Annotated in this window: 51 protein-coding genes (1 of these 51 running past the window's edge); 4 read left to right on the top strand and 47 right to left on the bottom strand. The window is 41.6% G+C overall.

The annotated features are described in order from the left end of the window. Nucleotides 1-154 precede the first annotated feature (154 nt). The 17 genes from ACTNB8_RS05255 to pcrA all read right to left on the bottom strand — a co-directional run bounded on the left by ACTNB8_RS05255 (nt 155) and on the right by pcrA (nt 18,028). Complete coding sequence (locus ACTNB8_RS05255; protein WP_441052889.1) at nt 155-1,339, bottom strand: iron-containing alcohol dehydrogenase; 1,185 nt, start codon at nt 1,337-1,339, stop codon at nt 155-157. Nucleotides 1,340-1,377: 38 nt separating this feature from the next. After that, on the bottom strand, nt 1,378-2,901 hold the full coding sequence (locus tag ACTNB8_RS05250) for an APC family permease (protein ID WP_441052887.1): 1,524 nt from the start codon (nt 2,899-2,901) through the stop codon (nt 1,378-1,380). A gap of 4 nt (nt 2,902-2,905) precedes the next feature. Beyond that, nucleotides 2,906-3,526, bottom strand: coding sequence for a cytidylate kinase-like family protein (locus ACTNB8_RS05245; RefSeq protein ID WP_441052885.1), 621 nt, complete (start codon nt 3,524-3,526; stop codon nt 2,906-2,908). 110 nt (nt 3,527-3,636) lie between these two features. Further along, nucleotides 3,637-4,854 carry an aspartate aminotransferase family protein gene (locus ACTNB8_RS05240; protein WP_296154972.1) on the bottom strand — a complete coding sequence of 406 codons (1,218 nt, stop codon included), beginning with the start codon at nt 4,852-4,854 and terminating at the stop codon, nt 3,637-3,639. A gap of 288 nt (nt 4,855-5,142) precedes the next feature. Next, nucleotides 5,143-5,835 (bottom strand): HAD family hydrolase, encoded by a 693-nt coding sequence (locus tag ACTNB8_RS05235; RefSeq protein WP_441052883.1) that lies wholly within the window; start codon nt 5,833-5,835, stop codon nt 5,143-5,145. Nucleotides 5,836-5,891: 56 nt separating this feature from the next. Continuing rightward, nucleotides 5,892-6,452, bottom strand: a complete 561-nt coding sequence (locus ACTNB8_RS05230; protein ID WP_441052882.1) for a helix-turn-helix domain-containing protein — start codon at nt 6,450-6,452, stop codon at nt 5,892-5,894. A 45-nt stretch (nt 6,453-6,497) separates the two neighbouring features. Further along, nucleotides 6,498-6,860: an ArsR/SmtB family transcription factor gene (locus tag ACTNB8_RS05225; protein WP_296154968.1), complete on the bottom strand. Its 363-nt coding sequence runs from the start codon at nt 6,858-6,860 to the stop codon at nt 6,498-6,500. A 93-nt stretch (nt 6,861-6,953) separates the two neighbouring features. Continuing rightward, nucleotides 6,954-8,840 (bottom strand): heavy metal translocating P-type ATPase, encoded by a 1,887-nt coding sequence (locus tag ACTNB8_RS05220; protein ID WP_441052880.1) that lies wholly within the window; start codon nt 8,838-8,840, stop codon nt 6,954-6,956. 126 nt (nt 8,841-8,966) lie between these two features. Beyond that, complete coding sequence (locus tag ACTNB8_RS05215) at nt 8,967-9,185, bottom strand: cation transporter (protein WP_178416240.1); 219 nt, start codon at nt 9,183-9,185, stop codon at nt 8,967-8,969. Nucleotides 9,186-9,359: 174 nt separating this feature from the next. Next, nucleotides 9,360-10,352, bottom strand: coding sequence for a virulence RhuM family protein (locus ACTNB8_RS05210; protein WP_441052878.1), 993 nt, complete (start codon nt 10,350-10,352; stop codon nt 9,360-9,362). Nucleotides 10,353-10,415: 63 nt separating this feature from the next. Further along, nucleotides 10,416-11,879: a 23S rRNA (uracil(1939)-C(5))-methyltransferase RlmD gene (rlmD, locus tag ACTNB8_RS05205; protein ID WP_441052876.1), complete on the bottom strand. Its 1,464-nt coding sequence runs from the start codon at nt 11,877-11,879 to the stop codon at nt 10,416-10,418. 92 nt (nt 11,880-11,971) lie between these two features. Next, the gene (locus tag ACTNB8_RS05200; RefSeq protein ID WP_331470429.1) at nt 11,972-12,214 is read right to left on the bottom strand and encodes a hypothetical protein; all 243 of its coding nucleotides are present in this window, start codon (nt 12,212-12,214) and stop codon (nt 11,972-11,974) included. A gap of 169 nt (nt 12,215-12,383) precedes the next feature. Next, nucleotides 12,384-13,277: a phosphatidylserine decarboxylase gene (locus tag ACTNB8_RS05195; protein ID WP_441052874.1), complete on the bottom strand. Its 894-nt coding sequence runs from the start codon at nt 13,275-13,277 to the stop codon at nt 12,384-12,386. After that, complete coding sequence (locus ACTNB8_RS05190; RefSeq protein ID WP_441052873.1) at nt 13,277-13,960, bottom strand: CDP-alcohol phosphatidyltransferase family protein; 684 nt, start codon at nt 13,958-13,960, stop codon at nt 13,277-13,279. The genes ACTNB8_RS05195 and ACTNB8_RS05190 overlap by 1 nt, the downstream gene beginning before the upstream one ends. Then, nucleotides 13,957-15,000, bottom strand: a complete 1,044-nt coding sequence (locus ACTNB8_RS05185) for a lysylphosphatidylglycerol synthase transmembrane domain-containing protein (protein WP_441052871.1) — start codon at nt 14,998-15,000, stop codon at nt 13,957-13,959. The genes ACTNB8_RS05190 and ACTNB8_RS05185 overlap by 4 nt, the downstream gene beginning before the upstream one ends. 3 nt (nt 15,001-15,003) lie before the next feature. Beyond that, on the bottom strand, nt 15,004-15,696 hold the full coding sequence (locus ACTNB8_RS05180) for a phosphatase PAP2 family protein (RefSeq protein WP_441052869.1): 693 nt from the start codon (nt 15,694-15,696) through the stop codon (nt 15,004-15,006). A gap of 100 nt (nt 15,697-15,796) precedes the next feature. Beyond that, complete coding sequence (pcrA, locus tag ACTNB8_RS05175; RefSeq protein WP_441052868.1) at nt 15,797-18,028, bottom strand: DNA helicase PcrA; 2,232 nt, start codon at nt 18,026-18,028, stop codon at nt 15,797-15,799. A gap of 1,091 nt (nt 18,029-19,119) precedes the next feature. On the opposite strand from pcrA, the gene ACTNB8_RS05170 reads away from it, so the two are divergent. Beyond that, nucleotides 19,120-19,734 (top strand): DUF1836 domain-containing protein, encoded by a 615-nt coding sequence (locus ACTNB8_RS05170; protein WP_441052866.1) that lies wholly within the window; start codon nt 19,120-19,122, stop codon nt 19,732-19,734. Between the two features lie 94 nt (nt 19,735-19,828). Here the strand turns inward: ACTNB8_RS05170 and ACTNB8_RS05165 are convergent, their stop codons facing one another. After that, the gene (locus ACTNB8_RS05165) at nt 19,829-20,752 is read right to left on the bottom strand and encodes a hypothetical protein (RefSeq protein WP_441052864.1); all 924 of its coding nucleotides are present in this window, start codon (nt 20,750-20,752) and stop codon (nt 19,829-19,831) included. 268 nt (nt 20,753-21,020) lie between these two features. On the opposite strand from ACTNB8_RS05165, the gene ACTNB8_RS05160 reads away from it, so the two are divergent. After that, nucleotides 21,021-22,721: a serine hydrolase gene (locus ACTNB8_RS05160; protein ID WP_441052863.1), complete on the top strand. Its 1,701-nt coding sequence runs from the start codon at nt 21,021-21,023 to the stop codon at nt 22,719-22,721. Nucleotides 22,722-22,806: 85 nt separating this feature from the next. On the opposite strand, the gene ACTNB8_RS05155 is transcribed toward ACTNB8_RS05160, so the two are convergent. Then, nucleotides 22,807-23,115 carry a YerC/YecD family TrpR-related protein gene (locus ACTNB8_RS05155; protein ID WP_441052861.1) on the bottom strand — a complete coding sequence of 103 codons (309 nt, stop codon included), beginning with the start codon at nt 23,113-23,115 and terminating at the stop codon, nt 22,807-22,809. A gap of 191 nt (nt 23,116-23,306) precedes the next feature. Here ACTNB8_RS05155 and ACTNB8_RS05150 point away from each other — a divergent pair, with 191 nt between their 5' ends. Next, nucleotides 23,307-24,626, top strand: a complete 1,320-nt coding sequence (locus ACTNB8_RS05150; RefSeq protein ID WP_441052859.1) for a replication-associated recombination protein A — start codon at nt 23,307-23,309, stop codon at nt 24,624-24,626. Between the two features lie 18 nt (nt 24,627-24,644). Here the strand turns inward: ACTNB8_RS05150 and ACTNB8_RS05145 are convergent, their stop codons facing one another. The 14 genes from ACTNB8_RS05145 to infC all read right to left on the bottom strand — a co-directional run bounded on the left by ACTNB8_RS05145 (nt 24,645) and on the right by infC (nt 35,553). Beyond that, nucleotides 24,645-25,295, bottom strand: a complete 651-nt coding sequence (locus ACTNB8_RS05145; protein WP_441052857.1) for a hypothetical protein — start codon at nt 25,293-25,295, stop codon at nt 24,645-24,647. 240 nt (nt 25,296-25,535) lie between these two features. Further along, nucleotides 25,536-26,048, bottom strand: coding sequence for a DUF4364 family protein (locus tag ACTNB8_RS05140; RefSeq protein WP_441052855.1), 513 nt, complete (start codon nt 26,046-26,048; stop codon nt 25,536-25,538). Between the two features lie 14 nt (nt 26,049-26,062). Further along, nucleotides 26,063-27,013 (bottom strand): TIGR01212 family radical SAM protein, encoded by a 951-nt coding sequence (locus ACTNB8_RS05135; protein WP_441052853.1) that lies wholly within the window; start codon nt 27,011-27,013, stop codon nt 26,063-26,065. Continuing rightward, nucleotides 27,013-27,699 (bottom strand): YesL family protein, encoded by a 687-nt coding sequence (locus tag ACTNB8_RS05130; protein WP_441052851.1) that lies wholly within the window; start codon nt 27,697-27,699, stop codon nt 27,013-27,015. The genes ACTNB8_RS05135 and ACTNB8_RS05130 overlap by 1 nt, the downstream gene beginning before the upstream one ends. A 130-nt stretch (nt 27,700-27,829) precedes the next feature. Further along, nucleotides 27,830-28,543: a polysaccharide deacetylase family protein gene (locus ACTNB8_RS05125; protein ID WP_441052849.1), complete on the bottom strand. Its 714-nt coding sequence runs from the start codon at nt 28,541-28,543 to the stop codon at nt 27,830-27,832. A gap of 108 nt (nt 28,544-28,651) precedes the next feature. Then, entirely contained in the window at nt 28,652-29,281 is a 630-nt protein-coding gene (locus tag ACTNB8_RS05120) for an AAA family ATPase (RefSeq protein ID WP_441052847.1), read from the bottom strand. Nucleotides 29,282-29,308: 27 nt separating this feature from the next. Then, entirely contained in the window at nt 29,309-30,019 is a 711-nt protein-coding gene (locus ACTNB8_RS05115; protein ID WP_441052845.1) for an ABC transporter ATP-binding protein, read from the bottom strand. A 13-nt stretch (nt 30,020-30,032) separates the two neighbouring features. Continuing rightward, a complete protein-coding gene (locus ACTNB8_RS05110) occupies nt 30,033-30,791 on the bottom strand; it encodes an ABC transporter ATP-binding protein (protein ID WP_296154928.1) in 759 nt (252 codons plus the stop codon). A 2-nt stretch (nt 30,792-30,793) separates the two neighbouring features. Then, nucleotides 30,794-31,864 (bottom strand): branched-chain amino acid ABC transporter permease, encoded by a 1,071-nt coding sequence (locus ACTNB8_RS05105; protein WP_441052842.1) that lies wholly within the window; start codon nt 31,862-31,864, stop codon nt 30,794-30,796. 12 nt (nt 31,865-31,876) lie between these two features. Next, nucleotides 31,877-32,761: a branched-chain amino acid ABC transporter permease gene (locus ACTNB8_RS05100; RefSeq protein WP_296154925.1), complete on the bottom strand. Its 885-nt coding sequence runs from the start codon at nt 32,759-32,761 to the stop codon at nt 31,877-31,879. Nucleotides 32,762-32,905: 144 nt separating this feature from the next. Beyond that, nucleotides 32,906-34,066: an ABC transporter substrate-binding protein gene (locus ACTNB8_RS05095; protein ID WP_441052840.1), complete on the bottom strand. Its 1,161-nt coding sequence runs from the start codon at nt 34,064-34,066 to the stop codon at nt 32,906-32,908. Nucleotides 34,067-34,367: 301 nt separating this feature from the next. Further along, nucleotides 34,368-34,724 carry a 50S ribosomal protein L20 gene (gene rplT, locus ACTNB8_RS05090; protein WP_178414804.1) on the bottom strand — a complete coding sequence of 119 codons (357 nt, stop codon included), beginning with the start codon at nt 34,722-34,724 and terminating at the stop codon, nt 34,368-34,370. A 49-nt stretch (nt 34,725-34,773) separates the two neighbouring features. After that, nucleotides 34,774-34,971: a 50S ribosomal protein L35 gene (gene rpmI, locus ACTNB8_RS05085; RefSeq protein ID WP_441052838.1), complete on the bottom strand. Its 198-nt coding sequence runs from the start codon at nt 34,969-34,971 to the stop codon at nt 34,774-34,776. Between the two features lie 87 nt (nt 34,972-35,058). Then, nucleotides 35,059-35,553 carry a translation initiation factor IF-3 gene (infC, locus tag ACTNB8_RS05080; RefSeq protein ID WP_441052836.1) on the bottom strand — a complete coding sequence of 165 codons (495 nt, stop codon included), beginning with the start codon at nt 35,551-35,553 and terminating at the stop codon, nt 35,059-35,061. A 412-nt stretch (nt 35,554-35,965) separates the two neighbouring features. Between infC and ACTNB8_RS05075 the strand changes: the two genes are divergently transcribed. Then, nucleotides 35,966-36,289 (top strand): DUF1540 domain-containing protein, encoded by a 324-nt coding sequence (locus ACTNB8_RS05075; RefSeq protein ID WP_296158496.1) that lies wholly within the window; start codon nt 35,966-35,968, stop codon nt 36,287-36,289. A gap of 57 nt (nt 36,290-36,346) precedes the next feature. Here ACTNB8_RS05075 and ftsZ read toward each other — a convergent pair whose 3' ends face one another. The 14 genes from ftsZ to ACTNB8_RS05005 form a co-directional block, all read right to left on the bottom strand. After that, a complete protein-coding gene (ftsZ, locus tag ACTNB8_RS05070; protein ID WP_296158506.1) occupies nt 36,347-37,498 on the bottom strand; it encodes a cell division protein FtsZ in 1,152 nt (383 codons plus the stop codon). A gap of 209 nt (nt 37,499-37,707) precedes the next feature. Then, a complete protein-coding gene (locus ACTNB8_RS05065; protein ID WP_441052834.1) occupies nt 37,708-38,946 on the bottom strand; it encodes a cell division protein FtsQ/DivIB in 1,239 nt (412 codons plus the stop codon). Next, the gene (gene murA, locus ACTNB8_RS05060; protein WP_441052832.1) at nt 38,915-40,219 is read right to left on the bottom strand and encodes a UDP-N-acetylglucosamine 1-carboxyvinyltransferase; all 1,305 of its coding nucleotides are present in this window, start codon (nt 40,217-40,219) and stop codon (nt 38,915-38,917) included. Before murA ends, ACTNB8_RS05065 begins: the two co-directional genes overlap by 32 nt. Nucleotides 40,220-40,343: 124 nt before the next feature. Next, nucleotides 40,344-41,699, bottom strand: a complete 1,356-nt coding sequence (gene murD, locus ACTNB8_RS05055) for a UDP-N-acetylmuramoyl-L-alanine--D-glutamate ligase (RefSeq protein ID WP_441052830.1) — start codon at nt 41,697-41,699, stop codon at nt 40,344-40,346. A gap of 24 nt (nt 41,700-41,723) precedes the next feature. Then, on the bottom strand, nt 41,724-42,680 hold the full coding sequence (gene mraY, locus ACTNB8_RS05050; RefSeq protein WP_441052828.1) for a phospho-N-acetylmuramoyl-pentapeptide-transferase: 957 nt from the start codon (nt 42,678-42,680) through the stop codon (nt 41,724-41,726). Nucleotides 42,681-42,745: 65 nt separating this feature from the next. After that, the gene (locus tag ACTNB8_RS05045; RefSeq protein WP_441052826.1) at nt 42,746-44,467 is read right to left on the bottom strand and encodes a peptidoglycan D,D-transpeptidase FtsI family protein; all 1,722 of its coding nucleotides are present in this window, start codon (nt 44,465-44,467) and stop codon (nt 42,746-42,748) included. Nucleotides 44,468-44,554: 87 nt separating this feature from the next. Continuing rightward, nucleotides 44,555-46,807, bottom strand: coding sequence for a penicillin-binding transpeptidase domain-containing protein (locus tag ACTNB8_RS05040; protein WP_441052824.1), 2,253 nt, complete (start codon nt 46,805-46,807; stop codon nt 44,555-44,557). 4 nt (nt 46,808-46,811) lie between these two features. Continuing rightward, nucleotides 46,812-47,378 (bottom strand): hypothetical protein, encoded by a 567-nt coding sequence (locus tag ACTNB8_RS05035; protein WP_441052822.1) that lies wholly within the window; start codon nt 47,376-47,378, stop codon nt 46,812-46,814. Nucleotides 47,379-47,432: 54 nt separating this feature from the next. Next, nucleotides 47,433-48,380, bottom strand: coding sequence for a 16S rRNA (cytosine(1402)-N(4))-methyltransferase RsmH (rsmH, locus tag ACTNB8_RS05030; protein WP_296158504.1), 948 nt, complete (start codon nt 48,378-48,380; stop codon nt 47,433-47,435). Between the two features lie 36 nt (nt 48,381-48,416). Further along, complete coding sequence (gene mraZ / locus ACTNB8_RS05025; protein ID WP_441052820.1) at nt 48,417-48,848, bottom strand: division/cell wall cluster transcriptional repressor MraZ; 432 nt, start codon at nt 48,846-48,848, stop codon at nt 48,417-48,419. A gap of 351 nt (nt 48,849-49,199) precedes the next feature. Continuing rightward, nucleotides 49,200-50,324 (bottom strand): prolipoprotein diacylglyceryl transferase, encoded by a 1,125-nt coding sequence (lgt, locus tag ACTNB8_RS05020; protein WP_441052818.1) that lies wholly within the window; start codon nt 50,322-50,324, stop codon nt 49,200-49,202. Nucleotides 50,325-50,342: 18 nt separating this feature from the next. Beyond that, a complete protein-coding gene (gene ychF, locus ACTNB8_RS05015; RefSeq protein ID WP_296156935.1) occupies nt 50,343-51,440 on the bottom strand; it encodes a redox-regulated ATPase YchF in 1,098 nt (365 codons plus the stop codon). A gap of 620 nt (nt 51,441-52,060) precedes the next feature. Then, nucleotides 52,061-52,900 (bottom strand): ADP-ribosylglycohydrolase family protein, encoded by an 840-nt coding sequence (locus ACTNB8_RS05010; protein WP_441052815.1) that lies wholly within the window; start codon nt 52,898-52,900, stop codon nt 52,061-52,063. Further along, nucleotides 52,897-53,002, bottom strand: partial view of a vWA domain-containing protein gene (locus tag ACTNB8_RS05005; RefSeq protein ID WP_441052813.1) — the end only. 539 nt of this gene lie beyond the right edge of the window; the window shows 106 of its 645 coding nt (coding positions 540-645); the start codon falls outside the window, past its right edge; the stop codon is at nt 52,897-52,899. Before ACTNB8_RS05005 ends, ACTNB8_RS05010 begins: the two co-directional genes overlap by 4 nt.

The raw sequence follows: 53,002 nt of genomic DNA, 5'->3' as shown, positions 1-53,002 counted from the left end.
TTGCACATATCGCATTATGACTGTCTGAAAAAGCGTTAAGTATACCAGCATCCAATATTTATCAAGACTATTTACAGTACATTTTCCTTAAGTAAATGACATTGGTTCACTCCGTTCACAGCAACTTTTATAATCATATCCGTATTATGTATTTTTATAATGCTTTACGATAAAGTTCTATAATATCCTGTTTTCTGGAAGAACGCGGGTTAACTGCAATGTTGCCACTCTTCATGGCATCATCGGCCATTGCGTCGATTTTGCTTTCAATTTCTTCAGCTGTCACTTCACGGCCTCTTGCAGCCTGTCGGATTGCTGTCGTAAGATCCTGCGGAATTCCGATTGCCTCATTCAGTTCCTGTATTGCGTCAACAATCATCATTGGCTCGAATTCTTCCTGATAAGCTTTTACTGGACTGATGTAATTAAATATTTTCAGATACCTTCCATGATCAGCAAGGGCATTATATTCTGCAATTACAGGAAGAAGAACTGCATTTGCAACACCATGTGGAACATTGAAAAATGCACTGACCGGATGGCTCATTGCATGTACATTACCAAGTCTGGCAAAGGAAAAGGCAATTCCTGCAAAAAGGGAACCTGTCATCATGGCTTCTGCCGCTTCCAGATCTGTTCTTCTGGCAACAAAACGTCTGATATTTCTGCCAATCAGTTCCATAGCTTTTTCTGCCATTGCATCTGAAAATGGTGATGCAGCAGTTGAAACATATGCTTCTTCTGCGTGAATAAAGGCATCAATTCCGCAGGCTGCAGCAACAGATGCCGGTGCAGAAGTCAGAAGTTCCGGATCAAGGATTGCATAAGAAGGAAGCAGTTCATAACTGAACACAGTCAGTTTGTAATCTCTGCTGTGATCTGTAATTACAGAAAATGCTGTCACTTCAGAGCCGGTGCCTGCTGTTGTCGGAATTGCGATCAGCGGAATGATTTTTCCCGGTACCTTATGTGCGCCTTCATATTCTGTAATGCTTCCGCCGAATTTTGCAGTAACACCTACTGCCTTTGCCACATCCATCGGTGAGCCGCCGCCCAGTGCCACAATAAAATCAGCCCCTGATCCTTTAAACGCTTCGGTTGCCTTTTCTACAGTTGTCACAGATGGATTTGCCTCAACATCTGTAAAGATATCCACAGAAACACCTGCTTTTTTCAGATAATCAGCTGCTTTATCCACAATTCCCATTTTGCGAAGTGTAGGACCTGAAATCAGCATTGCATGCGAGCCGCCAAGCTTCTCTGCACATTCCGGTAGTTTTGACATTGTCCCTGCTCCTACTATAATATTCTGTGGAATAAAAAATTCAAATGGATTCATAATTTGCCTCTTTTCTTCTATATATAATGTCTTTTAATTTATGCAGTCATTCTGGAGAGTACCCTGTCAATTGCAGCGTCAATGACAAGATCAAGTTCTTCATCATCAGCCTCCGGCATAAGAGATGCTGCATCTTCATCAGAAATAATCTCGATAAGACTGCCGAATTTTTCTTTGTATTTCAGTTTACATCCTGCAAAGAATGTCACTCCAAGGAGACTCCAGCCACCTACCATCAACCATTCCTGCATGACCAGTGTTCCACCTGAACCAGGAATACAATATACCAGTACCATAAATCCGGAAAGGATTACTGCCATAGTTCCTACAAATTTATATGCAGGCACACGATATGGTCTTGGCATATCAGGTTCTTTTTTGCGGAGAATCAGAAATGAAACAGAAACCATGCAATATGCCAGGCAGCATCCAAAGTTTCCTGCATCACAGATCCATACCATCATGACACGTCCTGCAAAAGGCGCTATCATTGTAAGGATTCCAATAAGGATCAGTGCATTTACCGGTGTTTTGTGCTTTGGATGAAGTTTTGCAAACACTTTCGGGATCATATAAGACTCAGCCATGGAATACAGGGCACGGGAACCACCGATCATAAAAGAGTTCCACGATGTAATAATACCGCACATACCACCTACAATGATAACTTTCGCCATAACTGATGTTCCGAATGCTTTTGCCATGGCATCTGCTGTTACCAGCCCTGTTGTATTCTGTGAAAGTGCAATCTCAGCAGGATTCAGTATATATCCAACAGAAAGAATAACAAATGAATAAAACACTACTGCCAGTACAACAGACAGGATCATCATCTTACCGATTTTTTTCAGCGGTACATTGATTTCCTCTGCTGCCTGTGGGATAACATCAAAACCAATAAAGAAGAAGGGAGTGATGACAGCTACCTTCAGAACATTTTTAGCCATAGATCCTGTTGTTTCACCGATAAACATCTGTCCCTGAAGGTTGTCCACATTTCCGTTTATAACAGATGCAACAATAAGAAGTATACCGGCGCCTCCGATAATACAGGTGAGAACAGTCTGGAGCACAGCAGCTGTTTTTGCACCCATAATATTTATCATCATGATAAGAAAAGCTACAATAATGGCAACGATCAGCCAGGAAGCATAAATCTCAAATCCTGCAACTGTATAGAGATAACCTTTCAGAAATTCCGGCCACAGATAAGTAATAATTGTCGGGAATGCGCATGCTTCAAAACAGGTAACTCCCACATACCCCAGAATAATTGCCCAGGTACAGATAAAAGAACCTGTCGGTCCCATAGCTTTGTAGCTGAATACATGTTCACCGCCGCACTGAGGCATCGCTGCTGTAAGTTCTGCATAGGTAAGACCTACAAAAAAGATCATGACACCACCAATTGCAAAAGCAAGCGCTGCACCTACAACTCCACCTGCATCAATCCATGTTCCGGAGGAGACAACCCAGCCCCATCCGATCATGGCGCCAAATGCGATCACAAGAATATCCCACGCACTGAAAACTTTATCAAATTCTGATTTCTTCTGTCCCATACTCTCATTCCTCCTCACTTCCGAATTTTCTTCTGACAAGTTCTTCCAGATACTCCGCTGTTCCGTCTATTCCAAGATAAGAACTGTCCATCAGTATATCCCTGTTGTGACGGTCACCTCGATTGCTTCCTGTCAGCGCCAGATGCCTTGCATGATACCTTTTATCTTTTTCGTTCAGCAAAATCTGCGCATCTTTTTCTGAAAGACTGTGACTTTTCATAATGTTATGTATTCTTGTTTCGTCCGGTGCATAAATAAATACTCTCAGAAGATTCAGATTTTCGGAGTTTTTCAATATATAATCTGCCGAACGTCCTATAATCACACAGGATTCTTTTTCGGCAAGCTTTCTTACAATCTGTTTCTGCACATGTATTGCACGTTCCGTCAGATCCGCATATTTTGAGAATGATCCACGGACATCGCCTTCTGCACCTTTTCCGGCAATAGTGCCTCCTTCTTCTACTTTTTCCATGATTTCCATGGGAATACCAACCTCTTCAAAAATCTCATCTACAAGTTCTCTGCTGTAGAATTTGATTCCCAGGTCTTGTGCAATTTTTCTTCCTATGGCGTTTCCTTTGGCTCCGTATTCGCAGCCGATTGTTATGACCAGATGTTTCATATCGATTTCCTCTCACATCATTTACTTATCGGAAAAACAAAAGGCGTGCGAACTGTTATTATAGTCCGCGACGCCCTTGTCACCTCTTTGTGCACTCTTTTAACTGTTTATTATTTTTCCAGGGATTTAAGTGTATCTTCAATGATAGCTACTGCTTTGTCACATTCTTCTTCTGTTACGATAAGCGGTGGAATCATACGTATAATATGTGCACCGATAGCTGTGATCAGAAGTTTTCTGTCCAGACAGCCATGTTTTACTTCAACTCCGCTGATGGTATCATCAAATTCCACACCAACCAGGAGTCCCTGATGTCTTACTTCTTTTACATGTGGGAGTTTTGCAAGTTTTTCTGCAAAATAATCGCCAACCTTCTTTGCATTTCCTGCAAGGTCTCTGTCAAGCAGTTCATTTACTTCTGCAAGTGCTGCTGCACAGCTTACAGGATGTCCACCAAATGTGGTTCCGTGTGATCCGGCTGTAAATGCTTTTGCAACTTCTGCAGTTGCACAGATTGCACCGATCGGCATTCCACCTCCAAGTGCTTTTGCCATAGATACGATATCCGGCTTGATTCCGTAATTCATATAAGACATTACAGCACCTGTTCTGCACCATCCTGTCTGCACCTCATCAATCAGGAGAAGCATATCGTTTTCATCACAGAATTTGCGGAGTCCCTGCATGAATTCCATTGTAGCAGGATGTACACCGCCTTCGCCCTGTACAGGCTCTACCATGATTGCGATCGTATTTTCTGTACATGCATCTTTAAATGCCTGAAGGTCATTGTATGGTGCATAAGAGAAACCATATGTCATAGGTCCGAATCCAACCTGGCATCCATTTGCCGGCTGGCCGGTTGCTGACATTGCTCCAAATGTTCTTCCATGGAATCCCATTTTTGCAGTTACAATATGATAACGGTTCGGGCCGTATTTTTCAATGCCATATTTACGTGCCATTTTGATCATGGCTTCGTTTGCTTCTGTACCTGAGTTCTGGTAAAAAATCTTGTCCATTCCGATTGTCTCGCAGACTTTTTCAGCAAGCAGAGCCTGCGGAATTGTATATGGATAGTTGAAAGTATGCATGATGTCTTCTACCTGGTCTTTTACTGCTGCAACTACTTTCGGGTTACAGTTTCCGGCACTGTTTACGGCAATACCTGCATAAAAATCAAGATATGGTGTACCATTTTCATCGTAGATATACATGCCTTCTGCTGTTTCAGCAAGAAAATCGAACCTCTCATAAGTCTCGATCATGTATTTGTTTACTTTGTCCTTGATGTCCTGAAAAGTTAATCCTGTGTCTTTTAATTTCATTGCTGATTCCTCCCCGCATCCTTAAGATAATACAGAGAACCTGCCACTGGCGGCTTCTCTTGCATACTTTTGCATAAAAAAAAAGCAAAAGCAGATTTCCGTTACCGGTAAGCGCCTTTGCTTAATTTTTGTATATTATTTTGTACACGTATACAATATCACTATGGGTATTGTTTGTCAACATCTTTTTATCAAAAAGATTTTTGCCACTTTTAAAAGACTTTTCAGCTTATCACCTATGATTATTCAGTCTATTTTGTGCATTATATTGCACTTTTTATTTTTCAATCATTCAAGAAACTGATCCATATCTATATTTCTGAATGAACGTAACACAGGGAAGTATCTGTGCTCCGGAGGATCTTTTTCCTGTGTATACCAGATCCCCTTCATTCCACTTTCCCACGCACCTTCAATATCTTTCTTTACGTTGTCTCCGATAAAGATGCATTCTTCCGGACGTACCCCTGCTTTCTGTGCACAGAGTTCAAATAAATGATAATGCGGTTTTTCCACCCCTGCTTCTTCACTTGTCACAACAAAGTCTATATACGGTGCTGCACCTATATGCTCAATTCTTTTGTACTGAATATAAGCAGTCATATCTGTTCCTATTCCTGTTCGGATATTTCTTTTTTTCAGCTCTTTCAGGAAATCCAGTACTCCGGGTGAAGGCAGTGTCTGTCTGATTGATTCGTCCCAGTATGCATGATACATTTCAAGTGCGTAAGGAAACAGTGGCCTGTCAATAAGTTCAAGCATACACTGAGTCCGAATAAGCCTGTTATGGATTGAGGCAGTATCCGTTCCGATACGGTCGATTACAATCCTGTTTGCTTTTCTGTAGCACTGTTCTGTTTCTTCCGGCGACATATGAAAATTTTTTCCACAATAATCTGACAGTGCCTTCATCCCATAAACATGACTTCGGTCATAATCATATAAAGTATTATCCAGATCAAAGATTACTGATTTTATCATTATTTTTCTCCTGTCTGCAGTCATAGGGATCTCTGTGAAGCCTCCGGCCACCATTGTCATTTTCCATGGTAGTCCAGAAAGAAACAGGTACAGCATGCCTTTTCCGTTCCCATATTTCTGTATATATGCCCCTGATCTGTTTCAAATTTAAAAACCTGATCTTTGTGTATATCATATTTCTGACCATGGCATTCTATTGTAAGAACTCCGTCTGTAACGACCAGATACTCCCTTGTCTTTTCCCCATGGCTTCCACTGATGTAAGTCGCACCAGGTTCAACTTCTATTCTGTAAACTTCAACCAGGCGTGTATCTTCATAAGGCAGACATGTCCAGACTTTGTACTGCCCTGTCTGTTCTTTTGTCGGAACCAGGTCTTCCGGAGTTACAAGACAGCAGTCCACTCTTGGCGGCTGGATCAGTTCCTGAAACTCTATACGTAGTCCGCTGGTGATTTTTCCCAGTACTCCCAGAGATGGATTTGCTGTTCCTCTTTCAATCTGTGCAAGCATACTCTTACTGACGCCGGTCTGTTCTGATACCTGATCAAGGCTCATTCCTCTTGCCTGTCTGGTTCTTTTCAGATTCACTGCCACATTATTTGATAAATAGTCCATATTCTACTCTCCGCCACAGGCATATTACATGCAAATACTCACCAGTTACTCTAAAATATGCTCTCTTCCCATAGAAATAATGGTTCTTACATGATCATCAGCCAGGGAATAAAAAATTGATTTTCCTTCTCTTCTGTTTTTGACCAGTTTGTTCTGTTTCAGGATTCTGAGCTGATGTGATACGGCTGACTGAGTCATGTTCAGGACTTTTGCCAGATCACATACACATACCTCTGATTCAAAAAGTACAAACAGGATACGGATACGGGTAGAATCCGCAAAAACCTTGAAAAGATCAGCCAGATCATATAATTCCTCTTCATCAGGCATTGTTTCATTGACTATCTTCAGGAGATCCTCATGTATTTCCTGGCATTCGCAGCTTATTTCTTCTCTCTCATCTGTCATATCTGTCTCTCTTTCTGTATATTGCCTTGTATGTCTCGGGATTTTGGCAAAAAACATACCAAAACGCTTCGCGGGATACTACCTTCTGAATAGTTACAAATTCTTTACAAATAACGTACGGATCGCATTCAATACGGCAATTACCATAACACCTACATCTGCAAAAATTGCCACCCACATATTTGCAATACCGACAGCACCAAGGATCAGGCAGATCAACTTGATTCCAATGGCAAAATAAATATTTTCATATACAATACGCATACATTTCTTTGCAATCTTTATAGCTTTGACGATTTTCATCGGATCATCATCCATCAGTACAACATCCGCTGCCTCAATTGCCGCATCTGATCCGAGTGCTCCCATGGCAATTCCTATATCCGCTCTGGAAAGCACAGGTGCATCATTGATACCATCACCTACGAATGCAAGTTTTTCTTTTTCAGATTTTCTGTCCAGCAATTCTTCTACCTTTGTTACTTTGTCTGCCGGAAGCAGTTCGCTGTAAACTTTATCAATGCCAAGATTTCCAGCCACCTGATATGCAACTTTATCAATATCACCTGTAAGCATGACTGTTTCTCTGATGCCGATCTTTTTCAGGTTACGGATTGCTTCTTTTGAAGTTGGTTTTTCCACATCCGAGATCAGAATATGACCTGCGTATGCACCATTAACAGCTACATGGATAACAGTTCCCACATGATGGCACTCTACAGCTTCCACACCGATACGTTTCATCAGCTTTGCATTTCCAACTGCAACAGAAATGCCATCTACTTTTGCCATAACACCGTTTCCACTGATTTCTTCCACATCTGTTACACGCTTCTGTTCAATTTCTTTTCCATAGGCTGCCTTCAGACTTCTGCTGATAGGATGTGTGGAAAAGCTCTCTGCAAGAGCCGCATATTCAAGAATTTTTTCTTCTTCTAATGAATTGTGATGAACACCACTTACCTCAAACACACCTTTTGTCAGCGTTCCTGTTTTGTCAAATACAACATATTTTGTCCGAGAAAGTGTCTCCAGATAGTTGGAGCCCTTTACCAGGACACCTGCATTGCTGGCTCCGCCGATTCCTGCAAAAAAACTCAGCGGAATACTGATAACAAGAGCACACGGACAGCTGATAACAAGGAACGTAAGAGCTCTGTAAATCCACTGGCCCCACATTGCCGGATTATGAAGAATAAGCATATTTATCAGAGGAGGAAGAATTGCCAGTGCCAGTGCTCCATAGCATACAGCCGGTGTATAATAGCGGGCAAATTTGGAAATAAAATTCTCTGATCTGGATTTGCGTGAACTTGAATTTTCCACCAGTTCCAGGATTTTTGATACTGTTGATTCTCCGAATTCCTTCGTTGTCTGTATCTTCAGTACCCCTGTCATGTTTATGCAGCCACTTATGATCTCATCTCCTGTTTTTGCATTTCTCGGAAGGCTTTCTCCTGTCAGCGCACTTGTATTCAGCGTTGTATTTCCTTCAACAATAATACCGTCAATCGGGACTTTTTCACCAGGCTGTACAACAATAACAGATCCAATTTCAACTTCGTCAGGATCTACTTTTTCCAGTTTCCCATCTTTTTCAATATTCGCATAATCCGGACGGATATCCATCAGTTCACTGATGTTACGACGGCTTTTTCCCACTGCATAACTCTGGAAAAGTTCACCGATCTGATAAAACAGCATAACTGCGATAGCCTCATTATAGTCACTGCTTTTTTCATAAACAGCCAGACTGAAAGCACCGACAGTGGCAATTGCCATCAGAAAATTTTCATCAAATACCTGTCCATTTTTAATGCCTTTGAAAGCTTTTTTGATAATATCATATCCAATTTCCAGATAAACTGCCAGGTAGCAGATAAATTCCGGAATTCCTGTCACAGGAATAAAATGCAGCGCAACCAGCAATACTGTAGCCACAATAATCCTTGTCAGCATTTTTTTCTGCTTCTTATTCATAGTCTTTTCCTCCATCTGCTCCGCATATACAGAGAACCCTGCCACTGGTAGCTTCTCTTGCATACTTTGGCATTCAAAGAGTATTCTGCCATTTATCACAGACAGAATACTCTCTTCAGGCACTGCTTATAAATAGATTTCGCAGTCATCTTCTACTTTCTTACAGTTCTTAAGAACCTCTTTCATAACTTCTTTCGGGTTCTGTCCTTCTTCAAATTCTACATTCATCTTAAGCATCATGAAATTTACAGTTGCATCTTTTACACCTGCTGTATTCTTTGCAGCTTCTTCCATTTTGTTTGCGCAGTTTGCACAGTCAACTTCGATTTTGTAGGATTTTTTCATGGTGGTATTCTCCTTTTTGCATATTTTAACTTCAAGTTGTTTTCATATGAACATTCATTCATATGTTTGTTTGTATTATAACACTCGTGTTATATATGTCAATAGGTTTCCTTTATTTTCTTTTATTTCTTATACAGAAAACCTGCAGGTACTTATCAGAACCTGCAGGCAAAATCACTGTTTATTATCTGTTTTCTTCTCCAACATTTTTATTGAATTCAGGTAATCTTCTTCCACTGTGCTGAGTGTTCGTGCTTTGTATTTTTTATACTCATCCGTTGCTTTATCAATAGCCTGTTTGTGTGATATACTTCCATTCCCCTGCAAAAGCTGTTCACCGCTCATTGTTAGAATCCGATCCAGATGCCCTGCCCAGTCCCTCATTGTCATAGCCTGTTCTCGTTCTGCCTGACGTTCTGCAAAATCAAGATATCCCGATACCAGCTGTCCCATTGCACGTAATTCTTTTTCAGATAAATAATTCTTTGCAACTACAGCTTCTTTTAATGTTGGTTGATTTCCTTTAAAAGTAGTAAGTCCCATAAATTCTTTTTCTGCATCTGCTCTGTTATAGATTACTTCTGCTGCGGTTTGTCCATGAATTGCATAGTGAATTTTATTTTGCACTTTTTTGAAAAATACAATGGATATTTCCGCTTTCGGATCGTAATCTATGCTCGTTGCATAAATTTCCAGAACCTGACGATAAAACACTTTCTCGGATGCACGAATATCACGTATTCTCTCCAACAATTCCTTGAAATATCCACCGCCACCCAGATTTTTCAAACGATCGTCATCTAAAGCAAAACCTTTTCTCATGTATTCTTTTAAAATCCCAGTTGCCCAGATTCTGAACTGTGTTCCTCGTTTTGATTTTACACGATAGCCAACAGAAATAATAACATCAAGATTGTAATAATCTACATTGTAAACTTTTCCATCAGAAGCAGTTGTTGCAAATTTTGCAACAACTGAATCCCGCTGTAATTCACCTTCTGTAAATATATTTTTTATATGTCTGGAAATGGTTGATTTATCTCTCTGAAACAATTCGGCCATCTGATCAATAGACAACCAGACTGTATCACCATCAAAAGTAGTTTCAACTTTCGTCAGACCATCCTCTGTCGTATAAATAATCATATCTGCTTTTTCTTTATCCATAAATTAATTTCCCTCCAAAATCAGATATATTATCAACGTGAACGAGTCACTATAGCGAAATCATCATTCCCCATCTTTACCATTTATGATACGATAGTAATCATCCATATCCTCGCTGAGTTTTACCGTGGTATCTGGTTTTCGTTTGCTCAGGAGGCACACAGTCTCAACCCAGACGGTCTGGCAGAACTGGTCTACGCAGCAGGCTTTTTCCAGGCGGTAACCTGCCTGAAGAAATGTTTCCAGGTCGCGTGCAAGGCTGGTTGCCTTACATGACACATACACAATGCGGTTTACTCCATAGGAAAGGATCTTCGGCAGAGCTTTCGGATGGATTCCATCTCTCGGCGGATCCAATACTATTACATCCGGTTTTTCTTCCAGGTCATCCAGAACTTTCAGCACATCTCCCGCAATAAATCTACAGTTATTAAGTCCGTTTAACTTTGCATTTTCCCTGGCAGCTTTTACTGCATCTTCTATGATCTCCACACCGATTACTTCTTTTGCAACAGGGGCAAGAAGCTGTGATATCGTTCCGGTTCCACTGTACAGGTCAAAAACCTCCATACCACTGGTATCCTGAATATAATCACGGACTACTGAATACAATACTTCAGCAGCAAGTGAATTCGGCTGAAAAAAAGAAAATGTGCTGATCCTGAACTTCAGCCCAAGCAATGTTTCATAGAAATAATCGTTTCCGTAAAGGATTCTGGTCTCATCACTCTGAACCACATCAGAAAGTGAATCGTTGATAATATGCATGATTCCGACGATTTTTCCAACAAGCGGCAGTTCCAGAAGAAGGTTTTTCAGCGGTTCCAGATCATACTCTTCCTGGCTTGTTGTCACAAGGTGTACAAGGATTTCTCCGCTCGTCACACCTCTTCGTATCATCAAGTGTCTCAGGTACCCTGTATGCTGCAGTTTTCTGTAATAAGAAGCTCCTTTTTCTCTGAAATAATCTCTCACACATATAAGAATGTCCGTCATATCCTTATGGACAAGTTTACAGTCATCTGTATTCAGTATGTCGTATGTGCTGCCTTTTTTGTGAAGGCCAAGGGAAAGCGGTCCGTCTTTGTATTCATCTCCAAAAGAAAATTCCATTTTATTGCGGTATCCAAATTCTTCAGGGCTTCGTCTGATTCCCTCCCATTTGAAGTCTGCACTGCCATCTGCACTGGTCTGACCGCCCTGCACCAGAGCATCTTCCAGAAGTTCCCTGATCTGCTGTTCCTTCATTGCAAGCTGATTTTCGTAGGACATAGTCTGATACATACAGCCACCACATGCCGGGAAATTAGTGCATACAGGTTCTCTTGTCTCCTGCTCTGATTTCTCGAGAATTTCCATAATCCGACCCTGCGCTCTGCCTGACCGTTTCTTCTGGATCATGAAACGTACTTTCTGTCCCGGAATACCATTTTTAACCAGTACCTTCTGATCATCAACTATTACATATCCTTTATTCGGGAACTCCACTTTTTCTATGATTCCCTCGTATACTTCACCTTTTTTCATAATTTTCTCCTGCTACAGTTCCATCCTTCAGATTCCTTTATAATTCAAAAACAGCTCCGGTAATATGCCAGAGCTGCCTCATTTTATTTATTTTATTCTTCTTCATCCTCGAAATAATCATCAAAATCATCATCGAAGTCTTCTTCGAAGTCTTCCAGATAATCCGGAGCAAAGAAACGGTATACTGCAAATGCAATACCTGCTACTGCTGCAACAGCACCAATAACTGCCAGTACCCAGAGAACTGTATTTTTTTCTTTTTCGTCTTCTTTTTTCTTTAATGCTGCCATCAATTCTTCGATTTTTGCATTCATATTCAGATTATTCAAATTCATTGTGCGCACCATCCTCTCATTCTTCCAGCTGATATTCCCATCTGATACGGCACTTCCATATCTGTGGCAACTTCTGGTAAAATCATTCATATCAATTATAGATTTTAGTATACCACTATCTATATAATTTTACCATATCTTCTTTTAATTTTGCGAGATGATTTTATATCTACATAAAGTTATTCTTCATACCGGATAAAGCCTGAACACCAATTTTTTCGCCAAGATGCACTCTCGTCTCGATTCCGTTTAATGAATTTGAAAGAATATCTTCATCCGGTTGTACACGATTTTTCTGAGAAATCAGTATGATCGTTGAACCTCCAAATGCAAAATTTCCCTTCTCAAATCCTCTGCTGACCTGCGTATGCTCATAATGATTTTGTATCTTTCCGACCATCAGTGCACCGACTTCCATCTGAAGCAGCGTTCCGAAATTATCTGAACGCAAAAGTGAATATTCTCTTGTATTTTCTTTATAAATTGGATATACATCATTTGCCACAGGGTTTACCGTATGAAAAACTCCCGGAATTTTCACATGACCGGATTCCATTCCATTATCCACATAGATATATCTGTGATAATCATCTACGCAGAGTCTGAATACCCAGAGATAACCACCCTCAAAACGCTTTGCAAGTTTGTGATTTCTGAGAAGGCTGTTCAACGTATATGGTGTATGTTTGATCTTTACCCGGCAGTCACCGTCAATTGTGTACACACTGAGTCTGCTGTCACATGGACTGATAAATGTTCCGGGATTTTTTTCAATTTTGCGAACTCCCGGACGTATCCTGCGCACAAAAAAATCATTATAAGACCTGTACGGTGCCCCCAGATAATCTTTCATATTAATTCCATTTGACCTGATAAACGGTCCCACAGCCAAAGCAGACACCCTTGAATCAAGAACTTTCCCCATAACTTCAGAAACCACCGGACTTACCAGTGGTTTCAGTAAAAAGCGTCCGGTTCTGCTTCCATATAATTTCTCAAGAAAACGATCCTGCCCGGAATCATTTCTGACAACCTTTCCATTTCTGTCAGCAGTACAGCCCATCACGCACATCCTTTCAATACTTTTAATTTTGCAAGCTGGTGATATTTCCACCATGCTCCGCCTTTGTAAAAAAGGACTACCAGCACTGCTGCCGAAACAACAGCTACCAGAACAACAAGTTCCTTATTTGTCGGTTTACGGAAGCGGAAATCCACAATAAACAGCAGTCCCACAAGAAACATTGCAATATGCAGGCACCATATAAACCATCTGTATCCCGGAAGAAACAGCGATGCAATAAACAGAAGCGGCATGATGACCGACATGGAAGTGATCGGCAGCCCCTGATAGTATTTGCGGTTTTCTGATGTCTCACTCTGTCTTCTTGTTTCCATTACATTAAAATATGCCAGACGGATCACTCCCGCAAGTCCGTAAAATGCAAGAATAATAACACTGTAAAAATGATTCATTCCAAGTTTATAAGCCAGCACAACAGGAAAAATCCCAAAACAGACTATATCACAGAGAGAATCTATTTGGATGCCAAATGACTTTTCGTCTTCGGTACGGTTTTTTTTGGTCCTGGCAATCTTTCCATCAAACATGTCGCATAATCCGGAAAAGGCAAGACAAAATACTGCTATCTGTACTCTGCCTTCTATAGCACAGAAAATTCCCATAATTGATGAGACAAGACTGATATATGTAACAACGACTGTATAATCATAAAATCCTATCATTTAACTCTCTCCTTGGTTTCTCCCTGTTTCTGACCTATGGTCAGATGTGTTATCACAGTAAAAACTGCGCTGATCAAAAGCTCTCCGTAATATCCCAGACCTCTGCTCAAAACCATTCCCGGAAGAATAAGACTTCCGAAAACAGGGGCAAAAATAGTCAGGAACAATGTCTCACTGATGCCCATGCCTCCCGGCAGAGGAAGCATATCCACGGAAATGGAAATAACTGCCTGAAGAAATACAACTGTCCAGAATCCCGTTCCGTTCAGGGAAAAAGCCCGGTATACAAACCAGGTTACCGCAAAAAGAGCAAATCTCTGTACAAATGTAATTCCTATAACATTTATGATAACTTTCGGATGTTCTCTGAGATAAACTGCTGTATCATGATAAACATCCATTGAATCTTCGAGTTTTTTCAGTCTTCCTTCTTTTCTGCGGAGAAGATGTATCTTTTCCAGAAGTGCAAGTCCTTTTACCATAAAGTTTCTTGCCAGAAGCGGATGAAAAACAAGTATTGTCATAAATGTCACACAAAAAATATTCAATGCAAGTCCAAGATAAAATATGGGAAGTATTCCTTCCAGATACCTGTGAAGAAATCCGCGTCCAAATACTGCAATCCCTATTCCAACCGCTACAAGTACAAATTTGTATGTAATGGTCACGATCATAAGTATAACTGTAGATACAGGAATCGGTATTTTTTCTTTTTTCATATAGTAAATCTGCATTGGCTGACCGCCACTGGCTGACGGTGTAATACAGCTGAAAAAGAATCCTACTGATGAAAAAAGGAAGCAGGTTCTTTTTTGCAGATGAATTCCATAAGACCTCATCATATACCATATGATAATGGATTCACCCCAGATAAAAAAAGCAACCAGTGCAATCCCGGGAAGCAGCCACTGTTTTCTGGCATTTTGAATTGCCTCCAGCATGGAAGATAAATCTTCTCCATGGAACACTCCATAAACTGTCAGCGCAAACACTACTGCCAGAAAAACACCATTAAATATTACTTTTTTCCTATTCTGCATTTTTTATCCTTTCAGCAGACCACGGATCACACTTTCAATCTGTCCGCCGATTTTTGCATATATACAGTACAGCCTGGTTTTCTTTCCAATCTGAAAACAGACGGATCCCAGAAGTACGCCACCTGCAACGTCTATCAACACATGCTGTTTGGTCAGCAATGTGGAAATAAATACCAGTACTGCAATTCCCAGAGATGTTCTCTGATACCAGACCGGAATTTCTTTTCTTCCTCTGATACCGATATAACAGAACCAGCTGACAAGACAGTGAATAGACGGGAAAAGATTATCTGCCGCATCTACAGAATAAAGCCACATCGCCGCCTGGTTCCACAGACTACTTCCAGTAATCTCCGGTCTTGTATTGGTCGTCGGAAACAGAAGAAAAAACGCAAGACATACGCACCTGGACAAAAAATCTGCTGTAAAAAACTGATATACACTTTTTTTATCCTGTCTGGCAATGAGAATATAATTCAGCGCCCAGAAAATATAACATCCAAAATATACAATCAGAAACTGCGGAATAAATGGCAGTTTTCGATCAAGACTGCTCTCGATATTATAATGATACCAGTTTCCTGCAATCATTCTGGATCCTGAATATACCAGACAATTGAAAACAAATGAAAAAATAACAGGAAAAATCCCATATGGAGGTATTACTTTCGTAAGTAGTTTTAGTATTTTTTTCATTTTATATAGCCTCCATTATTTTCCGATACTGAAAGTATACCATTCCATTTCCGGTGATTCAATAATATAGCTCAAACGTTAAGAATTGTTAAGGATTTCATCAGATTTTCTTCAGCTTTGCAAAACCTGCAAACATCTTTTTGACGCCTGCCCTGTCAAAATCCACTGTAACTTCATAATCTCTTCCGCCTTCTACGATATCCTTCACAATACCTACGCCAAATTTCACATGACGTACAGTATCTCCGACTCCGTAATCCAGTGAATCCGCTTTTGTCACCTTGAAATTCTGCGGCTGGAAGACCTTTGCATGGAAATTCTGCTTCATCTGTATGTAGCTGCTTTTTGCAGGAACGACGTCTTCAAGTTTCGGTTTGTGCTGCTGCACCGTATGTCCAAGTTCAACCAGTTCTCTGGGGATCTCCCGTACGAATCTGGATACACGGTTGTACTGCGTTTCACCTCTTACCATTCTTTGCTGTGCACTTGTGAGTGTCAGTTCTTTCATTGCTCTTGTGATTCCCACATAACACAGCCTTCGTTCTTCTTCCATATCTGAAGAATCTCCGGAAAAAATGCACATGCTGCTCGGGAAAATGCCATCTTCCATTCCTGCCAGATATACATACGGAAATTCAAGTCCCTTTGCACTGTGCAATGTCATGAGAAGTACATAATCCTGGTCAGGATCTACAGTATCTATATCAGCGATCAGGGCAATTTCCTCGAGAAAGCCTGACAGTGTGGCTTCTCTTCCCTCTGCAGTCATTGTCTCCTGATAAGATACAGTCTTCGAGATCAGTTCATCAATATTCTCAATTCTTGCTCTTGATTCTTCTGTATCTTCGGCTTTCAGCTCATCCACGTAACCGGTAAGATCGATGATCTCCTCCAGCAGTTCTGTTACTGTATAAGCCTGAGCCTTGCTTTTCAGTGACTGTATAAAGGTAACAAATCCGTCAATCTTCGAAAGGCTTCTTCCGATAGAAGGAACTTCTTCTGCCACGCGGAGTGCATCATAGAAACTGATGTTCATATTATCTGCATAATCCTGAACACGTCCAACTGTCGTTGCCCCAATTCCTCTTTTCGGAACATTCAGGATTCTTCTTACTGCCAGATCATCCGCTGCATTATCTATTGTTTTCAGATAGCACAGGAGGTCTTTTACCTCTTTTCTTGCATAGAAGTTTACTCCTCCCACAATTTTGTACGGAATATTTGCATGGAGGCATTTTTCTTCAAAGAGACGGGACTGGGCATTGGTACGGTAAAGAATCGCACAGTCACGGTAATGCCCTGTGTTTTCTCTTCGTTTTTTTGCAATATCACCGACTACATATTCAGCTTCCTCAAATCCATTCATAAACTGGCGGAAGTGTATTTTTTCACCTTCCGGATTTTCGGTCCAGAGTTTTTTGTCTTTTCGTTCGGTGTTATTTGCGATCACTCCGTTGGCCGCATTCAGGATATTCTGTGTGGAACGGTAATTCTGCTCCAGACGGATAACCTTTGCATCAGGAAAAACTCTTTCAAACCCCAGAATATTTCCAATATTTGCACCACGGAATTTGTAAATAGACTGATCATCATCACCTACTACACAAAGGTTTTCATAGTGCGAGGCAAGAAGGCTGACAAATTTGAACTGTGCAGTATTGGTATCCTGATATTCATCTACCATAATATAGCGGAACCGTTCCTGGTAATACTCAAGCACATCTCCGCAGTTCTGAAAAAGTTCTACTGTCTTTACGATAAGATCATCAAAATCCAGTGCATTATTCCTGCGAAGTGAGGCCTGATATTCTCTGTAAACTTCGGCCACTTTTTTCTGGTTAAAGTCAGCACCTGCATTCATCAGCATTTCGTCCGGTGTCATCAGTTCGTCTTTTGCATGGGATATCTGTGCCAGAAGGGAACGTTCTTTGTATTTCTTTGTATCGAGATCTAATTTGCGGCATACTTCTTTCATCAGAGTTTTCTGATCGTCAGTATCATATATTGTAAAGTTTGTATCGTATCCGAGCCTGTCTATATAACGTCTCAGTATGCGTACACAGGTGGAATGAAAGGTGGATACCCAGACGCTTCCACCGTCTGTTCCTGTGATCCTGTCTACTCGTTCTCTCATTTCCTGCGCTGCTTTGTTGGTAAATGTGATCGCCAGTATATTCCATGGGTTTATACCTTTTTCTGATATCAGGTATGCAATCCTGTGCGTCAGTACTCTTGTCTTGCCGGAACCTGCTCCTGCCAGAATAAGAAGAGGCCCGTCTGTATGTAAGACTGCCTCTTTCTGTGGTGGATTCAGTGTATCATATATGCTCATGTATGTTCTCCTCGTTTAGATAAAGGTCAATTGTTGTGTACGTTCCATTATACACGAAACAGGAGTTCTGGTAAAGAAGGTATTCGTGTAGTTTCGCTGAGAAAAACAAAAAATCAAATTCATTTTGAAAGAAAATTTCATAAGCACAGATAAAAGGATATCAACGGGGCGTGTGAGGTTGTGTCGTTGTGAAAGATCGGCTTCAAAGTGAGGAAGTTCTAAATATGTCTCTCATCTGCTAAAACCACAGGAAAAATCCTCAAACTCGCTTACGCTCAGACAATCGGATTTTTTCTGTAACGCAGATTTCCTGACATATAAGAACTTCTGCTCACTTTTCAGATATCTTCCACCCCGACACAACCCTCCACGCCGCTAACAAAAAGCAAACACCTGGCAGGATAATGTTGAACGCTCGTCTTATACAGCTTCTGAAGATAAGAGAAGAAATCGAAGAAGTGCAGACACTCTGCAGGAAACGATGGTATTTCTTAGGTATGTTATTTCTGTGTTATAGAGTTCATTCACTCTGTTTGAGCGAAGCGAGTTGGTGAAATGAACTCTATGTTTTTAACAGAAATATAAATACCTTAGTAATACCCGTTTTCGAAGCCTGTCTGCATCTTCTCGATTTCTCTCTCTTATAATTCAGAATCGTCAATCAGCCAATCAATTTTCCTGCCAGTGATTTACACCATCACAATATGATAATTCCAACTCTGATATTTTTCATGGGCCTCTTCCAGCTTCAGCCCTCCATTCATCAGTGCCCCGCCAGGATACTTCGTTCCTTTCACGTTACTGTTCACAGGCAATGTCCCGCGAGGTGTTTTGCCATGAATATGGCAAAATCCCGAGACATACGGGGCCAAATCCCATCACCGAAGGTGATTTGGAATGGATTTTGACCAAGTTGCTGTGAACGGAGTGAACAGTAACCCTTTCACTGCAAATAACAAAAAAGGTTTAGAAAAACATTTACAAGTAGTATTTAAAACTATATAATAAAGAGCGAGATATAAATGTAAAAATCCAGGGTTCCGATGATAACATTTTACATACACACCAAAAATCCTGGAAAAGGAGGAAACATGTCCATCAACACAGACAAACTGATGCAGGATATTCTGGACCAGATTTCCGGCATGGGATACATTAAGCCGGAAGATATCCCGAATATTAATTTATATATGGATCAGGTCACCACATTCATGGAGGAACAGCTTGCTCACTCCAAGCGTTATACTGATGACAAGATTCTTACCAAGACAATGATCAACAATTACGCAAAGAATAATCTTCTTCCCTCCCCGGAAAAGAAACGTTATTCGAGAGAACATCTTCTTATGCTGATCTTCATTTACTATTTCAAAAATATCCTGTCCATCAACGATATTCAGACTCTGCTCGGACCTATCGCAGACAAATATTTTAAATCTCAGAAAGATCTGGATCTGACAGACATTTATAATGAAGTATTCAGCATGGAAAAAGGACAGATCGAATCTCTGAAAAAAGAACTTCTTGAAAGATATCAGATATCACAGAATACTTTCACCGATGCTCCTGAAGAGGATCAGGATTTTCTGAAACTTTTTTCTTTTATCTGTATTCTGAGTTTCGATGTATATGTAAAAAAAATGATCATTGAACAGATGATCGACAAACTCCGTGAGGATTCTCCTGACAACAAACACAAAAGGTAAATATTTCCATACAGAGAACCTGTCACTGGCAGCTTCTCTTGCATACTTTGGCAAAAAAAGAACCGGGCAGTTCATCACCCGGTTCTTTATATTTTTAATACAGATACTTACAGTTTACATATCCGCTCTTTCCAAGTTTCGCAGAATATACAAACCAGTATGTGGAATCGCTGCTGTCCTGAACAGTAACAACATCACCAGTATAAAGCTCTCCGATCTCGTTGCTGGAATCATATGCCTTCGCACTGCGCAGGGCAAGATATCCGCTGGATACTTTTACTGTACGGCTGACAGTTGCTGTTCCGCCTGAAAGATAATCTTTGTTTACATATCCATTCATTCCGTATTTCGGAGAATATACAAACCAGTATGTGGAATCACTGCTGTCAAGTACGGTAACCGTATCTCCTGTATAGAGCTTACCGATTTCATTACGGCTGTCATAAGCCTTTGCATTACGCAGGGCAAGATATCCACTGCTTACGCTGACTGTACGTACATCACTTGTATTTCCGCTGAGATAATCCTTATTTACAAAACCGCCCTTGCCAAGACCCGGCGCATATACCAGCCAGTAAGTAGCGTCTTCCCGGTTCGCAACATATACGATATCTCCGGTATAAAGTTTCCCTACTTCATTTTTGGAATCAAAGGCTTTTGCATTTCTGAGTGCAAGATAACCGCTGTTCACGCTGACTGTTCTTGTATCAGCTCCATTAGTCAGATATGCACTGTTTACATAACCTGACTTGCCAAGCTTCGCCGAATACACTGTCCAGTATGTGGAATCACTGGCATCTGTCACTTCAACCGTATCACCTGTATAAAGCTGTCCGATCTCATTCGCATCATTATAAGCCTTCGCATTACGCAGGGCAAGATATCCGCTGGCAACAGTGACTGTGTAGTTATTTGCAGCCGCAAAACTGATTTCTGTCATTCCCGGAACAGAAAGTACAAATGCAAGAACAAACAGCACTGCCCATTTCAGAAATGTTGATTTTTCTCTTTTTCTCATAGCGTTGACCTCCTTTTGATGGTTCGTTACTGATACCATTATAAATTTATGCTGCATTTTTTGCAATCATTTTTCACAATTATTCGTCGCAACATGTCAAAAAATTATGCATAATTACAGTTTCCGTTTCCACTGTGAACAGCTGCACTATTTATACCTCTGATGTATATTTTTTACCAAAAGCACTGCTTGTAAAATATTTAATTATAGCTTATCATATTAGCTGTCTATATTTGTAATTTTGAATAACCATTCAGGAGGAATTCAAATGAATAAAATTTTACGTTTATTACTTGTCGGAAGTCTCATTCTGGCTTTTCCTGCTACAGTTTTGGCTGCTCAGGCAGATACTGCTGAGACCCAGGAAGAAGGAATGCTGAAACCTCCCGGTTCCCAGAGCAGTACAGCATCTGCTGACAGCGATTCAGACAGCACTGATGAAAGTTCTGACGATGCTTCTGTTTTTTCTTCAGGTGTGGACTGGTCTGCTGCAAACACGGCTGCCTCTCCGGCTTCCAAAGATACAACTTTTACAGTCTGCATTGATCCCGGACATCAGGGCAGCTGGGTAGATATGAGTGCCCAGGAACCCATGGCTCCCGGCTCTTCCCAGACCAAGAATAAAGCAACCACCGGTACCACAGGAAACTTTTCCAAAGTTCCCGAGTATGAAGTCAATCTTCAGGTTTCACAGGTACTCGAAAAAGAACTGACCAAAAGAGGCTACAAAGTTGTCATGACACGCGAGGACAATGACAAGGCCATCAGCAACAAAGAACGTGCTGAGTTTGCCACAGAAGCAAATGCCGACATTACAGTCCGTGTCCATTCCAACAGCGATAATGATTCTTCAGCTTCCGGTGCTCTGACCATGGCGCCGACTGATTCCAACCAGTATCTTAATGCGGAACTCATTCAGAGAAGCCAGACTCTTGCGTCCTGCATTATCGACAATTACTGTACTGCCACCGGACTTGGAAACAAAGGTGTCATCTCTGCTGATAACCTGACCGGAACAAACTGGAGTACAGTTCCCGTTGCCGTTATTGAAATGGGATTTATGAGCAATCAGAATGATGATCTCTATATCACAAATACTGCCAATCATGAAGTTATGGCACGTGGTATCGCAGACGGGATTGATGAATATTTCAGTACCATTGAACCACAGTCTGCTGCTGAGGGAGAACACCTTTCACAACTCACCGATACACTCCGTTCCAATTATGTCAACGCCCTTGAAAACAGCGGCGAAAAATGGGCAGTTGCGGCCATGGATCTGAAAACCCGTGATTACAGTACCATCAACGCAGATCAGACTATGAAATCAGCAAGTGTTATCAAAGCATTTATCATGGGAGCTGTTTACGAAAATCTTGTATATCCCGACGGAAGTGATTCTCCTTCTGCCGAATATCAGAATTCTCTTCAGTCACTGCTGACCTCGATGATCACAGTCAGTGATAACGATGCTTCCAATGAACTGGTCCGCAGACTTGGAAACGGAGATTTCAACGCAGGTGCATCTGTTGTAAACAGTTTCTGCCAGCAGCATGGATACACTTCCACTCACCTTGGACGTGAATTTCTTGCACAGAACCCGACAGATGATAATTATGTCAGTGCTTCTGACTGCTGCCGGATTCTTTCTGACATTTATAACGGAACACTTGTAAATGAAAATGCTTCTTCTGATATGCTGAATCTTCTGAAACAGCAGACACGCAAAAACAAGATCCCGTCAGGTCTTCCATCTGGTGTTGAATCTGCGAATAAAACCGGCGAGCTTGCCGATGCAGTTCTCGGCACTGTAGAAAACGATATTGCCATTGTTTTTGATCAGAACCATCCATATGTTCTCTGTGTCCTGTCAAACAATATCGCCAGCAGCGGAAATGCCCAGCAGACAATTATCGGAATATCAAAAACAGTTTATGATTTCATGACATCTCAGACAACAGCAGAATAAACTATCTGCCTGTTTTCCGGGCAATAAAAAACCAGCGATTCCGGTTATCGGCTTTCCGCTGGTTTTATTATATGTTCTTTTATTTTCAGTCGTTCTTTGATGTCTCTTTTTCTTTCATTCTGGCAAATACCATTTCGTACCCGTCATTTCCATAATTCAGTGAACGGTTTACACGGCTGATCGTCGCTGTGGAGGCTCCGGTCTTCTCGGAAATATCCAGATAAGTACGCTTGTCTGTCAGCATCTTTGCCACCTCAAAACGCTGTGAAAGAGAAAGAAGTTCATTAATAGTGCATACATCTTCAAAAAATGTATAACACTCTTCTTTATTTTTCAAACAGAGTATCGCCTCAAAAAGATGATCAACCTCTTCTGTTCTGATTTTTTTACCCATAATCCTTACTCCTTTTAGATTATACATTATCTATCATATTTTTTTATATTAACACTTTAACATGTGAAAAGCAAGGGGTATTTTGGTTTCCAGTAATACTATATCCGATTATATTGTAAATCTCCTCCACCATTGAAATTCTGCCGGATATGGCATATAATAGGAACAAATGTACGAATGGAGAATCTTTTATGGATTTATTTGAATATGCAAAATCAAAGACTCTGGACCGTGAATCCCCGCTTGCTTCCAGACTCCGCCCGACAACTCTCGATGAAGTAGTCGGTCAGGAACATATAGTAGGTAAAGATAAATTACTGTACAGAGCGATCAAAGCTGACAAGCTGACCTCTGTTATCTTTTATGGTCCACCCGGAACAGGCAAGACAACCCTTGCAAAGGTAATCGCCAACACCACAAGTGCCAATTTTACACAGATCAATGCAACGGTTGCCGGCAAGAAAGATATGGAACAGGTTATTCACGAGGCGCAGGACAGCCTTGGCATGTATGGAAAGAAAACAATCCTCTTTATCGACGAGATCCACCGTTTCAACAAGGGACAGCAGGATTATCTTCTTCCGTTTGTGGAAGACGGTACCATTATCCTTATCGGCGCTACCACTGAGAATCCGTACTTCGAGGTAAACGGAGCTCTTCTTTCCCGCTCCATCATCTTCGAGTTGAAACCGCTCAGTAACGAAAATATCCGCACTCTGATCCTCCGTGCTGTCAACGACTGTGACAAAGGTATGGGAAATTATGGTGCTGTCATTGATGATGAAGCTCTTGATTTTCTTGCTGATATGGCAGGTGGTGATGCCAGAAGCGCCCTGAATGCCGTTGAACTTGGAATCCTCACTACGCCGAAATCTGATGACGGTTATATACACCTGACTCTGGAAGTCGCCTCTGAATGTATCCAGAAGCGTGTTATCCAGTATGACAAAAAAGGTGATAATCATTATGATATCATTTCTGCTTTCATCAAGAGTATGCGTGGATCTGATCCTGATGCTGCAGTTTATTATCTGGCCAAAATGCTCTATGCAGGTGAAGACGTGAAGTTTATTGCAAGGCGCATTATGATCCTCGCCTCAGAAGATATTGGAAATGCAGATCCTCAGGCACTTTGTGTGGCAGTCGCTGCTGCCCAGGCTGTAGAGCGTGTCGGCATGCCGGAATCGCAGATCATACTTTCTCAGGCAGCCACTTACATGGCCTGCGCTCCCAAGAGCAACGCAGCTGTCAATGCCATCTTCTCCGCCATGGACTCCGTCAAAAAGACACGCACCACCGTGCCTGTACATCTTCAGGACTCCCATTACGGCGGCCATGAAAATCTCGGCAAGGGCATTGGCTACAAATACGCACACAATTATCCCAACCACTACGTTAACCAGCAGTATCTTCCTTCTGAGATACTGGGCGAACGCTTCTATGAACTCAGTGATATGGGCTACGAAAAAACACTCAAAGAACATATGAAACATATAAAGGGCGGAGACTGATCTCCACCCTTTTGATTTTTATTCCAGTATATCGATCTGTTTTGGAATTACGACACAGGCACTTTTTTTATTTCCCTTTTGCACATAAAGATATAATTCACTTTTTTCAGAAAGTCTGCTCAGTTTCGGAATGTTTTTCCGTCCTGTTTTTGTATAACGCACAGTCTTAACTGTTTTTCCTTTTGCATTCTTTACAACAAGACGATCTCCTTTTCTCGCATAAACACAGTAATTACCTTTTTTGTTTACCGAAACCTTTGGAGCCCGGACAGATTTTCCGGCCTTTACCTTAAGAATAGAATTAAGCTTCTTAACCTTGAGCGTCTTTATGTTGCTGACTGAATCAGTATCTTTCAGATATATCTTCAGCACTGAGCCTGTCCGCTGTGCCGGAATCTTTACTTTCATATCTCCGTCTGTATCACATTTCTTACTGAAGATAATTTTATTACCACTTTCCACACAGAGCCGGGCACCTGCATATTCCGTGGAAGTCACATGTCCATAATTTGCAAAAACAACTTCAAATTCTGTGGTTTTATTCGTTACTGTTCTGTCCAGCTGAAATTTATAATCCTTTCCCACAGCTGCATAACAGGGCATTATCATCAGTGCAGTCAACACCATACTTAAGATAAAACCACATAAATATCTTTTTTTCCTTTTCATAAAGACATTCTCCCTTCTGATGTAGATTTTTGATAATTATATCTTACTTATGCGGACATTTTGTATATTCAGTTTTACTCACAAGACTTCTCCAAATTCTCTTTCAAAAAGATAAATAAACTCCTTGAAACAATGTACTATAACAACAGCCATTGCTCTTAATTTAAAGACATCACAATAGCTGGATGCAAATAAAAAAAGATCTCACTGCCATTATGGTAATGCGATCTTTTTCTTACTTTATATCAGTTCCGCCATCAGGGTACTGTAGATATCCTGCGACTTGTGTGCCCAGTTCCTGCAGATTGCCTGAGCTGCCTCCTTGCCGGGGGCGATCAGGTTCAGGTCAAGGACCGTAGAATCTTTTTCGATGATCTGACAGCGCACTGCATAACCGCCCTGAGGTGTCGTGTAGTAGTCCGCAGGGGTCAGGATCCTGTCTTTCTTTTCGTAGCCACAGTTCTTCAGATACTCTTCTATCTCTTTCTTAATCTCCTTCGACAGGTTTTTTTCAAAATAAGAAAGCGTGCTGCTTCCCTCTTTTGTCAGTTCATAATAAGAACTGTTGGAGATTGTACGTTTATTCAGAAGTCCTGTCTCTGTCAGCTCCGAAAGCACTTTCTGCAGCTGGAAATAATCCGTGTATTCCCGGTCAAGGACAAACTCCGATATCTGCGAATTTGTCAGTGCTTCCTTTGAATGCTGTGCCATATATAAGACAATGAGTTTGTAAATTGTGAATGGTTCTGCCATTTCAATCACCCCTTTTATTCAGACGTCCTGTTAAACTTTTTTCCCTGCCAGCTGTCCGTGATCTTCATCTGATGATGAAGAAGGTTCAGGACTTCCCTCTTACGGCTGGTCCACAAAGGTGCCAGAAGAAGGTCTTTCGGTCCGTCCCCTGTCATTCTGTGGATCACAATATCCGGATTCAGATGTTCAAGACAATTGATAAGAAGATTCAGATATTCTTCTCTTTCATACGCTTTGAATTTGCCTGCAAGAAAATCATCTGCAAGATCCGTCCCCTTAAGTATATGAAGAAGCTGCAGCTTGATTCCCTGTATATCCTGATGGTTCAGATACTCCATCGTCTCCAGGATCATTTCCCCGGTCTCGCCCGGAAGTCCCAGTATCGTATGGACGATCACCTCGATATTACGTTTCCGCAGCTCCCTGACCGCCTTCTCAAAACAACTCAGCGGATATCCTCTTCTGATATACTGCGCAGTCTTCGGATGAATTGTCTGAAGACCAAGTTCCACCCAGACAGGTTTGATCTGGTTCAGTTCTTCCAGAAGTGAAAGTACATCTTCACCCAGGCAGTCCGATCTTGTCCCTATGGAAAGCGCCACTACAGACGGATAGGCGATTGCCTCTGTAAAAATCTTCCGTAGATAATCTACCGGCGCATAGGTATTGGTGTACGCCTGGAAATAAGCAATATATTTGTGGATCGGTCTTTTCTCACTGAGGATTTTTACCTGGCTTTCTATCTGCTCTGTAACAGAAAGCTCTGCATCTGCTGCAAAATCGCCGCTTCCACCCTGGCTGCAGAAAATACAGCCTCTGCTGCCAAGTGTCCCGTCCCTGTTCGGGCAGGACATACCACCGTTAAGCGTTACTTTGTAGACTTTTTCACCATATCGTTCCCGGAGCATATAATCCAGAGAATGATACGGCTTTCCATTCCAGTTTCTGCGGGAAACTTCCCCCATCAGTTCTGCCCTCCGGCTTCCTGTACTTCTTCTGCGTTTTCAGATTTTTCCTCAGGCTCCTGGATAATATATCTGTCAAAAATCTTCACAAAGAAAAATGAATTTATATATGCGACCAGAGCAAATCCCACCATGATCAACAGCAGAAGCAACATTGACTGCGCTCTGGCAGACTGAATATAAAAAACCAGAACCGGACAAATACTTACAATGATCATAAGTACTGTATACGGAAGATGACGCACAGACATCAGAATAGCATTTCTGAAAGTATTTTTTATTGAGTTATAAAACTTCGCCAGTACCGGATAAATATAGGTAAACAGCATCACATACAGAATTGCGAAAATCAGAAACAGATACTGAAATACAGTTGATGCAGTACCTGGCATGGATTTCGCTACTCTGAAATCCACATAAAGAACACCTGCGATCACAAGCATGATAATATTAATGACTGTCGCCTGTCTGAAATTCTCCTTAAAAGATTTAAAGAAACTTCTGGCAATATAAGCCTCTTCGTTTCTGACCATTTTCATTGTAACATAAAACATCGCCGTAATAGACGCTCCCGCAGTTACAACAGGAATGCAACAGAGAATACACAGTACATTCAGTATACATAAGTCAGCCAGCCTTCCCATAAAACGAAAAAATTTATTGTCCATATCAAATAAACGCCCCATAATTTCAGCTCCTTCAGATAATTAGTTGAAACTTACTGATAATTTTACAGTTTCGCTTCTTTTCTCTTACTGAATAGTATAGCTAAAATGGAGAAAAATTGCAACGGACAAAAAATGCCTCTGCCTGCCCTTACGGTAAAATAAGCTGATCCACCGTGACAAATTCATACCCTTTTTTCTGAAGTTCATCAGCAACAGACAGTGCCGCTTCTACTGTTGATGGATATTCATCATGCATCAGTATGACAGAACCATCTTCTACTTCTCTGAACACTGTTTTTATCACAGTTTCTGCATTCTGCACTTTCCAGTCCAGTGTATCAATATCCCAGAACACAGGCAGCATTTCTACACCAAGTTCCAGGTTTTTCTTCCAGGCACCATACGGCGGTCTCATATACTGAGGATATTTTCCGGTAACTTCATAGATTTTATTATTTGTTTTCAGGATTTCCTGCTTTGCACATGTTTCTGATAATTCATCCAATTTTACATGATTATAGGTATGATTACCAATAAGATGACCTTCTTCTTCCATTCTCTCCACCAGATCACGGTTATCTTCTATATTTTTTCCAAGGAGAAAAAAGGATGCTTTTATCCCTCTCTTTTTCAGTCCGTCAAGTAATTCAGGCGTATATTTCGGACTTGGTCCGTCATCAAAAGTCAGTGCTACAACCGGGTGTTCCACAGAATCTCTCACAAGATTCATCATTCCTCTTCCTGCAATGACCTCTGCTGTTTTTACAGCTGCCACCTCCAGGCTTTCCGAATCCCTGTAAACATATAAAAAACTCCCCGCCATCAGAAGCAGAAATATAAACCCGATCCATATTCGTTTCATTCAGACTCCAGGCAATATATTTTTTATAATATATGCAGTATCCACAAAAAAACTGCCGGATTTTCTCCTTTCTGTTATGGAGAAAAACCGACAGTTTCCACTTATTCTTTATTTGCCAAGCATGATATTCAGCTGCGCTTCAATAGCCTCCACGCATTTTTCAAATCCCAGCTTGCCGCTGTTCAGGCACAGATCATAATTTGTGGCATCATTCCATACACCGCCTGCAAATCGACGGTAATAATCCTGCTTTCTCTTATCATCTTTGAGAAGGAATTTTTCAACTTCCTCTCTTGAACCGGAGATTTTAGCTGATGCCTGTTCTACACGGAATTCCCATGGTGCATGAATGAACACTCTGAGAGTATTCGGACGGTCTTTGAAAACATAGTTCACACATCGACCTACGATCACATAGGATTCTTTCTCCGCAAGGTCATTAACAACCTTTGCCTGATAATTAAAGATATTCTCATCAGATATAAATCCTTTGCTGTCTGGCTTGATCAGATTTCCTTTGTATACGGTACCCTTGCCGAAGATAGATGGCTTTACAGAATCTCCTCCTTCAACTTTTCCAAACAGACCTACATCAATTCCGCTTTCATCGGATGCCATATGAATAATCTGTTTGTCATAAAAAGACCAGCCAAGTTTTTTTGCAAGCATTTCACCTATCGTACGTCCACCGCTTCCATACTGTCTTGCGATCGTAACAACAACATGATTATTATCCATATCGATTTCCTCCCGTTGCACGTTGTTTTATTCACCCAGATATGCTTTCTGGACAGATTCATCATGAAGCAGATCATCAGCTTTTCCCTCAAGAGTAATGCTTCCTGTTTCAAGTACATATGCTCTGTCTGCAATAGAAAGAGCCTTTTTTGCATTCTGCTCTACAAGAAGAACTGTTGTTCCACTTTCACTGACTTCTTTAATAATATCAAAAATCTCATTTACAAAAATCGGGGACAGACCCATAGACGGTTCGTCCATAAGAATAATACGTGGTTTACTCATAAGTGCACGTCCCATTGCAAGCATCTGCTGCTCGCCTCCGGAAAGTGTTCCGGCTCTCTGTCCTTTACGTTCTTTCAGACGCGGGAATCTTTTATAAACATTCTCGAGACTTTCTTCGATTTCTTTTTTATCTTTACGTGTATATGCACCCATAAGAAGGTTTTCGTATACTGACATATCTGCAAATACACGTCTTCCTTCCGGTACATGCGCCATACCCATTTCTACGATCTTGTGTGCAGGTGTTCTGGTGAGATCTTTGCCCTCAAACATAATACTGCCGGATTTTGCAGGGATAATACCCGTCAGAGTCTGCAGTGTAGTTGTTTTGCCGGCACCATTGGCACCGATCAGTGCAATGACTTCTCCCTGATTTACATTAAAGGAAATTCCCTTTAACGCCTGAATCACACCATAATAAACATGAAGATCTTTTACTTCCAACATTGCCATTGATCCATTCCTCCTATTCTCCCAGATATGCGGTGATTACTGCAGGATCTTTAAGAACTGCAGATGTCTCGCCCTGTGCCAGTACCTGTCCGAAGTTCAGAACAGTCAGTTCTTCGCAGATACCACCAACCAGTTTCATATCATGCTCAATAAGAAGAGTGGTCATGTCAAAATGCTCCTGAACGAAACGGATCGTATCCATCAGCTCCTGTGTTTCATTCGGATTCATGCCTGCTGCAGGCTCGTCCAGAAGAAGAAGCTTCGGATCCGTTGCCAGCGCTCTGGCAATTTCCAGTTTACGTTGTTTACCATAAGGAAGGTTTCCAGCCAGTGTGTCTGCCTCTTTGTCAAGATCAAACACTTTCAGGATTTCCATTGCCTTTTCATTCATTTCTTTTTCTACTTTATAGTATTTCGGCAGACGTAAGATACCGGTAAGTGTAGAGTACTTATGATGATTATGAAGCCCTACTTTAACATTGTCAAGTACCGGCATGTCCTTAAAAAGCCGAATATTCTGGAAAGTTCTTGCAATACCTGCCTTATTGATCTCAATAGTGCTTTTTCCTGTGATATCCTGTCCGTCCAGTTTGATGATACCTTCTGTCGGTTTGTATACTCCCGTCAGAAGATTGAAAATCGTAGTTTTACCAGCACCATTCGGTCCGATCAGTCCATAAAGCTGACCTTTTTCAATGGATACATTAAAGCCGTCAACTGCACGAAGACCGCCGAACTGAATAGCCAGATGATTTACTTCCAACATTGCCATAGTTAAGCTGCCTCCTTTTTATTTTTTGTTCCTTTGATTTTTTCCATTATCTGTGCTCTCCGGTTTCTTGCTGCCGGAGCCCAGTTAAAGAGCATCATTACAATCAGAACGATCGCATAAATAAGCATACGATAGTTTGCAAATCCACGGAGAAGTTCCGGAAGTGCATAAAGGATAATGGTTGCGATCATGGAACCTCTCAGGTTTCCGATACCACCAAGTACTACATATACAAGAATCAGAATAGACATGTTATAGTCAAATCCGGATACTTTCAGCATGGAAAGATTGTGGGCATAAAGCACACCTGCCACGCCTGCAAGTGCTGCGGAAATTGTAAAGGCAAGAAGTTTAAACTTCGTAACATCAATTCCTACAGATTCTGCTGCAATACGGTTATCCCTGGTTGCCATGATTGCACGTCCGCTTCTGGAATTCACCAGGTTCTGTACAATAAATAATGTAATAAGAACAAGAAGGATTCCAATCGGGAAGAAATAATGTTTCACATCCTTATAAAGGGCACCTGTACCGGAGATACCAAGAGCACCTTTCAGAATCTGTTTGCCACCTGCTGCAAGTTTCAGCCCTGCTGCACTTGTAGCTACATGAAGGCCTGTATCATCCATTCCAACATAAAGGATATTGATCAGGTTTTTGATAATCTCACCAAATGCCAGTGTTACGATAGCCAGATAGTCACCGCGAAGTCTCAGTACCGGAATACCGATGATCACGCCAAAAACAGCTGCCACTAAAGCGCCAAGAAGAATTGCGAGAATGAATCTCGGTACCTGTGGAATATCACTTGCAACATGTGAAAAGAGTGCACTGGAATAAGCACCAACACACATGAATCCGGCATGTCCAAGACTCAGCTCTCCGGAAAAACCTACTACCAGGTTCAGCGAAATGGCAGCAATTGTATATACACACAGCGGAACCAGAAGTCCTGTAAGAAGTCTGGACAGGTTTCCTGTTCCGGAAAGTATCTGTACAACTATAAACAATACAATTACAATACCATAGTTGATCAGATTATTTTTTGTTGTTTTATTCATACTTTTTTTCATCCTGATCACCTCTCAGACTTTCTCCTGGATGTTCTTACCGAACAATCCGGTTGGTTTAACAAGAAGTACCACGATCAGAACCGCAAAACAAATTGCATCTGCAACCTGTGAAGAAATATATGCTTTTCCAAAAATTTCAATAATTCCAAGCAGTATCCCACCTACCATTGCTCCCGGGATTGATCCGATACCACCAAATACAGCAGCAACGAAAGCCTTGATACCTGGCATGGCACCCGTGTAAGGTGTCAGTGTCGGATATGCCTGACAAAGAAGAAGACCTGCGATTGCCGCAAGACCGGAACCTATGGCAAATGTCATGGAAATCGTAGCATTTACATTTACCCCCATCAGCTGTGCTGCGTCACGATCCTCAGAAACCGCCTGCATGGCACGTCCCGGTTTCGTCTTCTGAACGAAGAACATCAGACCAACCATGATCACGATACATGTAAGGATTGTTACGATTGTTATCCCTTTAATAACCAGCTGTCCGTCAAACAAAGACAGTGACGGCACATCGATTACAGTGACAAAGCTCTTGGCATCTGCGCCAAAAATCAGAAGTGCCAGGTTCTGAAGAAGATAACTGACACCAATCGCTGTAATCAGTACTGCAAGGTTGGAGGAAGCTTTACGGAGAGGACTGTATGCAACCTTTTCGATCACCATCCCCAGAACAGTACAGAATATCACAGCAAGAATAATAGCCAGGACCGGAGACATCCCTCCTTTGGTGACAGCAGTAAGAATCACAAATGCACCTACCATGATAACATCACCATGAGCAAAGTTCAGCATTTTTGCAATACCGTATACCATTGTATACCCCAGAGCAATAATCGCATAGATACTACCCAGGCTGATTCCATCTTTTAAATAAGATATAAAACTCATATTGCACCTCTTTAGATAATTGTGTTACTGTTCAGCAAAGATAATATCTCCCTGAACAGATGTATCATATTACAGTAAGAAAGGGGGACGGCCCTGTGATAACAGGCAACCGTCCCCCGTCCTCTGATTATATCCAGTATCTTATTATTCCATTTCTACGTAAGCGCCGTCTTTGATTTCAAAAGCTTTTGGCTCTTTATCGCATTCGCCGTCTTCTGTCCATTTAGCTTCACCTGTCAGACCGTCAAGTTCAACGCTGAGCATTGCTTCGGACATTGCTGCGCTGATGTCCTCGTTTGACATATCCGGTGTGATCTCTGCTGCATCTGCTGCTGCTTTCATAGCATAAAGTACATCATATGTATCAGCTGCGAACTGATTCGGAACCTCATCTTTGTTAGCTGCTTCATATGCTTTAACAAATGCCTGAGATTTTTCATCTGTTGCTGTAGCAGAGAATGGTGTCAGCAGCATTACGCCCTCAGCAAGGGAAGTATCGAAGTTTTCTACTCCAAGGATACCGTCCATACCGTCTACACCGAATTTCTTCATATCATCCATACCTGCGTCATGAGCCTGCTGAAGGATCAGAGCGTTGTCTGAATAGTAGTTAGGAAGGAAGAGAAGTTCTGCACCACTGTCTTTGATTTTCTTAAGCTGTACAGAGAAATCTGTGTTGCTGGCTGCTGTATAAGCTTCATCAGCTACAATTTCCAGCCCGTTTTCTTCTGCTGCTGCTACAAATGCATCATTGATACCAGAGTTGTAATCTGCGGAAGAATCATAAAGAACAGCTACTTTTGTAGCGAGTCCGTGTTCACCGATATACTGTGCGGATTTTGTTCCCTGTGCAGGGTCTGTAAAGCACATACGGAATTCATTACTTCCAGATGTGATACTGTCCACAGCTGTTGCAGATGGTGTAAACATGAAAGTGCTTTCTGCTGCTTCTGCACCTACAGCGATACAGGAACCTGATGTAACAGTACCGCAAAGCATCTGCATTCCCTTGTCAAGAAGGTCATTGTATGCATTTACCGCTTTTTCCGGGTCTGCCTGATCATCACCTGCATCAAGGATTTCTACATTGTATCCGTTAAATCCACCATTTGCATTAATCTCTTCTGCTGCAACCTGTGCTGCATGATAAACACCAAGGCCGTACTGTGCAGCATTACCTGTCATAGGTCCGATAACACCAATCTTAAATGTATCCGCATCGTCCGCAAATACAGATACAGGCATCATTGCTGCAACCATTGCAGCGGCAGCTGTAAGGCTAAGTACTTTTTTCCAGTTTCTCATAATAAAACTCCTCCTTATTAAGCTTATTTAAGCTTTTACTTTCGTTCGCTAAAGCTTTAATGTTTTTGATTATAGCACCCACTATATATGAATGCAAGCGAAAATTTACAAAATTTTAAGATTTTGTTTTTTTGTCAAAAGCCGTTGTCTTTTTGTCACGGACATTTATGCATTATTTTGTGATTAATTTCACAGGCATCCACGGAACATTTTAATGTAAAAGGAACATTACGGAGTAATTTCCTGCCACAAAAAAAAGACCGCAGTCCTATGACGGATACTGCGGTCAGATGATTTTAACTTATGCGATTGCTTTTTTTGCGATTTCTGCAAGTGCTGCAAATCCTTCTGCATCATTTACTGCCATTTCAGCAAGCATTTTTCTGTTGATGTCGATATTTGCAACTTTCAGGCCATGCATCAGTTTGCTGTAGGAAAGACCGTTAAGTCTTGCAGCAGCGTTGATACGAGCAATCCAGAGCTGTCTGAACTGACGTTTTTTCTGTTTACGTCCTGCATAGGAGCTTGCAAGTGCTCTCATTACAGACTGTTTTGCTACTCTATACTGTTTGGAACGGGCTCCTCTGTAACCTTTTGCCAGTTTTAATGTACGGTTATGTCTTTTCTTTGCGTTTAATCCGCCTTTAATTCTTGCCATTTCTTATTTCCTCCTGTTTTGTCTTCTGATATCGTCTGCTGCCTGTTTATTATAAATATGGCAGTGATTTCTTAATATTCTTAAGGTTTGTAGAATCAACAACAGTAGCTTTTCTCAGATTTCTCTTTCTCTTCTGAGATTTCTTTGTTAAGATATGGCTCTTATAAGCTTTATTTCTCATGATTTTTCCGGTACCGGTTTTTTTGAAACGTTTTGCTGCTGCTCTACAAGTTTTAATCTTAGGCATAATAAAATCCTCCTTAATTCATGGTTCTGTATTTTTTTATTTCACGTTATACCTTCCGGCATAACACTCCATAATCAATGATCAGACTCAGCGTTTCTCACTGAGGAACATTGTCATGCTTCTTCCTTCTACCTTCGGTGCTTTATCAACAACTGCAATATCTGTCAGCTGTTCTGCAAAATCGTCAAGCACATGTTTGCTGTTTGCCATATGTGCCATTTCTCTTCCACGAAAACGTAAAGTAACTTTTACTCTGTCTCCTTTGGAAAGGAACTTTCTTGCTGCATTGACTTTTGTTTTTAAGTCGTTGGTATCAATATTTGGGGAAAGACGTACTTCCTTGATGTCGATTGTCTTCTGTTTTTTCTTAGCTTCTTTTTCCTTTCGGGAAAGTTCATAACGATATTTACCGTAATCAATAATCTTACATACCGGCGGTTTTGCCTGCGGCGCAATCTTTACAAGATCAAGTCCTGCTTCCTGTGCTTTTGCCATGGCCTCTTTTGATGATACAATGCCAAGCTGTGCTCCGTCCGGTCCGATCAGACGTACCTCTCTGTCTCTGATTTGTTCGTTAATCATTAAATTGCTAATTGTAGTACACCTCCATACCTGTAAATGATAAACCTATGACTCTCTGTCACCCTCTTATTAAGAAAACAAAAAAGTGCGGACAGAATCCACACTCTATTATATCCTCTGCTGCGAACTGAAAATGCCATAAGCAAATGAATTCTGTCATATAACAAAATCTCAGTATAAGAGGCATATAAACCCGAGTCGCATCATAAGTGCGCTGAGGTGAGAGTAAACTCTGCTTTGTTTTCTTTACGTACTGTATTAAGATATCATAGTTCTTTTTTTAAGTCAAGCAATTTTTTTATATTTTTCTCGAATAAAAAATATTGCTCCTGGAAATATTAACACTGATGTACCTGAATTATGGTACTGCAACAGGTGGCATGAAATTTTAAATCTCAGGAGGTAACTGCATATGACTATCTTAAGCTGTAGTGCAACAAAATGTATGTACAATGACCATGAGCTCTGTTCCAGAGGCGATATCGAGATTACCGGAAACGGTGCTCACCGCGCAGATGAAACAAGCTGTGGAAGTTTCCGGGAACGTAGCAGCGGCTCAGCAATGAACAGCACAGGTGAACACTGTGGCTGTAAAAAAATCAATATTGACTGCAAAGCTCAGGAATGCACTTACAATGAACACAGCAAATGTACTGCAAGTGCTATTGACGTTTCAGGCTGCAGCACAGAAGGCTGTAATGAGACTCAGTGCAGCACTTTTGCATGTAAATGCTGAAACATCTGAGCAAAAATCGGGACACTGCTGATGCAGTGTCCCTTTTCTATGTTGTTTTTATCTGTTTTTCAGGAAATCCGGAATCTGGATATCTTTCTTCTGTACTGTGCTTGCAGGAATTTTTCCTGAATAGGAAGAATTCATGGTCGGCAGACTGAAGCTTGGCATATTCAGGCTTCCGGTTGTTGTTGAACCTGCTGAAGCTGCCGGTTTACGTACGCTGAACGGTGAAGCTGCTGTTCTGTTCCCAAACGGTGTTGTCTTAGCTGCTGCATCAGATAATCCTGTGGCAATGACTGTAATTCTTGCATAATCTGCAACTGAATCATCATACATTGCACCAAAGATGATATTTGCATCTTCGCCTGTAAGTTCCTGTACATAGCTTGCAGCATCATTTGCATCCATAAGAGAGATATCTCCAGAAATGTTAATGATAACATGAGTAGCACCTTTGATGGTTGTTTCCAGAAGCGGGGAGGATACCGCCTGCTGAACTGCTTCCATCGCTTTGTCGTCTCCTCTTGCTTCTCCGATACCGATATGTGCAATACCCTTGTCTGTCATAACGGTCTGAACATCTGCGAAGTCAAGGTTGATCAGTGCCGGCAGATTGATCAGGTCTGTAATACCCTGAACTGCCTGCTGAAGAACTTCGTCTGCTTTGCGAAGAGCTTCCGGCATTGTTGTACGACGATCTACGATTTCCAACAGCTTGTCATTCGGGATGACAATCAGTGTATCTACTGCTTTCTTCAGATTTTCGATGCCTGCCAGGGCATTATTCATACGCGTCTTGGCTTCAAAACGGAAAGGTTTTGTTACAACACCAACTGTAAGAATTCCCATTTCCTTGGCTGCAGCTGCGATAACAGGTGCTGCACCGGTTCCGGTTCCACCGCCCATACCACAGGTAACAAATACCATATCTGCGCCTTCTATAATCTGTTTAACTTCCTCTATGCTTTCTTCAGCAGCCTTCTGTCCAACTTCCGGCTGTGCTCCGGCACCAAGACCCTTTGTTATCTTTTCACCAATCTGAAGTACTGTTGGAGCCTTACACAGAGTCAAAGCCTGTTTATCGGTATTAACACCTACAAACTCTACTCCTCCAATGGCTTCTTCCACCATTCTGTTTACTGCATTATTTCCTGCCCCGCCCACGCCGATCACTATGATCTTGGCAGAGGACTCAGCCTCATTTGACATAATCTCTAACAATGTACTTCCTCCTTTATTTCCCTGATATTATCATATCAAGCTACATATAGATATATCATATATTTTTTTTTCAAATTAATCAACTACTATTTTTGTTTTTTTATACTTTTTTCACTATTATTCGCCAGGAGATGTCACTGAAACAATTTCCGAAAATGACTTATTCCCTGTGAAATATTCGCTGTAAACAGCAATGCTTATTCTTCACTGTATTCTTCACTGCTGTCATAAGATACGTCCTCTTCATCTGTTTCTTCGCCTGTATCTTCCTGCGAACTGTCATATTCTGAATTATCTTCCAAAGAAGTATCTTCTGAGGAAGTATCTTCTGAGGAAGTATCCTCTGAGCTTCCGGACTCCGACTGTGGTCCTACATAATTACCATCTCTGTCATATTCACTGACACCGTCAAATCCGCCTGATTCGTTATAGCCGCCGGTCCAGTCTCCCATTGCATCAATGGTTTCCTCTGTAGGTTCAGGTCCTACATAATTAAGATCTGCATCATACTCTCCGGATCCTGTATAATCGCCTTCCTCATCGTAGCCACCTACCCAGTTTTCAAGTGCATAATCAAGTGCTGTCTTTGGTTTTTCTCCTACATATTTACCATTTTCGTCATATTCACCGTCACCTGTATAATCGCCGTTCTCATCGTAACCACCTGTCCAGTTCTCTGCTGTAACAACTGCTTTCTCAGCCTCAAACGTCACTGTCTTGACAGTCTCTGTGATATTTTCCATGTGGAGGATCCCCTTTTCGCCTGAAATCTGTGGCAAAATTGCGATCGCACGTGTCATTTTGTCTTCAAGATATTCATCTTTTCCAAGATTTACCGTGATATCTCCATAAAGAAGACTGATCTCATAATTATCACTGATTTCTATATGATCCGGCACCATATCGTTTTTGGAAAAAATAGTTGCCAGGGCTACTGCCGTATTCAGAACTGTATCCTTAATAGGAAGCTTTTCATCACGGATAACCTTTTTGACCTGTATGCCGTCAAAAAAAGGAACAGTTGTATCCCGTGTCATATCTCCCTCTACAAAAATCCCATTTCTGTCAAAATAAATATAACTGTCCAGATACGGGATACAGCCTACAACCTTTTTCTCTTTGACGCTTATTACAATTGTATGTCTGCCAGATCTGCTCACATGAAGTTCATCTATATAAGGAATATCTTCCGTATTATGTTTCGTGCAGAAAAGAGGCGCAAGAATGGAATTTGATGCAAATGGCTCCTTCAGAATCAGCTTTTTGATTTCTGAATCTGAAAAATGATTGCTTCCCATAACTTCGACTTTTGTAACACGAAAATATGAAAAAAAGAAAATCACTGCACACAGAATCACTCCTGCAGCTGCTGCACAGATGACCTTAACAGTCTTTTCATTTATGTCAATTTTTTTCCTGTAATTGGATGTTCTCATAAAAAATATTACCTGTATTCTCTCTGATCTGACCACCAAGAACAGCCAGATCCCTGCATATATTTTCATATCCCCGGTGAATAAATGAACAGCCCTTTATGACGGATTCTCCTTCGGCAGCCAGTGCTGCAATTATCAGTGCAGCTCCTCCCCTGAGTTCTGCCGCTGAAAGTTCTGCGCCATGGAGCCTGTTACCTCCATTTATCCTGGCGGTCCGGCCCTGTACCTGAATGTCAGCTCCCATATTTTTCAGTTCTTCAACAATCCGGAAACGGTCTTCAAAAATATTTTCCCGCAGTGAACTGTTTCCCGGAATTGTTGCAAGTACCGCCATAAGTGGTGACTGCAGATCTGTAGGAAAACCGGGATATGCTTCTGTTTCCAAATCTGTCACCGGATAAGCCACCTTTGTGGCATTCGCTACTAGTTTACCACTGTTCCATTCATATTGTCCACCCATTTTCCTATATACTTCAAGGAAAGCTTCCATTTCTCCTTCCGGTGGATTCTCGATGATGATCTTTCCCCGGGTGGCTGCCGCTGCACAGAGGTAGGTTCCTGCCACAATACGATCCGGCGGAATCGCCATATCTCCACCATTCAGTTCTGTCATTCCTGTTATTTCCAGTCGTGATTCACCTGTTTTTTCAATGCTCGCTCCCATTTCATTCAGATACCTGCACAACATAAGTATTTCCGGTTCTACGGCACAATTTTCAAGAATCGTTCTTCCTTCTGCAAAAACAGCTGCCAGGAGTGCCTGTTCTGTAGCTCCCACACTTTTCTTTGGAAATACAAACCTGCACCCCTTCATTTTTGAACAGGAAGCTTTTATAAAAGAATCATTCTCCGTGACTTCTGCTCCAAGTGACTGCAACACGCAAACATGCAGATCTACCGGTCTTTTTCCTATCACGCAGCCTCCAGGATACCCCATGATTCCCTCTTTGTTTCTCCCAAGCATAGCACCCAGCAGTATTACTGAAGAACGCATCTTTCCCGTATATACAGAAGATATTTCCGTTTTGTCCGCATCTTCACAGTCCAGATACAGATCATTTTGTTCCCACCAGGTCTTTGCTCCGAGACTTTTCAAAATTTCTTCCATACAAAATACATCTGTGATCCGCGGACATTTTCTCAGAACACTGACTCCTCTGTGAAGAAGAGACGCTGCCATTACAGGCAGCGCCGCATTCTTAGATCCCTGAATCGTAATGCTTCCACAAAGGGGAGTTCCGCCCCTGACTCTGATTTCCTCCAATCCGTTCACTCCCAAAGACCTCTCAGATTATTATATGTCTGAAAGCCGTTCAGGGTCACAACATATAGAACAAAGCAGACACATTCCTCTTACATAAAAACAGCCCGGATTCTTCCGGACTGTTCTTAAGAAATCAGAGATTTCTTACATATTCTTTAAACATATCTCCACGCTGCTCATAATTATCAAACTGTCCCCAGCTCGCACATGCAGGTGACAGCAGCACTGCCTCACCAGGCTGTGCTTTCTGTGCACAGAATCTGACAGCTTCTTCAAGATCTTCACAGAGAACGCATGGACACACGCCAAGTCTTTCTGCGGCTTCTTTAATTTTTTCCCTTGTCTGACCGATCAAAACAAGGCAGCGTACCTTTCCGTCAAAAGCATTCAGCCATTCATCATAACTGGAACCTTTATCGTAACCGCCACCTATCAGATATGTAGGACGGTTCATCGCCTGAATACCTTTAATTGCAGCATCCGGATTTGTTCCTTTTGAGTCATTATAATAAACAACTCCGTTTTTTTCGGTTACATATTCAATACGATGTTCCACAGCTGTAAATTCACAGATGCTTTTACGGATACTGTTCATGGATACACCCGCATAATAAGCCATTGCAACTGCAGCCATCACATTTTCAAAATTATGTTTACCAAGAAGTTTCAGATCATCTGTACGGACTACCGGAATTTCTTCTTTGTCAGTTTTCAGGATAATCTGATCACCTTCCAGATAAATTCCCCTGGCAAGTTTTCTCTCACTTGAAAAATATACAGTTTGAGGAACAATATTTTTTCCAAATTTCCTCAGAACCGGATCTTCATAATTAAGAATGCAGAAATCATCTTCTGTCTGATTTCTGGTGATCAGTTCTTTGACCCTGATATATTCTTCCATTGTATGATGGCGGTTCAGATGATCCTCTGTAATATTCAGGATTGCGCTGACTGCAGGTTTGAATTCTTCAATAGTTTCAAGCTGGAAACTGCTTATCTCCGCAACAGTTGTTGTATTATCCCTCATTTCCAGTGCTTTGGAAGTATACGGAGTTCCGATGTTTCCGACTACGAAGACAGAATCCTCAGCATCCTGCATGATCTTGCCAAGAAGAGCTGTTGTTGTTGTTTTTCCATTCGTACCGGTAATTGCCAGCACTCTTCCTTTTCCTGTGCGATAAGCCAGTTCTACTTCTCCCCATACCGGAAGTCCCTGTTCATAAAAAGATTTCACCATCGGAATATCCGTAGGTACACCAGGACTCAGTACAACCAGATCCAGACTTTTTCTGACTTTCTCAGGAAGTTCTCCCGCATAGATCTCAGTATTTTTCAGATGTTCGATCTTATGTAATACCGCTTCTTTGTCAACTGCCTCGTTTCCATCGTAAATAACAGGGCACGCACCAACCTGCTCCAACAGATCAGCAGCTCCGATTCCGCTCTTTCCGGAACCAAATACAAGCACCCTTTTTCCCTGTAAATTCATTTTTATTCCTCCCAGTTGTCAGGTTTATAATGCCAGAAGTCCGATCAGACACATTACCGCCGTAATTACGGAAAATACCGCCACAACTCTTGTTTCTGACCAGCCACACAACTCAAAATGGTGATGAATCGGTGCCATTTTGAAAATTCTCTTTCCGTGAGTTGCCTTAAAATAAGTAACCTGGATCATAACAGAAAGCACTTCAACAAGATAAATCAGTCCGATGATCAGGATAAACAGAGGCATCTGCAACATGTATGCAGCACCTGCAACAAATCCACCCAGTGCCAGTGAACCGGTATCTCCCATGAATACTTTCGCCGGATATACATTAAACAGCAAAAAACCCATCAGTCCGCCCACTACTGCACAGGTGATTGGCTCAATGCCGCTCTTTGTTCCGATGGAAACCACGGTAAAGAAAACTGCTACGATCAATGTCACGCTTGAAGCCAGACCATCAAGTCCGTCAGTAAAGTTTACACCATTTACTGTACCGATCACTGCGAAAAAAAGTACCGGGATTGCAAGCCAGCCAAGATCAAGATAATGATCTGACCAGAATGGAATACGCATTGCAAGATCAACATTTGTATAATTTATCAGATAATAGACAAATATACCTGTAACAACTACCTGCAGAGCAAATTTCTGCCACGCAAGAAGTCCGTCAGACCTTTTAAGTACTACTTTAAGATAGTCATCCAGAAATCCGATAATACCAAATCCCAGTGTCAGAAACAGAACCGGAATTACTGCCGGATAGTCTTTCACGTAGAACAGAGAAGTTATCACTGCTGCCAGAAGAAAAATAATTCCTCCCATTGTAGGAGTTCCTGCTTTTTTCAGATGTGACTGCACACCTTCCACTCGTTCTGTCTGTCCCATCTTGAGTTTTCTCAGAAACGGGATGATGATAGGTCCCAGAATCACACTGATGGCAAAAGAAATCAGTACCGGGATTACAACTTGAAAATTCATCCTCACACCTCTTATCATTCTTTCGTTTTTTTCACGTTTGATTATACGGCTTTTTTATAGATTTATCAACCCTCGATGAGCCATGGCAGGATATTTGCGAAAATCGTACGGACAACAGGAGCCGCCACAGTTCCTCCGTAATAGCTTCCTTTCGGATCATGTATAATACAAAGCGCAAGGACCTTCGGATTTTCTGCAGGTGCAAATCCAAGGAACGAGGAAATATATCGGTTTGCACTTCTTGGAAGAGTCTGGGAAGTAGCAGTTTTTCCACCTATGGAATAGCCTTCCACTGCTGCATTCCGTCCGGAGCCTTCAGACACCACTTTTTCAAGAATATAGCGTATTTTTTCGGACGTCTCTTCCGAAAGAATACCGCTTTTCGATGGGTATTCCAGTTCTTTTACCACTTTACTGTCCTCACTTTCTACTGAAATCCCGAAATGAGGCGTTACCCTCCTGCCGCCATTGATCAGCGAACTGACTGTTGTCGCAAGCTGAACCGGCGTGATCTGAAAAGACTGGCCAAAAGCCACTGTTGCAAGTTCCACATTTCCCATATTTTCTTTTTTATGCATAATAGTCCCTGCTTCTCCCGGCAGATCAATTCCTGTTTTTTCCATAAGCCCAAACTGTCTGAAATAGTGATAATATCTGTCTGTTCCCAATCTGAGCCCTACTTCGATAAACACCGGATTGCAGGAGTTTTCGGCACCCTGAACAAAATTCTGGGCACCATGTCCTCTCCGGTTTGCACAGTGAATTCTTCTGTCATCAACCAGTTTATATCCCGGACAGTAAAAAGAATCTTCCAGAGAAACAGCTCCTTCTTCCAGTCCTGCCGCCATAGTAATAATTTTGAAAGTTGATCCCGGTTCGTATGTATCATTCAGACACGGATTTCTCCACATCTGATTCAGCAGATCCTGCTTTTCTTTTTCTGTCAGAGATGAAATATCTATATCCTGATTCAGCGTAAAAGGCTCATTCAGATCAAATTCCGGTACATTCACGCAGGCATAGATCATTCCGTTCTGTGGATTCATCAGTAATATCGATACCCTTTCTGCCTGTTTTTCTTCCATTACTTTTAATGCACACTGTTCTACGAACTTTTGTATATCTGTGTTCAGGCTTATTCTGAGATCATTTCCTTTTTCCGGTTCCTGTCTTTTTTCTTCTGTTCCCTCCAGTTCTATCCCACGGGCATCTGTTGTTGTGAGAATTTTTCCTGCTTTTCCCTTAAGTATATCTTCATATTCCACTTCAAGACCTATGATTCCCTGATTGTCTCCGCCTGTAAAACCAAGTACATGTGAAGCGAGTGTTCCATACGGATAATAGCGTTTATAATCTTCGTCTACTTTGATACCTGAAAGACCTGCTTTTCGTATGATATCCCCTGTCTTTTTCTCCACATTCGACTTTATTTTCTCAATAGAAGAAATTTTTTCCACTTTTTTTCTTGCAGTTTCTTCTGATATCCCCAGTTTCTCCACAAGAAGCCTGATTACTTTTTCCGGTTCTTTTATCTGACTGTGGATTACAGAAATCGTACATACTGTTTTGTTGGCAGCCAGAACTTTCCCTTCTGAATCCAGAATCCTGCCCCTGGCAGCCTTGATATCCCTCTCTCTTTCATGGAGATCTTCCGCTTTATTATAATAATAATCTGACCTGAATCCCATCAGATATACCAGTCTTCCGGCAAGTCCCAGAAGCATTATGATACAGCAGAGAAAAATCACCCACACTTTTCTTCTGTGAAAAGTTCTGTTTTTCTTCATAACAAAAAAAAACTCTTCAAAGACTTTCATATTAATATATGAAAAATCTTTGAAGAGCATTCGTTTTATACAGATTATTCAGCTTACTTATTCAAGTCCTGCTTCTTCATTTGTAATTCCTTCTGACTCCATATCATTGCCCTCATCTGTTCCTGTATCGTTGTTCTCTGGCGGAGCCGGTACATTTGTATCAGAAATAGCTTCTTTCAGCTTATTGTCTTCTGAAGAAGAATTAGTTGCCGATGCAGCCCCGATATTATTAGATTTCACATACTGGCCTTCTGCATCCAGCACATGTTCTCCATTATCGTCAAGGAGATAACCGTCTTCGTCAATACGCTTGCCATCCATATCAACCAGATTTCCCTCTGCATCAACCAGGTTTCCGTTGGCATCTACACTGCTTCCGGACACATCAACCAGCTTTCCTTTAAATCCCTCCCAGAGTTCTGTTTCCGGAACGCTTCCATCCTCAGACTCATCTGGTGTTACATTAAGGTAAGGAAGAAGTTCTGACAAAATTCCCTGTGCAATATACTGCGGATATTTACTGTCTGCCTGATCTTCTGTATTGGGTTCATCTACAACTACATACATCAGAACCTGCGGATCATCAACCGGCGCAAATGTAATAAAGGAAACTACATACTTCTTATTTCCTCGCGGAAGTTTTTCCGCTGTACCGGTCTTACCACCAGAACTGTATCCCTGAACCTTGGAAGTACGGCTGGTACCTTCATCAACGCTGGCTTTCATATAGGAACGGATATCTGCTGAAATATCAGATGATATTGTCTGCTTCATAAGTACAGGATCTATATTTTTGACAATTCCGCCATTGCTATCCTTGATCGCAGTTACGAGGTGCGGCTGATAATAGTAACCTCCGTTGATAACAGAGCACATGGCATTGATTTCCTGGATCATTGTACAGGTAAATCCCTGACCGAAAGCTGAACATGCAAGTTCAGTCTCTCCCATTGTTTCTGTTGTATGGATAACACCGGAACCTTCATTCGGAAGGTCTATTCCTGCCCTGCTTCCGAAATTAAACAGTGTCTGAGCTTTCAAAAACTGTTCTGTTCCCATTTTTGCAGCAATCTGCATCATTGCATCATTACAGGAATTGGCGATAACTTCTCGAAGTGTTTCTGTTCCATGAGCATCTGGCCATACCGCACATTTAATATAGGTATCTCCGTTTGCGCCAAAAAGCTGACCGCCATCACAGACAAAGGAATCATTTACGGATATTTTACCTTTTTCGAGAGCCCCCGCCATTACGATCGGTTTGACAACTGATCCTGGTTCAAATGCATCAGTTACACAGAAGTTATTCCACATGGCATTCAGTGCAGTAACTGTTTCTTCATCATTCATTGCCTTTATTTCTTCCTGCGAATAAACCTGTGAAAGATCTCGCGGATCATTCAGATCATAGCGGTCGCCACCATCCATGGCAATAATTTCTCCTGTAGAAGGTTTCATTACAACCACTCCGATATTCTTGGCACCCATACTTGACTTGAATCCGTTTACATATTTTTCGACAATCTGCTGTGCACCTACATCAAGAGATGTAACAATGCTCTGTCCGTCACTCGGATCAATGATCGTCTGTTCAACATCGGAATTATCATTAATATATCCGTACTGGCGCCCGTCTGCACCAGTCAGTGTACTGTTATAGTAACTTTCCAGTCCCACGTCTGCAGTATCTCTTGCAAGAGTAAAACCGATCGTATCACACGCAAGGTCATTAAACGGATAACTTCTCAGATAATCCTCCTCAAACCAGACCCCTTTTATATTGCTCCGCTCTTTTTTCTGTGCATCAGACAGATCACTGTCTTCGGAAACATTTGTATACTCTTCAAATTTCTTCTTATCATCCATGGACAGCTGCTTTTTGATGATCTGATACTGACTGTTTGCTGTTTTTTCCGCTGAAAGTCTGGAACGGATATCATCTTCGTCAAGCCCAAGTACCTCTGTCAGAGCCCGGACTGTCGGTTCCACGTAATCCTCATCTGAATTCACTGTTTTGCAGTCAAGTATTACATTGTATACTTTGTTACTGGTTGCCAGTATATTTCCATTCCTGTCGTAAATATCCCCTCGCTTCGCAGGAAGAACATTGCTCTCATATTTCTGCTGTGCCTGTGTCAGCACCTGTTTTTTATATTTTTGTCCGCTGGTTGCATTAATATAGGTAATTCTCCCCAGCAAACAAACTAAAGCTAGCAGCACTACTGCAAATAGTCCTACTAGCTTTCCTCTCATCAGATGATTTATTTTTTTCTGAGGTCTCTTTTTGTTCCTCTGTCTGGTATTGCTCAATTTCTCACCTCTTTGCATCAGTGATATCCTGATACTGTCTTACATAACTGTTACTTGGTACGCTGTATGTTTTCTTCTGATCATCTGTCGGATAATTCATACCAAGACGGCCTATTGCAATCTTTTTGATATTGTTCAGATCAACATCAGAAGTAACCTGGCTTTCATATGCATTATTTTCTTCTTTCAGCTGTGAAAGTTCTGATTCCAGTGTTGCAACTGTCTTCATTTTGCCGGTAACTTCAGACTTCAGCTGAAGATAATTTACACAGCAGAAAAGCACTGCTACGGAAACTGCTGCAAGAAAAATTACAAATCCCCGCCCCATGCTTCTGGCCTTTTCTCTGTTTCTCTGTGCTTCTTTGCTGAGCTGTTGTCTGCGCTTCTCTGACTGAGACGCCGGACGTGAGATCTTTTTGCGTTTGGCAATCTGCGCTTCTGTCATCTCACGAGATCTGGCTGGTACTTCCTGCAGTCTGCGGACTGTGTTGCCGTCCACATACATTCCCCGGGCACTCTGTGCGTTTATTCTGCTTTTTCTTGACGTAACCGCCCTGTTCGTCCGTTCCATTTTGCTTCACTGTCTTCCTTTACATCTCATTCTGCGCTGCTGCCAATATCATGATCAGTTCTGATCAAATCTTCTTTCAAAGATCCTGAGTTTTGCACTCTTGGATCGTGGATTTTCTTCCATTTCTTCTGCACCAGGTAAAATCGGCTTCCTGGTGATCACTTTACCTTTAGATTTCTTACCACATACACATACCGGAAAATCCGGCGGGCAGGTACATGGATTTTCATTTTTTCTGAATATTGTCTTTACGATTCTGTCTTCCAGAGAATGGAAAGTAATAATGCATATCCTTCCACCATCATTCAGAAGGTCGATCATTCCATCAAGAGAATCTCTCAGCACATCCAGTTCTCTGTTCAACTCAATTCGAATCGCCTGAAAGGTTCTTTTTGCAGGATGACCACCTGTCGCCTGTATTTTCATGGGAATAGACTGACGTATAATCTCTGTCAGTTCTCCTGTTGTTTGTATAGGTGCTTTCTGTCTCGCTGCAACAATATGTTTTGCAATATTTTTCGCAAATTTATCTTCACCGTAATCACGTATGATCCGGTACAGTTCTTTTTCCTCATAGCCATTGACAATATCTGCCGCTGTACGGCTCTGTCTCTGGTCCATGCGCATATCCAGGGGTGCATCTACTCTGTAGGTAAATCCCCGTTCTTCATTATCTAACTGGTATGACGAAACGCCCAGATCAAGGACGATTCCATCTACGTGTCGGATTCCCAGATTCTTAAGTTCATTAGCCATGTAACAATAATTGCTGCGAATGATCGTCACTCTGTCCTCATACGCGGCCAGTCTCTCACTCGCAGCAACTATTGCATCTTGGTCCTGATCTATGCCAATAAATCTCCCCTTGGCAGAAAGTCTTCGACATACCTCACTGGCATGTCCCGCTCCTCCCAGAGTTCCATCCACGTAAATCCCGTCAGGCTTTACCCTTAAGCCATCGATGGTTTCTTCCAGTAATACAGATTTGTGTTTAAATTCCATATCCGTCTCCTGTTGGATTTCTTTCCGGCGTAATGCTCAGATGATGATACCCATATCCTGCATACCCTCTGCAATACTGTCCATATCATCATAATTGCAGTTCTCGCTCCACTTTTCTTTGCTCCAGACTTCAATTCTGTTCAGGTTACCTGTGAGCACAACATCTTTATCCAGCCCGGCAAATTCCCTCAGTGTCTGAGGCACCAGGATTCTGCCCTGCTTGTCCAGTTCACAGTTAGTTGCACCTGCCACAAAGAAACGTGTGAAGGTTCTGGCATTTTTGTTTGTAAGTGGTAAGGCTCTGAGTTTCTCTTCAAAGGCATTCCATTCGCCCATTGGATAAATAGAAAGACAACCATCCAGTCCCTTGGTCAGTACGAACTCTTCTCCCAAAAGTTCTCTGAATTTAGAAGGGATGATCAGACGCCCCTTAGCGTCGATTGTATGATTGTATTCGCCCATGAACATAAATTAAACTCACCTACTCTCGTAAAGTACGATTCTCCCCTTCGTACTTTCTGGCGGGTCTGGACGGATCTGCCACATTCCCTCCATTTGCCACCACTATTCACCACTTTCTACCACTTATGAAAACATTCTAAACCATTTATGGCGAAAATACAAGTGGGAATCTGAGATTTTTACTTTCAAAGTTTTGGATTGTAATTGTTCACAGGTAATATCCCGCGAGGTGTTTTGCCATGAATATGGCAAAATCCCGGGACATACGGGGCAAAATCCATTCCAAATCAAAAACAGAGAGGCTTTTGTTCCCAAAAACCCCCCTGTTTCTAATTCGTTTATTCGTCATACATCTGTTCAATCAGTCTGTCCAGCTTCCTGCTGATCTCCTGGCTTTTCAGAAGATCCACTCTGCTGCTTATTCTGCTGTTCAGCTGTCTCTGAAGTTTCCTGATCTTCCTGTTCAGGTTCTTCTTTTGTATCTGTTCGATCTGTTTTCTGATCCACGCCGGAAAGTATATCACGAAATTCATCCTGCACACTTTCATAATGCTGCATGTCCTCATAACTGCGGCTGTGCTTTTCTTCTGTTCCATAGATTGCCTCTCTCCTGCGTCTTCTGATAGCCTCTCTCTTTTTGGAAAGTATTCTTCGTGTAGTCGCCATAACTGCACAAACCACAAACAATACCACTGACACAGGCAGGGAAACCGGAATCTTTGTGTGAGGAATATACAAAGCATCTGTCCTCAGCCATTCTATTGCAATCTTTCCAAGACCATAGCCTGCAAGATACCTGGTAAATATCTCTCCCTGATATTTCTTGCGTCTGTTGTATATCAGAAGCACGATCAAAAGCAGCAGACACCAGACAAATTCATAGAAAAACAGCGGATGTACCTGTATATAGACACTACCGTTTACTGTCTTCAGATTATCCTGCATGGTTTTCGTTATCTCACTGACTCTGACTGCGTCCACAGGAATCTGCATTGCAAAAAGGCTCTCTGTATATTCACCAAAAGATGCACGGTTAAAAAAGTTTCCCCATATTCCTATTATCTGTCCTATCAGAAGACCTATACAGGAAATATCTGCCATTCTGCCAAAAGAAAGTCTGAAAATCCTGCAGAATATCAATCCAAACAGTGCACCTGCAAAAATCCCTCCATAAATCGCAAGTCCACCGTTTCTGATATCACAGACAGCTTTCCAGGATTGTCCGCTAAAAGTATCCCAGGAAAAAGCCACGTAATAAAGTCTCGCTCCGATCAGGCCTCCGATCAGGCTGACAATCGTCATTCCCAGATAGAGGTTCGGATCCTGATTCTTTCTTCTGGCCTGAAGTTCAATAAATAATATGCCAAGAAGCATTCCTGCAGCGATCAATATACCATATATCCGCAGATCAAAGCCCAAAACTGAAACTGATTTCGCTATATGCCCAAGATTAATATCCAGATTCGGAAATCGGATCGACATATCCATAAATCACCTTTATCATACGTTAAATCTAAACAGGATCACATCTCCATCCTGCACCACGTATTCCTTTCCTTCCATACGAACCAGGCCTTTTTCTCTGGCTCCGGCATAAGAACCGCAGTCCAGCAGGTCCTGATAGTTTACAACTTCTGCCTTAATAAAACCTCTTTCAAAATCTGTGTGGATCTTACCTGCTGCCTGAGGTGCTTTTGTACCGATCTTGATAGTCCATGCACGTGTCTCATCCTCGCCTGAAGTAAGGAAACTCATCAGTCCAAGAAGACTGTAGCTGGCTTTTACCAGTTTTTCCAGTCCGGATTCTTTCAGTCCCAGATCTTCAAGAAACATTTTTTTCTCATCATCATCCAGCTCGGAAATTTCTTCTTCAATCTCTGCACAGATAACAAACACTTCACTCTTCTGCTCTGCTGCATATTTTCTTACTTCCTGGACATATGCATTGGATTCACCATCATCTGCCAGATCATCTTCGCTTACGTTTGCAGCATAAATCACCGGTTTCCATGTGAGAAGATTATATGTAGCCATCCAGCTTTCTTCATCTTCATTCTCCAGTTCCATAGTGATTGCCATGTTTCCATCCTCGAGATGTTTTTTAATTTTCTGGAGGAAATCCAGCTCCTTGGCTGCCTCTTTGTCCATACGCGCGGTCTTGGTTACTTTTGCGATTCTTCTCTCAAGAATCTCGAGGTCTGAAAAGATAAGTTCCAGATTAATAGTCTCAATATCTCTCAAAGGATCGATACTTCCATCTACATGGATAACATTCGGATCTTCAAAGCAACGTACTACATGAACGATTGCATCTACTTCACGGATATTTGCAAGGAACTGGTTGCCAAGTCCCTCACCCTTGGATGCTCCTTTTACAAGGCCTGCAATATCCACAAATTCAATAACTGCTGGTGTAACTTTTTTGGAGTGGTAAAATTCTCCCAGAAGGTTCAGTCTCTCATCCGGCACTGTAACAACACCAACATTCGGATCGATAGTACAGAACGGATAGTTTGCAGATTCTGCACCGGCTTTTGTCAGGGAATTAAATAATGTACTTTTGCCTACGTTCGGAAGGCCTACGATACCTAATTTCATTTTTTATATTACCTCCTATAAATCCTTTGATTTCAAGGGATTTCATCATACTTATTATTACTTTAACACAGATCTTAAGTTCTTTGCCTTTTTAATCTTTTCCCATATTTCAGCTTCTCTCATAAGAAGTCCTAATACAGTACCTTGTATTATACCATAGCATCTTATCTTTGTGAATATTCATTTTCATCTCCTGTCATTCATTTATATTGTTACTGTTCACTCCGTTCACAGCAACTTGGTCAAAATCCATTCCAAATCACCTTCGGTGATGGGATTTTGCCCCGTATGTCTCGGGATTTTGCCATATTCATGGCAAAACACCTCGCGGAATATTACCTGTGAACAGTAACTTTATATTTCCACACTTTCCAAAATGAATTTTTCAAATTCTTTTCTCGCCTCGTTTCTATTTCTACTTATTGTAAAAATCATTTTTATGCCAGCAAAAAAATGTTCCTACACATATTCAAAAGATGAAGAACATAAATACAGCACCTGATGAAATTTTATATTTTTTCGGTTAATTGAATACTTGAAAGCAAAAAGGCACTCGCCTGTTTTTCCAGGTGAATGCCTTATCAAGTCTGCTACTCGTAAGTAATACAAAATTGTCAAAATTACAATACCGTAATACACGGGTGGATCTTGCTCTGGTTATTTCGCTCGAGATACTCCGTAAACGCTTTCAACACCTTAAGCAACGGCTCCGGCAAACGCTTATAGCACTCTTCTTTCAGTTCGTCAGGAACACCATAGAAGCCTTCTGCTATGCCACCGGCAATAGCCGTCAGCGTATCACAATCGCCACCCAGGGATACCGCAGTGCGAATAACATCCTCAAAACTATCTCCCTCCAGGAAAGCCGTGATGGCCTCCGGCACAGTTTCCATGCAGGTTTCTATATGAAAATATCCGGGTCTGATTTCATCGCAGGTACGATTCAATTCATAACCAAATTCATGTTCAATATATTCCCTAATTTCTGCCTTGCTATATCCTGTTCTTGCCAGGAAGATAGCACTGGCAGTTGCTTCAGCACCCTTGATTCCTTCCGGATGATTGTGGGTAACCTCGGCAGAAAGCCTTGCTGCATGTCTGACAGCATCGATATCGTTATATAACCACGCAACCGATGAAACACGCATTGCAGAGCCATTACCAAAACTATTGTAAGCCTTGCACTCTGGATTACGAAGCCATTGTCTGAACATACCTCCGTACCCGGCATTCGGATACATCTTTCCAAATTGACGCATATGATCAGCCAAGCTTCGCAAAATCCAATCATCTGAAGCACTCGGCTGTGCATCAAGAAAGGTCTGACCGACAGCCAAAGTCATTACGGTATCATCCGTATAGGTGGATTTGCGTGAGAATAAAGGGAACTCTTTACTCTTGTTACCACGGTCAAATTCATAAGGACTACCAATGATATCACCTAAGATTGCTCCAATCATCTTTTGCCTCCTCTCTTCTTATAATCCGCATCAATCTTCTTTTTCCAATCAGCAGACAACGGTGCTGCACACGACCTTACACTGGTAATTGCCTCGCTGATG

The sequence above is a fragment of the Blautia sp. HCP28S3_G10 genome (assembly GCF_052065235.1).
Classification (GTDB): domain Bacteria; phylum Bacillota; class Clostridia; order Lachnospirales; family Lachnospiraceae; genus Blautia_A.
The sequence above is the reverse complement of the archived record's forward strand: the minus strand, read 5'-3'. Positions and strand labels throughout refer to the sequence as shown.

What these genes read in the sequence shown, in the direction of transcription:
- ACTNB8_RS05255 (WP_441052889.1), bottom strand. Translation starts at nt 1,339, where the DNA reads ATGAATCCATTTGAATTTTTTATTCCACAGAATATTATAGTAGGAGCA.
- ACTNB8_RS05250 (WP_441052887.1), bottom strand. Translation starts at nt 2,901, where the DNA reads ATGGGACAGAAGAAATCAGAATTTGATAAAGTTTTCAGTGCGTGGGAT.
- ACTNB8_RS05245 (WP_441052885.1), bottom strand. Translation starts at nt 3,526, where the DNA reads ATGAAACATCTGGTCATAACAATCGGCTGCGAATACGGAGCCAAAGGA.
- ACTNB8_RS05240 (WP_296154972.1), bottom strand. Translation starts at nt 4,854, where the DNA reads ATGAAATTAAAAGACACAGGATTAACTTTTCAGGACATCAAGGACAAA.
- ACTNB8_RS05235 (WP_441052883.1), bottom strand. Translation starts at nt 5,835, where the DNA reads ATGATAAAATCAGTAATCTTTGATCTGGATAATACTTTATATGATTAT.
- ACTNB8_RS05230 (WP_441052882.1), bottom strand. Translation starts at nt 6,452, where the DNA reads ATGGACTATTTATCAAATAATGTGGCAGTGAATCTGAAAAGAACCAGA.
- ACTNB8_RS05225 (WP_296154968.1), bottom strand. Translation starts at nt 6,860, where the DNA reads ATGACAGATGAGAGAGAAGAAATAAGCTGCGAATGCCAGGAAATACAT.
- ACTNB8_RS05220 (WP_441052880.1), bottom strand. Translation starts at nt 8,840, where the DNA reads ATGAATAAGAAGCAGAAAAAAATGCTGACAAGGATTATTGTGGCTACA.
- ACTNB8_RS05215 (WP_178416240.1), bottom strand. Translation starts at nt 9,185, where the DNA reads ATGAAAAAATCCTACAAAATCGAAGTTGACTGTGCAAACTGCGCAAAC.
- ACTNB8_RS05210 (WP_441052878.1), bottom strand. Translation starts at nt 10,352, where the DNA reads ATGGATAAAGAAAAAGCAGATATGATTATTTATACGACAGAGGATGGT.
- rlmD (WP_441052876.1), bottom strand. Translation starts at nt 11,879, where the DNA reads ATGAAAAAAGGTGAAGTATACGAGGGAATCATAGAAAAAGTGGAGTTC.
- ACTNB8_RS05200 (WP_331470429.1), bottom strand. Translation starts at nt 12,214, where the DNA reads ATGAATTTGAATAATCTGAATATGAATGCAAAAATCGAAGAATTGATG.
- ACTNB8_RS05195 (WP_441052874.1), bottom strand. Translation starts at nt 13,277, where the DNA reads ATGGGCTGTACTGCTGACAGAAATGGAAAGGTTGTCAGAAATGATTCC.
- ACTNB8_RS05190 (WP_441052873.1), bottom strand. Translation starts at nt 13,960, where the DNA reads ATGATAGGATTTTATGATTATACAGTCGTTGTTACATATATCAGTCTT.
- ACTNB8_RS05185 (WP_441052871.1), bottom strand. Translation starts at nt 15,000, where the DNA reads ATGCAGAATAGGAAAAAAGTAATATTTAATGGTGTTTTTCTGGCAGTA.
- ACTNB8_RS05180 (WP_441052869.1), bottom strand. Translation starts at nt 15,696, where the DNA reads ATGAAAAAAATACTAAAACTACTTACGAAAGTAATACCTCCATATGGG.
- pcrA (WP_441052868.1), bottom strand. Translation starts at nt 18,028, where the DNA reads ATGAGCATATATGATACACTGAATCCACCACAGAAAGAGGCAGTCTTA.
- ACTNB8_RS05170 (WP_441052866.1), top strand. Translation starts at nt 19,120, where the DNA reads ATGTCCATCAACACAGACAAACTGATGCAGGATATTCTGGACCAGATT.
- ACTNB8_RS05165 (WP_441052864.1), bottom strand. Translation starts at nt 20,752, where the DNA reads ATGAGAAAAAGAGAAAAATCAACATTTCTGAAATGGGCAGTGCTGTTT.
- ACTNB8_RS05160 (WP_441052863.1), top strand. Translation starts at nt 21,021, where the DNA reads ATGAATAAAATTTTACGTTTATTACTTGTCGGAAGTCTCATTCTGGCT.
- ACTNB8_RS05155 (WP_441052861.1), bottom strand. Translation starts at nt 23,115, where the DNA reads ATGGGTAAAAAAATCAGAACAGAAGAGGTTGATCATCTTTTTGAGGCG.
- ACTNB8_RS05150 (WP_441052859.1), top strand. Translation starts at nt 23,307, where the DNA reads ATGGATTTATTTGAATATGCAAAATCAAAGACTCTGGACCGTGAATCC.
- ACTNB8_RS05145 (WP_441052857.1), bottom strand. Translation starts at nt 25,295, where the DNA reads ATGAAAAGGAAAAAAAGATATTTATGTGGTTTTATCTTAAGTATGGTG.
- ACTNB8_RS05140 (WP_441052855.1), bottom strand. Translation starts at nt 26,048, where the DNA reads ATGGCAGAACCATTCACAATTTACAAACTCATTGTCTTATATATGGCA.
- ACTNB8_RS05135 (WP_441052853.1), bottom strand. Translation starts at nt 27,013, where the DNA reads ATGGGGGAAGTTTCCCGCAGAAACTGGAATGGAAAGCCGTATCATTCT.
- ACTNB8_RS05130 (WP_441052851.1), bottom strand. Translation starts at nt 27,699, where the DNA reads ATGGGGCGTTTATTTGATATGGACAATAAATTTTTTCGTTTTATGGGA.
- ACTNB8_RS05125 (WP_441052849.1), bottom strand. Translation starts at nt 28,543, where the DNA reads ATGAAACGAATATGGATCGGGTTTATATTTCTGCTTCTGATGGCGGGG.
- ACTNB8_RS05120 (WP_441052847.1), bottom strand. Translation starts at nt 29,281, where the DNA reads ATGGATAATAATCATGTTGTTGTTACGATCGCAAGACAGTATGGAAGC.
- ACTNB8_RS05115 (WP_441052845.1), bottom strand. Translation starts at nt 30,019, where the DNA reads ATGGCAATGTTGGAAGTAAAAGATCTTCATGTTTATTATGGTGTGATT.
- ACTNB8_RS05110 (WP_296154928.1), bottom strand. Translation starts at nt 30,791, where the DNA reads ATGGCAATGTTGGAAGTAAATCATCTGGCTATTCAGTTCGGCGGTCTT.
- ACTNB8_RS05105 (WP_441052842.1), bottom strand. Translation starts at nt 31,864, where the DNA reads ATGAAAAAAAGTATGAATAAAACAACAAAAAATAATCTGATCAACTAT.
- ACTNB8_RS05100 (WP_296154925.1), bottom strand. Translation starts at nt 32,761, where the DNA reads ATGAGTTTTATATCTTATTTAAAAGATGGAATCAGCCTGGGTAGTATC.
- ACTNB8_RS05095 (WP_441052840.1), bottom strand. Translation starts at nt 34,066, where the DNA reads ATGAGAAACTGGAAAAAAGTACTTAGCCTTACAGCTGCCGCTGCAATG.
- rplT (WP_178414804.1), bottom strand. Translation starts at nt 34,724, where the DNA reads ATGGCAAGAATTAAAGGCGGATTAAACGCAAAGAAAAGACATAACCGT.
- rpmI (WP_441052838.1), bottom strand. Translation starts at nt 34,971, where the DNA reads ATGCCTAAGATTAAAACTTGTAGAGCAGCAGCAAAACGTTTCAAAAAA.
- infC (WP_441052836.1), bottom strand. Translation starts at nt 35,553, where the DNA reads ATGATTAACGAACAAATCAGAGACAGAGAGGTACGTCTGATCGGACCG.
- ACTNB8_RS05075 (WP_296158496.1), top strand. Translation starts at nt 35,966, where the DNA reads ATGACTATCTTAAGCTGTAGTGCAACAAAATGTATGTACAATGACCAT.
- ftsZ (WP_296158506.1), bottom strand. Translation starts at nt 37,498, where the DNA reads ATGTCAAATGAGGCTGAGTCCTCTGCCAAGATCATAGTGATCGGCGTG.
- ACTNB8_RS05065 (WP_441052834.1), bottom strand. Translation starts at nt 38,946, where the DNA reads ATGAGAACATCCAATTACAGGAAAAAAATTGACATAAATGAAAAGACT.
- murD (WP_441052830.1), bottom strand. Translation starts at nt 41,699, where the DNA reads ATGAATTTACAGGGAAAAAGGGTGCTTGTATTTGGTTCCGGAAAGAGC.
- mraY (WP_441052828.1), bottom strand. Translation starts at nt 42,680, where the DNA reads ATGAATTTTCAAGTTGTAATCCCGGTACTGATTTCTTTTGCCATCAGT.
- ACTNB8_RS05045 (WP_441052826.1), bottom strand. Translation starts at nt 44,467, where the DNA reads ATGAAGAAAAACAGAACTTTTCACAGAAGAAAAGTGTGGGTGATTTTT.
- ACTNB8_RS05035 (WP_441052822.1), bottom strand. Translation starts at nt 47,378, where the DNA reads ATGGAACGGACGAACAGGGCGGTTACGTCAAGAAAAAGCAGAATAAAC.
- rsmH (WP_296158504.1), bottom strand. Translation starts at nt 48,380, where the DNA reads ATGGAATTTAAACACAAATCTGTATTACTGGAAGAAACCATCGATGGC.
- mraZ (WP_441052820.1), bottom strand. Translation starts at nt 48,848, where the DNA reads ATGTTCATGGGCGAATACAATCATACAATCGACGCTAAGGGGCGTCTG.
- lgt (WP_441052818.1), bottom strand. Translation starts at nt 50,324, where the DNA reads ATGTCGATCCGATTTCCGAATCTGGATATTAATCTTGGGCATATAGCG.
- ychF (WP_296156935.1), bottom strand. Translation starts at nt 51,440, where the DNA reads ATGAAATTAGGTATCGTAGGCCTTCCGAACGTAGGCAAAAGTACATTA.
- ACTNB8_RS05010 (WP_441052815.1), bottom strand. Translation starts at nt 52,900, where the DNA reads ATGATTGGAGCAATCTTAGGTGATATCATTGGTAGTCCTTATGAATTT.